This is a genomic window from Paraburkholderia bannensis (assembly GCF_014200455.1).
Classification (GTDB): domain Bacteria; phylum Pseudomonadota; class Gammaproteobacteria; order Burkholderiales; family Burkholderiaceae; genus Paraburkholderia; species Paraburkholderia bannensis_A.
The window spans coordinates 457,232-513,234 of sequence record NZ_JACHBW010000002.1; the positions used below are offsets into that span (position 1 = coordinate 457,232).

Consider the following 56,003-nt stretch of genomic DNA (forward strand, 5'->3'; position numbering starts at 1 on the left):
TGCGGCGTCTATCGCTTCCCGGCCGACCAGGCCGTGAAGATTGCGCTTGCTACGGTGATCGATGGATTGCCCGCTTATCCGACGCTCGAACGCGTGATCTTCGCCTGCTTCGACGATGCGATGCTCGCGCGCTGCGAGCGCGAAATCGCTGTGCTCTGACGTGCGCGCTCAGGGGGCGCTCAAGTTGCGCTCGCGGCGCGCCAGGGTGTGCTTATTCCCCGCCTTCGAAACCCGCCTGACGCCACGCCTCGAACACCACCACCGCGACGGTGTTGGACAGATTCAGGCTGCGGTTGCCCGGCCGCATCGGCAGGCGCACGCGCTGTTCTGGCGCAAAGCGGTCTAGGACCGCATCCGGCAGACCGCGCGTTTCCGCGCCGAACACGAACCAGTCGCCCGGCAGGAAGGCGTGATCGTGAAAACGGCCCGAGCCGCGCGTGGTGAAGGCGAACATGCGCGCCGGATCGGGCGTTTCCTTGGCGAGGAACGCGTCCCAGTCGCTGTGCACATTCATCTGCGCGTATTCGTGATAGTCGAGGCCGGCGCGGCGCAGCTTCGTGTCGTCGAGCGGAAAGCCAAGCGGCTCGATCAGATGCAGCCGCGCGCCCGTGTTGGCGCACAGGCGGATGACGTTGCCGGTGTTCGGCGGGATTTCCGGTTCGACGAGAACGACGTTAAACATGACGATAAAAACAGTAAAGAGAGCTTAAAAGCGAAAGACCGACGTCTGGGGTACCGTCAGTCTTTCGGCGTGCGCAAGGCGACGAAATTCGTCACACGCCGGGCGCCTGCGGTCTTGAGAAGGTGCGCGAGCGCGTCGAGCGTCGCGCCCGAGGTCATTATATTATGGCTATGAATACATAAATTCACCACTGTTGGCAGGTGGGCTAAGTTACAGCTCATGAGCCATTCCCCGGCCACCGATCCGAGCTCCATGTGATAGAGTTTGTCTATTAAAAAATAACTTCGATTTAATGTGTGTTATGCCCTTTTCGTACCCATCCCGGCGGTCAGTAACAAGCGACAATGCTGGGTTACAACACATCCCGGTTTGCCGCGGACGTGTTGGCGACATGTACGATGAAGGATTACCGAGAGGCAACTGATGGCAAAAGCGGGCGCAAAGAAAGACAGACTTATCAGCGTCGAAGCTCTCGACGAGCTGAACATAGAATGGTCGGTAGGGAGCCAGGAGACTCCGGAACAGGCGTATGTTCGTACGGCCCCGAGAGACCGTCGGTCCTCCTTGGGACAGTTTTTCACACCGGTGCCTATTGCGAAGCTGATGACAAAATGGGTGTCCAATGTCAACCCAAAGTCTTTGCTCGATCCGGCAGTGGGGCCCGGAATTTTCGCTAGAACAGCGCGAGAAGTACTTCCGAAAACGAGAATCACCTGCATCGATCTAGATCAGGCCCCACTTAAATTGGCGCGTACATCGATGGCTGATGACGATCGTCTCGAATTCATCAACGGCGATTTCCTAACAACTGATCTTTCGCAGTTCGATGCAATCTTGGCGAATCCGCCGTATCTCAGGCATCAGAATCTCAATTATGCATTTGATATGCACGCCGAGATAGGGAAGAGAAATGGGATTAGAATTTCCCGCCTCTCCAACCTGTACGTTCTGTTCATATTAGAGATCTGTCGCTTGTTGCGCGACGGTGGTCGCGCTTCGATTATCGTCCCAGCCGAATGGATGAACGCGAATTTTGGGGCCGCCGTCAAGCAGTACTTCCATCACAATGGTTTTCTGAAGAAGCTTATCTATTTTTCCCACGACACGTTGGCATTCGATGACGCGCTAACGACTGCCGCGATATTACTAATCGAGAAATCTCCGAGGCAAAACGAGAGTCTTGATGTCATCTACGTTGAGAGTGCGGTTGAAATCGAAGACGTCGAGTTGTTGATGCAAGGAGAAATCACAGAACTGACTGGAGCGACCAAGGAAGCAATTCAATGGGACGTGCTGCTTACCACACAAAAATGGGATCGCCTGTTCGCGATGGGCGCCCACGAAATTGCTAGCCACCTCATCACTGTCGAAGCGATTGCCAAAAGTCGTCGAGGTATAGCTACCGGGGCAAACGAATTCTTTCACCTACGCCCATCGCAGACCGAAATTTACGGAATCCAAAAGAAAAATCAGAAAATATGTATTGGCCGCGCCCAGGACATAAAAGGACTCATCTTTTCTGAGCAAGACCTTGCCCAATTGGAGGATGAGGATGCTCGTACGCGGTTGGTTTCGTTTGGTACGGACTTGTCGTCTGCCGAGGAAAAATATCTCGAAGACGGGATTTCGAAGAAATTGAATGAGCGCTATCTCTTGGCCGCGCGGTCACCTTGGTATTCGATGGAGAACCGCGAGCCAGCGCCAATCTGGGCAGCGGTCTTTGGGCGGGCCAATCTTCGATTTGTGCTCAATGCGGCGGGTGCATCAAACTTGACTACTTTTCACTGCCTATACCCAAGCGGATTGAATAGAAAGCAGGTTACCGCACTCGTTGCACTTTTGAATTCGGCCCCCGTACAGGAGCGCGCGATGAGGCACCGTCGTGTATATGGTGGTGGTCTTGCCAAATTTGAGCCGAAGGACTTGCTTCAGTTGGAGGTGCCAGATGTCAGGCACCTTTCAGAGGCGATCCTCGACGAAATCGTATCGATGTTTGCTCAGTGGGACCAAGAGCTTCGCAAGAACCCGAATTTTTGTCCTTCTGAACTTAATTCGTTAGCGGCAAGCTTGATTGAAGCCCCCTCGGTAGCACTTGGCCAGAACTTAATGGAGCAGGCTCAGCAAGTAGCACTCTTCTAAGCGCAACCCGATCAGGTTCGACCCGTCCACCGACGGGTTTGACAAACGCATCGACTCGCCCAAGCCTCGTGTGTTTAGTTTCAACTTGGAAGGCGGGCGACTCAACAAAGTCGCCCACTTTCGATCCACTAGTTATTGGTATCATAATGGTCGCCTTCAATTGACTCTTTTCAGGAGTCTCAATCTTGAAGCCTACTCCGGACCCTATAATCCGGAAGATATCCAATACGTTTATTGCCCACATTGAGTCGAAAAAAACTTGGCAATACGACTGCGATACGTTGTACTTCTCAACCCATCGATAAACGACGACCAGATCCTCCACTTTCACCGTAAAACTCGGAGTGAGTCGATCAGACTTCTTCCCGCTCGCCAATTCCGCCTTCCGGACGGCCATGTACTGGAGCGCTCTAAATTTGCTCGACCGAACTTCGATCGCTGCGACTGAGCGCGAGACGTAAACATCGGACTCGCCACGTCGGAGTGTCGAAATGTCGGGAGGTACGTCTGGACTTGCCGGTAGTACAAGTAGGTCCGGGCGCTTGCCGTATTTGCGCACCTCTTCCAAACCTGCGCGATATAGATCAGCGAAGCCATCGTCTCCTGCCGCCATCGAATCTGTATTGCCGTACTGGGTGACGGTCCACCCGGGATCGATCGTTTGCACCACGCTCGTTACCAGATTCTCGGCCCAATCGCCCATAGCGCGATTAGCCAAGAACTCAGATCGAGCATCGGTTGGCGCCCTGACCTTCTTTTCGGGCTCCGGCCCCTCACCGCCGAACTGAAGATATCGCTCTTGGATACCCTTATCTCTCAATACGTGTACAACGTCTTCTTTCGCCTGCGAAAGAAGGCTACGGTAGTCGTTCATTTTTTCAGATGCGTTGATGGTCCCCGTCGAGCATAGCACGAGAGTTCTCGATCTGGCCAACGTGCTATTGCACTAACGTAGCACCAGCTTTCGCATTGACGTTGCGCGGTACAGTCGGGCGCAGCTCCACTCTCAAGTTCGGCGACGTGGATTAGCTGAACGTCCCGAGTCGCAAGCGCCATTCATCTCGATAGGCCGCTCTTTCCGATCACTTTTCTTTGAATTTTTCGGCGAGCGTTTTCACCAGTTCGACCACGATGGTCTGATCCGAGGGTCGTAGTTGACCGATGCTCCGAGCAATCATTGCGGCTCGATCATCGAGAGTCGCTGGTACGTCGGATAGAAGTTCATCAAGTCTGCAACCAAACAAATCGGCGAGTTCGATCAATCGGATGACTGTCGGTATTGCGATTCCCTGCTCCACCCGAGAAATCGCTCCGAGGCCCAATCCCAATTTTTCGGCGACGTCTTCCTGCGTGTAGCCAGCTTGCGTGCGTTTTCGCGCGATCGCCTTTCCAACCGCTTGAGCCAACACCCGCTGCGCCTCTCTATTCATACCCTCTCCCGTGAAGGGAGCAATCCTTACAGGCACCCCACTTGCAAAACAGAGCGTTAAACGGCTAAATATCCCTTTTAGGGATATATTGTCTGATACGCCGCGACGCGGCCCACTTCCTCCACGCCGCCAATTGCTGCTTCGGAAATCGATCCAACTCGTTGATTTTTCTATAAAAATCAGTGTACGAGGCCCAAAACGCTGGATAGTATGGAGCTGTCGATTTGACAGATTCATTCGGAGAAAACTATGAGCGTGAAGGCGGAAGTGAAGGGTTTGAACGCGGGCGAAGCGGTTGCAGCGCAAGCTGGCGGCGTGGACGGCGCAAAAAACAACGCGGGAGAGATGCAGAAAAAAGACAAACCGGCACGGAAGACGGAGGCGACGGATACGCCCGAGAAGTTCAAGGCGACGCTGGCCGATCTCGATGAGCAGCGCACGGCACTCGCGAAATCGGCCATCGAGCAACTGAAGCCCGGTCGCCCGTTCGATCCCGTCGTGGTCCGCCAGATCAACAAGATCGAGACGAAGAAGAATCGCCTGATCGTGTCGCGATTCGCCTCGCTGCTTCGGAAGAACAATCCGGCAGTTCAGGCCATCGTTCACCAGATCATCGAAATCTGACCGCCGCCCGTGCCGATGAGCTACCGGGCGCATTTCGATGCGCCCGTAAATCGAATTCGCGTCATGTCATCCGTGGCATGACGCATCGGGGCGTTGCGTTCGCTCACATAGTCGGAGCGCAACGAAATAGAAGCAGCAATACCAACAGATAACAAGGTCAACAAATGACGTTGAAGGTTGCAACAACAATCGCGATCGGGGTTAGTGCAGTCCTGATTTCGGCGTGCGGAGGCGGAGGCGGTGGTTCGGCATCGACGGCTTCCGCTCCTACCACGGCCTCGGCACCGACTACGGCTTCCGCTCCCACCACGGCATCGGCCCCCACCGCAGCAACACCTATTCCGGTTCAGGCATCGTCGTATCTAAACAAGATGGCTGCTGCCGCCGCAATCGGTCCGCAGCCGCTTCCATCCGAAGTCACCCAAGGCAACGCCGTTGCGTTCGGTGACTTCTTTCAGGACGGCACGTATTCGATGGTCACCGCCACTTGCGCCGACACGAATTGCGGTGGCCCCGGTGGAAACGGCACGATCCACTTCTACAAGCTGATCAGCGGACAATGGGTCGATCACACGTCCGATATCCTGTCCGACAATACCGGTTGCGATCACCCGCGCAAAGCAATCGTCGCCGACTTCAACGGCTCCGGCAAACCCGGCGTATTCTTCGCGTGCCACGGCGTGGACTCGGCACCGTTTGCAGGCGAACAACCTCGCATTCTGCTGCCGCAAGCAAACGGCAAGTACACGAACACGTTGCTCCCGTTCACCGGCTATTTCCACAGCGCTTCTGCTGCCGATTTCAACGGCAAGGGATACGCCGATATCGTGGTGGCCGATCCGAGCGTCAACAAATCGCCGTACTTTCTCGTGAATAACGGCGACGGCACGTTCACCGCCGACAAATCGATTCGACTACCGGCCACCATGCTTCCGTATGATCCGACGACGGGTGCGCCGCAGGACAACTGCATTTCGGCTGGCTGCTCCGCCGAAATCGACACGGCCGAACTGATCGATTTCAGCGGCACTGGCAAGTTCGATCTGTTCCTTGGTGGACGCTCTCTCGATCCCGAGGGCATCGGCAACTGGATTCCGACGATCTTCCACAACCAGGGGAACAACACGTATTCGCAGAGCAACGTGACCACGCTGCCGTACAGCACGACGTATCAAACGGCGCTCGATATCGTCTACACGAATGGCTCGATCTATCTGACCAACGTGCAGAGCATGCCGAATGGATCTGCATCGGTTTACGGATACAGCGACATTGAGAAGGACAGCGGCACCAACTTCCAGACGAACGCAACTCTCTGGAATGGAACGGCTCCGTTCGCGAATTCGATGACGTGGATTAACTGGATCGTTCCGTATCAGGGAAAGATCGACGCGATGAACTCGACGTACAACGTCTCGGTGTCGCAGTAAACGCGAAAACGACGCCACTGGTTCGGTGGCGTCGTATCAACGATCACTCGCTCAATGAAAACAGCCAATATCCTGATCGGCGTCGTGTTGCTCGCCGGATCGACTTGTGCTTCCGCTCAAGACGATAATCCGGCGAAGCAGTGGAAGCATGCCGCCAACGAAGCAAACAATGTATTCCTCGCTGGCCGCAAGCTCTACGACAGCGGGAACGCGCCGCCGACCTGTGCATCCGCGCTAAAACAACAGTTCGAACTTGGACAGAAGGTCGAAGCTGAACTCAATACCGCACTGAAAGTCGTCAATGGAATGGGCGGCATGCAGAACCCGAACGCCAAAGCGTACTTCGCGGACACGCTTCGCACCGCGAGCAGCGAAGTCGTTGCACTCGATTCGAACACGATATCCAGTTGCGGACTGTAACGGCCTATGAAGATGGCTAGCTGCCGCAGTTGCGGCAATTCGATCTGGAACACGACAAAACAATGCCCGGTATGTGGCACAAAGCAACGCGGAGCCAGAGCAAACGTCCGCAGGGAAAACACCGCCCCGAACGCGCGTGACGTGTCCGGCCTATACCTGCTTCTCTTCGGGTTTTTCTACCTGAAATACAAGGGATGGCACCGCGCTGCACTCGCTCATTTCCTCATGTGCTTCTTCATGATGGGAACCATGTGGCTCGCTCTTCCATTCTTTGCAAAGCGGTTCGTAGATTATTTCGAAGAACTTTAAACGATATGAAAAACATCACCATTGCTGCCCTGCTGTTTGCCGTATCCACTGCCGCCTTCGCCGATGGTCCCGCTTTCAATTGTGCGAAAGCATCGTCCAAGGTCGAAAAGGTCATCTGCGCAGATCCGACACTTGCATCTGCCGATTCGGTGAACGCCGACATGTACAAGGAAGCGCTGCAAACGACCGGTAACCAAAACCGCGTCAAGCAGGAACAGCGCCAGTGGCTCAAGACGCGAAATGCTTGTCAGACCGCCGATTGCATCGCGAAAGCATATGACACGCGCTACAACCAGCTTCAACGCGAACGCCTCACGAATAGCGGTGCGGTCAACCTCGACGGATCGACTGGTCATTAATGCCCATGAACGTCAAACGACATCTCATTGTTGCCGCCGTCTTCGGAGTTTTCGGGTTCGGATTGGGACTCGCGTTTGAGGTATTCGAATGGCTGGCCTTTAACGACAACAACTTCTCGTGGTCCATGCCGAAATTCATGGGGCTCGTCTGCGCCCTCCTCGGCGCACTCGAACCGTTCAGGCACGAGAAGAGCACCTGAACACTTGATCCAACAAGTCCTTCGGCCAACATACGAAAACGGTCGCGGACTCGACCGAAAACCAGGGCACCCTGCCCTGGTTTTTTTTTCGCCTATCGAATTCGCATCATCACCATCGGAGTAACGCCATGTCCAATAACAACGATCAGTCTACGTCCGCCAACAATCCGTTTGCAGGCTTCCCCGTTCCCTTGATCGAACTCGGGCGCGTCGTTGTCACGCGTGCCGTACTCGAACACCTCGAACGTGAAGCCGCCGATATCTATCCGTACCTGCGTCGTCACGAACATGGCGACTGGGGCGACGTTACGCCGAAAGATGCCGAGGCAAACCTGTTGGGAGCTATCCACGGCGGACGCACATTCTCGGCGTACGAGGTCGCGGGCAAGCGCGTATGGATCATCACGGAAGGCGATCAATCCTCGACCTGTGTACTATTCCCGAGCGAATACTAAAGCGAAGACGAATGGACGTAACCCAACAAATCGAAGCCGCTGCCGAACTGATCCGAAACGCGAATGGCATCCTCATCACGGACGGCGCCCGTATGGGCCTTGATTCCGGCCTGCCTGACTTTCGCGGTGACGATGGCTTCTGGCGTGCCTACCCTGCATTGCGTGCCGAAGGTATCGGATTTATGGACATCGCCAACGGCGAAGCGTTCAAACGCGATCCGGTTCGGGCATGGGGCTTTTACGGTCATCGGCTCAACCTCTATCGACGTACCGCGCCGTACGAAGGGTTCAACATTCTGCGTCGATGGGCCTCCGCGAAAGAACACGGCGCGTTCGTTTTCACCAGCAATGTCGATGGTCAGTTCCAGAAGGCTGGCTTCGAAGCGAACCGGATTCTCGAATGCCACGGTTCGATTCATCGCCTGCAATGCACGCGGCCATGCTCACACGAAACATGGTCGGCAGACGATTTCCATGCCGAAGTGGATGAAGAGCATTGCGCACTGACATCGGCACTTCCGCGATGCCCGAAATGTGGCAGTGTCGCGCGCCCGAATATCCTAATGCTCGACGACGATGACTGGAATGACTACGCGATCCGGCGTCGGCGTTTGCGATTCGAAGCGTGGCTGGCGGGCGTCGAAAGGATGGCAATCGTAGAAGTCGGAGTAGTTCGAACCGCGCCGAGCGTTCACGGGGTTCCCGAGATGACCAGATCGCAAGTCATTCGGATCAATCGGCCTGCCGATGCGATTGATCCGAAGAGGGGTATCAATATCTGCGGTGGTGCGCTAGGTATCTTAAGGCAGCTGAGCGGATTCATTTGATTAAACGGTTGCTTGCCAGCACAACAGCCAGACTATGAAAAAGACGACCCCTCGACACGCAGCAAGAGCGAGGCTGCTTCGTTAATCAACGACACAGCTGCATTGATCGTTGATGAGCGAGAAGTGTCTTGTCCGCTAAGCATCGTGATCGTTGCTCGAACCGACGCAAACTGCTGCGAGAGTCGGATGAGGTGCAATCCACTCGGCCCCCTTACCGCCGACAGCCAATTTTGAGCGGTTCGCTCACTGGCGCCGGTCATGCGCGCCAAAGTCTTTACGGCATGCCTAGAGTTCCCCATCTCCTGCTTCAACGCAACAGCGATAGCAAAAGCATATTCGCTGTCGGAGATCCGCTTTAGCTCACTCGGCAAATTTCTGCGTGTTTCCCGCAACATCTTTCCGGCCTCCGAAAGTATATTGGTTAAGACCTCGACGCAAACGGTAACGCGATGTGCAGAAATTGAACGGCAGCGGTTTCCACAGTAACGGGGAACATTGTGAGCGGGAGTGGACGAAGAAGTCGCACGGCTGGAGAAAGTGGCGGGCAAGAACGTGCCGCCGCCTATGTGCGCATGTCCACGGAACACCAGCAGTACTCGACGGAAAACCAGCGGGACGTGATCTCTACATTTGCGGTCACTCGCAATCTGAACATCGTCAAGGTCTATGCCGACGAAGGAAAAAGTGGCTTACGTCTCGAAGGCCGCGATCAACTGAAGACGCTCCTGCGGGATGTCGAATCAGGCGAGGCGGAATTCAGCGTCATCTTGGTCTACGACGTCAGCCGTTGGGGCCGCTTTCAAGATCCCGACGAGAGTGCCAGTTACGAAATCCGCTGCAAACAGGCTGGTGTTCGCGTACTGTACTGCGCCGAACAGTTCGAGAATGATGGGAGCGCAGTCTCTAGCATCATCAAGAACGTGAAGCGCACGATGGCCGGGGAATATAGTCGTGAACTGAGCGTCAAGGTTCACGCGGGTCAAATGCGCCTGATCCAGCTCGGCGTGCGCCAAGGCGGCCCCGCCGGATACGGTCTGCGCCGCATGCTGATCGACCATACCGGTCTGCACAAACAGGAGTTGAACTCCGGCGACTACAAGTCTATTCAGACTGATCGGGTAATCCTTGTACCCGGTCCGACCGAGGAAACCGATACTGTTCGCTGGATATACAAGGCTTTCGTTGAGGAAGGGTTGACTGAGTCCGAAATCGCCGCTCTCCTCAATCATCAGGGAAAAACGACAGACCGAGGAAGAATTTGGACGCGCGGTACAGTCCATCAGATTTTGATCAACGACAAGTACGTCGGAGACAATGTCTGGAACCGGACATCGTTCAAGCTAAAGGAAAGGCGCGTTAAAAACCCTCCCGCAGCATGGGCACGGTCGGAGGGTGCTTTCGATGCAATCGTTGACCGTTTAATGTTCAACGCGGCCCGCCAGATAATACTCGCGCGTTCTTACAGGCTCAGCGATGCAGAGATGCTGACTGTGCTGCGCAAAATTCTCCTGCGACACGGCTATCTATCTGGAATTCTAATCGACGAATCCATAGATTGCCCATCGAGCAGCGCATTTTCCAGTCGCTTTGGCAGTCTGGTTCGCACCTACAGCTTAATCGGCTACACCCCGGACCGCGACTATCGTTACCTCGAAATCAACCGACGCCTGCGGGAATTGCACCCTAGCATCGTCGCCGAGGCGATGGACGCCATGTCAACAGTCGGCGCTGTCGTCGAACGCAACCAGTCCAGCGACCTACTCTGTGTGAATAGTGAATTTTCGGTCTCGCTGGTGCTATGCCGATGCCGCACAACAGATGCAGGAAGTAACCGCTGGATTATTCGGTTCGACACCGCGCTTAAGCCGGACATTACTGTGGCGGTGCGAATGGAGCCCGATGCCCTGTCAATTCGCGACTACTACCTGCTGCCAGCAATTGATGTGTGGACCAACAAATTGCGCCTCGAAGATCACAACGAATTCGGCTTTGATGCATACCGATACGACGACCTGTCGATGCTTGTTTATCTGGGTCGCCGAGTTCCACTACACGGAGGGCGACATGGATGGCAGCAGCGAAAACAGTAAGGCCGCTTCATTTTCACCGTCAACAAGGATCACCTTGATTTCGTCTGACCGACTAAGGGTACTGAATCCACGCACTCGCAACGCGCTTTTTTTCTCCCAACTAGTCGAGAACATTGCGATGGTGGGCCTTAAGAGGCCAATCAGCGTTGCCCGCGGTGGCAGCGATGACGAAGGAGACTGGTACGAAGTTCTCTGCGGACAGGGTCGGTTCGAAGCGTTGAAACATCTCGGCGAGACGATGATTCCCTGCTGCATCTTCGATGCGCCGCAAGTCGATCGCTATCTGATCTCATTAACAGAAAACATTGCCCGCCGTCGACACACGACCGAGGAACTGTTGAGTGGAATTCAAGTGCTTCGGAGTAGGGGATATAACTCCGAGCAAATCGCACGAAAAACCAATCTCGACGCCAGCTACATCACCAGCATCCTGCACCTGCTCGATAACGGGGAGCAGCGTCTGGTGCGCGCGGTAGAGAAGCGGGTCGTGCCGATTTGGCTCGCGGTTGAAATCTCCCGAGCTTCGAGTGAAGATGTCCAGAAAGCTCTACTCGAAGCCTACGAACAAGGGACGCTCAAGGGCGAGCAATTGCTGCGTGTGCGCAAACTGATCAGCAAGCGAGAGGCACTCGGAAAAACATATTATCCGAAGCCTACGTCAGTACGTGACGACGAGAAGCCGACACCACAGAAGCTGCTACGGATCTACAAGACGGAAGTTCGGAGGCAACAACTCAACATCCAGAAGGCTCGCATCCAGGAGGAGCGACTTTTGTTGATTACATCGGCGATGCGCCGCTTCCTGTCAGACGACCATTTTCGTACCCTTCTTCGCGCCGAGCGCATCGTCGATATCCCAGAGGCCATTGCCCGTCGCATTCCCCCGGAGATGCTGCCATGACTACAGTCAGACACGGATTCGATCCAACGATACTCGAAGTGCCTTTAGACTGCATCCATCCAATTTCGACGATCCGGTCGATAGTATTAGAAACGTCCAAGTTCCGAACTATACTCAGCTCGATCCGCGAACTGGGTGTTATCGAACCGTTGGCAGTCCATCCGTCGAGAGACCGCGAAGGACACTACGACTTACTCGATGGTCGAATGCGACTTGAGGCACTGAAACAGCTCGGACATGAAAAGGCTCGCTGCATGGTATCGCTCGACGACGAAGGGTTCACGTTCAATCGCCAGATCACGCGCATTGCGTCGGTACAGGAACATAGAATGATCCGTGCCGCACTTGCGAAGGGAGCCTCAGAGGAAAGGATCGCGCAAGTCCTCGATATCGATGTGAAGCGCGTACGTGAGAAAGCCCATTTACTCGACGGGATCGCACCAGAGGCGGCGCGCTTATTGAAGGACAGACAGGTCGTCCCTGCCGTCTTTGCGGTTCTGCGCAAGATGAAGCCGTTCCGCCAAATCGAAGCGGCAGAAATGATGATTGCAGCGAATAAGTTCACGAAGACATACGCGGAAATGATCCTCGTGACTACACGGTCTGATGCACTGATCGATAAGGCCAAGCCAAAGAAGCAGGAAGAGGTATCGCCCGAGGATATTTCCCGTATGGAAGCCGAGATGGAGCGCCTCCAGCAGGACAGCATGACAGTCGAAGACACCATGGGGGAAACCATGCTGTCTCTGGTCGTGGCTAAAGGGTTCATCACAAGATTGCTTCGAAACGAGAACATCCACGCTCATCTTCGGCAATACCATGAGGACCTGTTGACCAGCTTGACGACAACCCTCGAATCAATTGCCGCAGACAATCGAGCTTCGGAGCGAGAATAACTCAGCGCGGACACCACAGCGCACGCAGATGGCGCGCGCTGCCCGCCCGTTATCCGAGGAATGGCTCGGTTCAATTCAACGCATCTCAATCCCTAACGATGAAAACAGTTCCTCGACGGTCATAGGCTCGGACCAGAGGCCACGATCAGCGTTCAGTATCGCGAGTACGGTTTCATCGGAAAGCCCAGTATTGTTCGTCGCTGCGATTCGATCAAGCAATTCACGATAACGCCGCATCCGTTCGGCGCTCACGCGTTTGGTGCGTTTCTTAATCTTCATGATGATCACCTCCCGCGTTACAAAGCGTCGGCGCTAATCTGCTTCAACCGCACCGGGTTGTCTTCAACGTAGCGCGCTGTCATCGCAATCGACGCATGTCCCATGAGTGTCGATACGGCCTTGATGTCTACACCCTTTTCGATCAAGGTCGTCGCGAACGTGCGCCGTCCCGAATGGCTCGATGCACCTTGCAATCGAGCCTTCGAATACATGCGCTGGAACAGCTGCTGCAAAGTGTTCGGCGTGAACTGCCCGCCCTTCTGCGAACGGAATAGCGGCGCATCGTGATTGAACGCGATGCCATCGATAATGCGACGCTCATCGAGATAGTCGCGGATCGCGTCGGCAACTTTCGGGTTCGTAAGGTAGGCGTGACGTTGTTTGTTGCCCTTCGTCATCGAGCCATCAAGATTGATTTCGTCCGGCAGTTCGCCATCGACACTGAGCACATGGCGGATTCGAAGTGCCGCCATCTCTTTCGCGCGTAGGCCGAGTCCGAACGAGCAATACAGAAGAGCGATGTTTCGTTTCGCATGGGCTTCTTTCTTCGCTGCGTTGACGACGCGACGGAACTCCGATTCGGTCAACACCTTTGCCTGACCTTCCCGCACAGATCACCCCCGACAATGTTTATAAAGTGTTCGAATGTCGAACTTTATAAACATTCTATCCAGCCCTTGGGGCCTCGTACACTGGCAGGATGGCTCAGGCGTTCGGAATGTTTACCTTTTGTATTTAGTAAACATTCCGCCTGATCGGACAGGCGATATTAGCAAATCGAAGGCCAGCCGCCCAGATCGCCGCCTAGGCCATTCGATTAGGCCCGGCCAGTTATTCCTATCAGGTCTGCCCGGACGATCCCTAACGCCGCATCCTATAGATGATGATGCAAATGCGATGAAGGCCCCGGGCAACAGGTGGCCAGTTTCGGCTGATGATTGAAAAAGCTGTCCCAGTGACCAAAGATCTTCAATTTAAGAACGCATCGTTGCGTCTGCATCGAAACTGTCTCCTGTTTCCGTTCGCTTCGCATGGGCGAAATTAGCAAACAAGTCGCCGTGGTCGTGACCAATGTGCGCCTCCGCACACTTCATTGAAGCAACATCGATCTTCCGCATGCAAATGAAATCTAGGTTTCCTAAAGTTCATCGACGGTATGGCGACCATAACAACTCTGGTTAATCATCCGTAACAACGCGGAGCGGTGCCATGAAATACAGACAGTTTTTGGAGGATGGTTACGGTCAACTTTCAGCGACTCGTCTTGCCTTTCTTGTTTGGGTTCTTGGCTCATTCATCGTAACGGCGCTTATTGCCGCTAAGACGAATACGTTCACAATCGATCAGAACGTAATGTACCTGATCGGAATTCTCATGACAGGGAAGGTCGCGCAGAGCTTCAGTGACAACGACGGACCCGGCACTGGCACTCCAAAGCAAGTCGATAGCTCTGCTTCTGAAAAGCAAGTTGACCAAGGTGCAGCCACCGGCGCTCGCGCGCTCCCTGCCCCTGCAACGAATACAAATATCGGAGCGAAGACAGATCCGGCTGATGCTACAAAGATACGGGAAGAGGAAAAGGAGCCGGGATGACCGGATGGAGGACGATATAGGGAGTTGGGCTAAAACTCAACAGAAATTTGCGACTAGGAGACAAACATGGCAGCTGGAGACGCGAAGCTGGTACGCGCATCAATCACTTTTTTCACCCACAACGACAATAAAGACCACGATACCGTGCTGAATGTGCTGGTGAAAAACAAAGTGAGCATGTTTCTAAGTGAAGATCTCGCAAAGGGGGAAAATCTCGGCGGCGATCAGGAGTTCAGTGATCCTTCCACACATCAGTTCGATCTATCGCTGCTTTCAACCACCACCACCATTGCGGACTTGAACGTCCCCGTCGTGAATATTCACATCCAGCCTAACGGACACGACCGGTGGATTTTCGACTACACGTTGGCGCTCGCCTTCGACAACGGAAAAACGTTTTCATCATCAGAAAGCGGAATCGTCCTTGATCAGGACAATCGTGACCACACCGGAGTATTCCAAGGTTGATTCTCGGCGACCCGAACGGCGGAGACGGCTCAATGGGGGTCTAGTGCTGCGCATGCCATTCGTTATAAGAATGGCTGCGCGGTCTAGACAGCCCGTTTTCATGCGATCAGCCCGTCGCCTCCTCGTCCGTGCGGCGGCCCGGCAGCCTTCGGTGTCAACTCACGTCCACGATAGCTTTACACACACAGATGGGAGTTGACACCGACTCGTCCCGGCGCAGGATTTCCCTCAGCAGGCCACCTCGCGGTGTCAACTCCCATCCACGATAGCTTTACACACACCGAATGCAGTTAGCACCACCGGTCAGTGGTAAGCCAGCTATATCCTGCTGTCCTGCCTCTATCTGCTCGGCAATTCGTTTAAGCCTCGCTTCTTCTTCGATTGCCCTTCGCTTCCGTTCGTTCGCCAGTTCGTCCAGTTCCTTGAGCGAAATCCTTTTCGTAGGAATTTTGAAGTCCAGACGTTTATACGGCTCGATCTTCAGATCGATGGATAGGATGACAGAGCCATTGAGATCGTTGCCGTCGAACTCCTTTGCACGAGTCTCCATATCGATTGCCTTCGCCAAGCCGTCGATGAATTTGCGCGTAATTTCCTTGATCGGCTCGCTCCGATTCGAACCGGTAGAACTTGCAACACGAATAAGCTGCAAATCTTCCCACGACACACGGCCCAATTTCACTTCCATAGCGACTCCATGACCTTGGGATGCAATCCCTTTGCTTTCGTGCGACGTGCTTTCTCGCTCGGCGTAAGAATTTCGATATCCGGTACTACGCCGACCTCGGTTCTCATACGGCGATCGATGATGGTCTTGATCCGAGTCCAACTGGTTTCCTCAAGCCTGTAGAAGTAGCCAGTGTCCTCACCCTTCTTGTTGCGACGCTCTGCTTTGCCGAAGGACAGACCTACGAGATCGACGAGGTCGTCCAACTGGCTCTTCGCCTTGTTGGCGACATCGCCACGCACGCTAATGTCGAAGAGCGCTTCGAGCTTCCCCGAAAGCTCTTTGCATTGCTGCGCAAATGCACCCAAGGACTTCTGAGACACAGCGACATCGAATCGGAATGCGCCGTGATCGTCTACGATGCCCGCCGCGTTGAACAGCTTGAGCAGCACGTACTGCTTTGCCGAACTGCGCTCAGTATCAGACGCGAAGTAGTCCCGTTTGTGATCCCACTCGGTACGCTCACGAAGGTGATCACGAGGCGAAAGATATACCTCCATCAAACGAACCTTTTTGCGATACCGGCCACCATCATCCAGAATTGCCAGATCGGGCGTAATCTCTTCGCGATAAAACATTTCAAGCGCCTTCCGCTGCATCGCCAATTCCTCATCCGGCGACAATTGCACGCCCTCATCCTTGCGCTCGCGAAAGCGCTCAAAGGTGTCTGCCGACATGGGTGTGACGTCGCACAACGAATCGATGTAATCGGCCTTTACCGCATCGCGTGCCTTGTCCAGGATGACACTCCCAGACTTCCGAAGATCGATGTCAGTGGCAACCGGAATGATTTCCCATCCGTTACGTTGGCGCAGTTCGATGAAGTTCGCCTTTAATCGATTCTTCGACGCACGCGCAACTGATTTGACGTTCGCGTACATCTCAAGATATCGCTCGTCCACTTCGAACGTACCGTCAGCTTTATACCCGGTGAACAGTTCGTCAAGCTCCTCGCTGTCTCGCACCTCTTCACGAATCACGCCGGGGTCAGTTTCGAACGCGAAGCGTTCGGGCGTGACCCAGACGCGAATCTCTTTCGGCTTACGCACGCGAGACAACTGCTGGTCCATGTCGAAGTGCGTATTGATGCGCGCACCGAAGAATCCGAACACGGTATCGATATGGCTGTCGCCGTCCTTGAACGTGATATCGATGCCGGTCCCCATTGTCGGCGACGCAATCGTCACGTCATACTCCAAGATAGCGGTATCGATCTCCCTGACGAAAGCGGCGACTTCCTGAGTTTTGACCGTCTTCGACGTGACCAGCATGACCTTTTTCGTATCACCGAACTTGTCCCGCAGCATCCGCGCCAGTTGATCGGCACGCCCCCGCGAATTGGTCGCAACGTAATAACGGCCACCACGCTCGACGGCATCCACCATTTCCTGAGACAAATGCTTGTCATCGTCGTACACATAGACAGGACACACGCTGTCCTTGTACGTGTTCACATAGAAACGGTAGTCGGGGTCATTCCTGACCGTGTCGCAGATCGTGTTGACCGTAATCGGACCAAGATCGGCGTCGGATACGATTACCGAGTCGGCCTTGCCGAGATAGAACAGAAACGATTCGAAACACTTGCGGCGCTTGCGTGCCAACGTCTCACCGGTCAAGTGCGAAATAACTTGCTCGGCCTCATCGATGATTACGACCTCGTAACGATGCTCGGCAGGTTTCAACAAACGGCCCATGCTGTCGAGACAAATCGCGTAATAGCTGGTCGGACGATTATTGCGTTGACGCTCGCCGTCGAAATAGTAGTAGCAGGTCAGCCCGAGACGATCAGCCAAGCTACGCAGCAGCGTTTGCCGATGGCCGATCAAGAGCACGGTCTTTCCTTCGACGCGGCACTGCTTCACCACGTCTTCGAGCCATTTCGATTTGCCGGTTCCCTTCGGGCTTCGCAAAAACGTTACGCCGCGCTCAAACTGCATGTTTGCGTCAGACACGTATTGCTTCGAAAAAACAAAGTGTCGCCGCACATCTACGCTCGGATCTGCCGGTTCACCATCCTCGATGCGTCGTTCTTCATCGTTCAAAAAGAAAGGATCTTCGGAGACCCGCAAGTCCCGAATGATCTTCTCCGCAAGGTAGAAGTCGAATTTTTCGTGCTTCTTCCATTGCGTCGGCGCAGGCCAGAACGAATCCTTGCACGCATGGCAATAGACGCCGTTGATGCCGTTCCGGTTCGTGATCACCACTGCACTGGGACGACGGTCGCGATGGTTCGGATTCGGGCATCTCACGCTCAGCTTGGCATAGGCATCCTTGAGCGGGACATCGCTGCCGTTTGCCGTAGTCACCATCTGATCGACCGCGAGAGCAATTGTGGATCGCTGCGCCGTAGCTTTAGCGCCCGAACTCCGCTTGTCACCACTCGATTCCGAAACGCGCTGAGCTTTACCGAACTCGATCAATGCTGCCAGGCGATCATTCGGCATTACCTTGCCGATCACAACCGGATTCGAGCCCTTCGAGCCGAAGAACATGCGGCAAGCATCCGTACATGCCGCGTCGCCGCCAAACATCCTGACGACACCGGTATACGCGGCACGCATTTCGAACTTGTCGGTGATGGTGTGCGCCAGCTGAAATACGATGCGCGCGCGGTGATCCGCTTCCGTATGGCTCGGCGTCGGATAGACGACGCAAGCGTTCTCCATGACGAAAGGATCGCTCAGAATTTCTTCCAAGCGCCAGCCGTTGTCGATATCGACCGCCAAAAGATTCGTTCCGAGGAAATGCTTCTCGTCACGCCAGCCGTCATGCTGGGCGCAAAATGCGTGGCCTTGATTGATGTGATCGGCGAACTCTTCCGGAGTCAGTTCGACGTTTTCGAAACTGGATGCCGCGATTTTCCAGAGCGGAGACTTTTCGCCTTCGATTTTATTGATGACGTGCGGGTTCACCGCAGTTATTACTTTATCTGCCATTGTATTTCCTGTCTGATTGACGGAATCGTGGCGGGACGATTCCGCTTCGCTATGTGGTGAGGTCGAGTTACCAGATCGACCGTCGCGAAGGTCAGCAGGAGGCCGTCATTTCATTGGTAACGGCGCGAAGCGGTGACGACCGCCCTGCTGGCTTGCGACAGGTCTATTTATTGTGGTTATGCGGCGATCCCGCCGATAGCAGCCCACTGGGCAAGTTGGCATTCGTACTGCTGGGAGGACAGATCAGTCAAACGAGGCAGACGCTTACGATTCTCCTGCTCGTCATCGAAGTCCCACGATTGGGTCTGCGGCTTGCGCTCGAACAACTGACCGTCGATGTGCAGTTCGAACACCTCGCCGCGCTTGTATCCATACAGATAGTCGTAAGCTTCTTCTACGCTCAATCCGGTCTTTTTCATGTACGCATCGGGAGCAGCATGTCCAAACGATTCGTTTCGGATATCCCCTTGTCCCCACAGGCAAACCAAATCATCCGGGTTCTTCAGAGCGAGTTCATAGACCGCACGACCTTTCGAAATCAATCCACGACGAAAGTATTCGAATCCATCGTCGCTACAGCCTCCATTCAGAAGATACGCCGCGCACCACATCGTCTCGCTGTACGCATACGCTTCCAACCGACAGAAGACGTAAAAAAACTCTGCAATATCTTCCGGCGACAGTTCGGAGAGGAGATCTTCAAGAGCCACCTCGGGATTCACGAAATCCTTGCACTGATCAACAATTTCCCAAAATTTATCAATGTTCATACTCACTCCTGTATTAATTTATATTCGGTGTACTAAGCGACTGTCGCTCATGCACACCGATTCGTTGCGTCTTATCGACGTGGTTTAGTTGAGATTCGAAACGAGAGCTGCGACGGGCACGTTCGAAGCGGCGTGCGCTACATCGACTACGGCCACGCTCGCTACGGTCATCGACGCGCCGCTCTCGGACTCCGGACGCTCGATGCTTTCCCTCACTTCCGGTGCGCCATTCGACGCCACTACCGTTTCGTTCGAAGCCGGATTCTTGGCTGCAACGAAATCGTCATGCGCTTTCGATTTGTTCTTCGTCGCGGCTTTGGCTGCATCTTCGGCGGCTTTCTTGGCAGTCCACTCCGGATTCTCATAGCGCGGATCGTTCTTCGTTTCCGGAGTCAGCCAACCCGGTAGGCCACCTTTGCCCGAATGCTTTTTGCCCGACACGGGATCGCGATAGCGGGGAATCGAAGGTGCCTTAGCCTTCTTCGGCTGCGGTGCGAAGCCCAGTTGCTCGGGCGTGATGTTCAGTGCATCGATCCACGCCTTGATTTGCGGAATGGCGATTTCCTGCTCTTTCTGGAGATTTCTTTCACGTTGCTTTCGAACCTGCTCTTTCATCTGTTCGATGCGGGCGACTTCGGCATCGAACTGAGCGAGTTGGACGTCGAACTGCTGGAAATTGTCCGAAAATAGCGATTTGACGCCTGCCGCTGCCTGCGTTGCGGGTACAACCACCCCGGCTTCGCTCGGTGCGAATCCGACTGCGGTTTGCTGGTGGTCGACGTTCGCGGACTGCGAAGCCGCTTCGAGTGCGGCGGGCGTTGCGACGATTTCGGCGTCGAGCTGTTGGTAAGTCTGCATAGATCCTCCGATTGGGTTGATGGTTTCGTATCGGGCAATCTCCGCTGTTTCGTTGATTGCTTACGATGTAGCCATTTTTCCAATCGGAAGACTTCGGCGGAACGAACAGATCAAATCTGGAATCGCCATCTGATCTGTTCCTGGTCCCTACTTCTTTGGAAACACCCCATGAATGGTGTTCGCGACATAGCCATCGAACTGCGCCTTATACCGCGCGATCTGCTTTTTGAACGAATCCAGTTCCAGCATGCTCAGCTTGCCATTCCGCAGACGCTCCTCCTGATCGGCCTCCAGCTCCCAGTCAAAACCTAGTTGGGTCTTCAGTTCGAGCGCCATGACTTCGAGCGCTGTCCCTGCGTTCGAATCAGGAAACCAAACGTGTTGTTGCGCCGCAGCATGCACATAGAACGACTTCTTTACCGTCTGAAAGGTTCTCTGGTCGATGCGGCCTTCCGGCGCGTACAGTTCATATTTGGGCTTCGGTGTGGTACGCAGATCGGCGTAGTTCTGCTCGATGAACTCCGTGACGACTCGCAGCAGGTCATTCTTAGACACGGCGGCTGGGATTTGGATGGCGATGGCCCCGCGTTCAACATCGGCAGAACGGGAGAGCGTCTTCACCGCTGGTTCATTGATAAAAAACAGGTGCCGCCGATCAAACAGCCATTCTCGCCACGACGATTCGTTCTTGTACAGCCGCTTGCCGAGGTGGATGTCACCCCAGTCCTCGTACAGTTCGGCGATGCGTTCGAACCGGCTTTCCAGCATGGAACAAATGGCCGTGTCGCCATTGCGGCGGGCTTCGCAGTACGCCTTGTAGTCGGCGTTTTCCTTAAAGTAGCGATACCACCACCAGAGCCAGTCGCTCGCAGTGTCGTTGATCGTGAAATCCGGCTTCGTTCGACCGTCAGCGGATTCCGACGAGTAAGTGATTCGGAACATCGATGCAATCTGCTCGGAATTCGCTGCCACGGTAGCTTCAACGCCCAAAAGACATCGAATCTAGCGCAGCAAGCTTTCGATAAGCAAGGGCGGAGGCTTGAAGCGCTGCGGAGAGCCCCGATAAATACCGACACAGGCTCGAACTGTATCGGGCATCAAACCGGAGACAATATGGACGAATTCGAACGACTACAGGCAGCGATTGCCGAACACAAAAGACGCTGGAAGGAAAAGTACGGCTGGTATGACGTGCCGCGAGAGTACCCGACTATGGAAGAGGAAATGCGCCGCGAAAGGGAATTGAAGGAAATTCGCGCGACCAACGCATACATTCGAAAGCACATCCGGAGCGCACCGGACGCCTACGACAGCAAAAACGACGATTGGTCATTGCTCAACCAGAACCCTACGTCGGTCGATCGTTGCGCCCACAAGTAACCGGCTATGGGAAATTGTCGGTCGTTAGAACAGCCCTTCGCGACCGTTCGAAGGCGCTGCAACTCAGGATCAAGCCAAGGTCGGCGCGTTCTGCGAATTGCGTGATCCCATGTCGCGGTGTCAACTCATGATCAACAATAGCTTACAGACAGAAAATTGGTTGACACCGGTGGCCCACATGCCGAGCTATCGTCAGCCCATCTGCAATCGCGGTGTCAACTCGCGACCCCGATACTTATCACACCAATAGTTTTGTTTGCACCGCAGACTCGCTGCTGGGCTAACAGGACAGCAGTCGAATCGTTCGCCCATAGCGAAAGTCCTCAGACCTTCGATGTGCGACTCGCAATGTTGACGATGATGCTTTGCGGATCGTCGTGATCGGGATAGATCGAGCGAACGCCACCGGATTTTCCGTAGATATTAAAATGACGGCCCTTGGATGCGTTCGGATCGTACCGTCCACGCTTGCCCTGTCCTAGTCGCTTCGGCGCTGTTCGATGGGTTTCCGCCAAATATATGTCGGCGCGTTTTTTTGAATATCCTTGTGCGATCAAACTGTCGCGCCGTTGATCGATTTCCGCCTGCGTATAAATCGTTCCTGCTGGAAACACGTCGATTCGATGGATCATGTGGCGAAGATGTTCGGCTAGGGCCGCACGCACATCGAAGCGCGTCTGTTCATCCATCGTATTCATGCGTTCAATCAGTGCACGAACGTCGGCGACTTTTTCCGCACGATACTGCGAAGACGTTAGCGCAATACTCAACTGCTTGTCCAATTCGTCTAGCGCGTCCGTTTTCTCAAGAAGCTGAAGCTCCAACTCTCTGATTCGAGTGAGAATCGTCATGGGCGTATCGCCCATTTCAGCGAGCGCCGTCAAACGATTCAGCCTTGTCTGGATGTCATCGACCTCAGCTTTTGCTGCCGCCACTAGCTGGTTAAGCGAGAGCGTGACGTTATTCGATTGCGCGTCTATAGCCTCATCGCGAATAAAATTGTCGAGCTGCACACCCTGACAGAAAGTGAGGAAGCTAGTCTCGAAGGCCGTATATTCCCACTGAACGCCATAGCAGTTATGACCGCGTCGTGCACCATCGCAGCCGAGGGATTTCCTCATTGGTCGAGGCGTGCCGTCTGCCTTGTTGCTCCTAGCACTGCCGAGCATGACGATGCTACTTCCGCAATAACCGCACTTTACGAGGCCGCTGAACAGGTTAGGGACATCATTTCCCTTCCTCGCCTTCCCGCCGCTGTCGGTCCGTCGCCCTTGGCGTATCGACTGAAGCAGAAAAAAATCCTCTTTCGTAATGATTGCCGGGAAATAGTCTCCAACAGGGTCTCCATCCGGGATGGTCTTCCCTTCAACCCGGGTGTGCATCTGGAACGCGCCATAGAGCGCATGGGATGCCAGAATTTTATCGACCGATGATGCTTGCCATCCCTTAGCCGATTTCGTGAATGTCGGAATTTCCTCTGCATTCAGTCGCTTGTTTATTGCCGTATTGCCAAGACCGCCGCGCGACCAGTCAACAATCTTTCGTACAGTTTCGACCCGTTCGGGAATGAATTCGAACCTGCTACGGTCTTCACTTAGGCGCATCCATTGTGGGCATCGAGCGGTTAGCTTCTTCTCTTCGATCTTCTCTCGCTTGTTGTCCCAGACAGCCTTCAGCCGACGACTCTTCATTGCAGATTCTTCATGCGCCCGCGCCATGATGGAAAGCGAGCCAATCAGATTGCCGAAGTTGCTCCGAAGGCTCTCTTGGCTATAAACCATTCGGTCGGCGAGCGTCACTATCGTGATGCCCTGTTTCAGGATGTCGGAGAATACGGCGAACGCATCCAGCACTTCCGCGCGCGAAAGCCGGTCCAGCGATTCCACAAGCAAGAATGAACCGGGTTCAACGCGACCGCGTTTGATAGCTTCGAGGAATCCACCCAATGCGCCGCGAGTGACGTTGGAGCGATCAAACGCAGACAGGCCGAGATCCCGGAAATGCAAGGTGGTATCGAGGGTCAGGCCGTGCTCTTCGACGTAGGCCTGCGATATCTCAGTTTGCCGCCGCAGCGAGTCGCCTTTTAGCTGATCTGGTGTGGAAAACCGGACATAGGAGTAGGCCGTCGGCAAGGCTGCACCTGTTGATGGGGCTGGATGGGGTACACATTATATCCAGCCCTGTGTAATATGTACTCATGTACCCGATGTTATTACATCGTCGACCACGCCGATATGCAGGCCGCGCAGCGCGCAGTCGCCGTCCTTTAGCGCAAACGCGCGGCCCACGTTGCGACGGCGCGTATCCCGGTCGAGCCGCGATTGCGCCGCCGTGTGCAGCGTGCGACGCACCAGCGTGGCGTCGGCGCGCGCACCGAGCGCGCGGGCGAGCGGCTTCGCGATCTGCCACGCCTGGTTATAGCCGCGCGCGATCAGGCGTTCGCGCGAGAGCGGCACCGGCACGATCAGCGTGGGGGCGTCGGCGGGATCGAGCGCGTCGTCGGCCGCGCGGGCGAGGCGTCGGGCGAATTCCTCGCCAAGCCCAAGCCGCGCACGAAACTTCAGGCCGCGCGCGAGTGCGTCGAGCGGCGCGCGGTAGTCGGCGAGCGCGACGGTCGCGTCGAAGGCGGGCGGTGCCTTCAGGCAAGCGTCGCAATGACGTTGTCCCCCGCGAGGTCGCCCTTGATGGCTGCGACTGCTGGAAAGCGGCAGCGCGCAGACCGCGCAGCGTAGTCGCGCCTCATTCCAGTACGCCGCGTCGCAGGCTGCGCAGAGCACCGTATCCCACTTGCGAAGGCCGCCGCGCGGGCTTGCCGCAGTGCTGCGCAACCTGCGCGAGCGTCGCGGCAAATTGCCGCATAATGGGCAGGCACTGGGCAACAAAGTGGCTAAGGAGTTCGGTAGCAGATCCGACAGCACTAACTGGACGAGCCGCGGCCAGCGCTTGCGTGCGTCACCGCCGTCACGCCACGCGCGCATCGCCGTCGTCCGGCAAGCGCGTTGCGCATGCGGCGACGGACTGGACGTCTCTGAAGACGTCGTCGATGGTGGCAAATCGGACGGCGGCGGCATCGTAGGACGGCCCAAAGCGGGCGAGTGAACTGAAAGGACAGGAGTGAGCGAGTATACTTCGCAGACTTCGCCAATACGACCGACATGTCCCCGTCTCACCCCAGACCCGGCCGTCCGGCCTATGATCCGCGCTATTTGCAGCGGATTTTCGACCGCCGTGCGGCGACTTTCGACGAGGTTGCGTTCCTGCCGCGCGAAATTGCTGAGCGCATGCGCGAGCGCCTCGAATACATCAAGGTTAGCCCCTCGTGCGTGCTCGACCTGGGCTGCGGCCCAGGTGACGATCTCCCCGCGCTGCGCGAGCGCTTCCCCGAAGCGCCCGTGTTCGGTGCCGATCTCTCTTTCGCGATGCTGGAGCGCGCCCGCGCGCACGATGCGGGCGACACCAGCTGGCGGCGCTTTCTGCCGGCTTCCATCGGCCGCGCGCTCGGCGCACGCAGGCCGCGTTTCGCGCAGGCGGATTTCGCCGCGCTGCCGTTTGCGCATGGCGCGTTCGAGCTGCTGTGGTCAAATCTCGCGCTGCACTGGCATCCGCGTCCGGACCTCGTGTTCGGCGAATGGCAGCGTGTACTCAAGGTGAACGGCCTGCTCATGTTCAGCACGCTCGGGCCGGATACGCTCAAGGAACTGCGCGGCGCCTACGCCGAAGTCGAGGCCGCGCACGGCGCGCCCATGCCGCCGCATGTGATCGATTTCGTCGATATGCACGATCTTGGCGACATGCTGGTCGAGAACGGTTTCGAGATACCGGTGATGGATCAGGAAACGCTCACTGTCACGTACAAGACGCCGGAAAAGCTGCTCGCCGATGTGCGCCGCTGGGGCGCGTATCCGTTCGCGCGCGCCTTTGGCGATGCAGGTGAGGCGGGCGAGGGCAATGCGCCGGGCGCGTCGCGACGCCTGCACCGCGCACTGTTGGCCGCACTCGAAGCGCGCCGCCTGAGCGACGGGCCGAACGCCGGCACCATCCCGTTGACTTTCGAGATCATCTACGGGCACGCGTGGAAAGCCGTGCCGCGCACGACCGCGGAAGGCCACGGCATCGTGCGCATCGAAGATATCGGCCGAGGTTCGGCAAGGAATCGGTGACGTAATAAGGGGGCTTTCGTTATGCCTGAAATTAGCGCCTGACAAGCCCTCAAAATACTATTGAAAAATCGCTGGAAGGCCCGTCGATATTGGGTTTCCGGCCGATTGAGCCTTGCTTGTGGGGGCTGGGGATCGCGCCTATAATGCGTCGGTCTGCAGGCGGCGGGGCGGGATGGTTTTTCGTGCAACGCCGCCGCGCCTCCAGATTCTCCTCAGTTGTGCAAGGCGCAAAGCGGCGATAGTCTGAGGATGTTGCAGTGGGGGGAAACGAGCGATGCAGACATCTGATCTGCTGGCGAGTCCGGCACCGGTCCTCAAGGACTGGACGATGAAGCGCAATTGTTCGGTTTCGCCCAGGCAATTCGTGTTGTTCTATTTGTCGCTGGCGCTGGTCTCCATCGCGATCGCCGTTCTGCTGTTGATCCACGGCGCCTGGCTGGTTTTGCCGTTCACTGGCATCGATCTGTTGGTCGTTGGGGGCGCCTTCGCCATCTATGCGCGCCATGCTGTCGATTACGAACGAATCAGGCTTTATCCGAACCGGCTGGTGATCGAGCAGATGAGCGCCGACGCGCTCACACAGTTCGAATTCAATCCCCGCTGGGTCCGGGTCGAGCCGGGCGCCACCCCACGCGACCCGGTGCGTCTCGTGTCCCGCGGCCAGGCGGTCGCTGTCGGGTTGCATTTGCCGCAGTATCGGCGAGCGCAGTTCGCGCGGGAACTGCGCTCGTGGCTTGCGCGCGCGATCTGAATTTATGCGCGGCGTGAGTCATTCACGACGCGGCGTGTGCGCCCCCAGGGCGCGACCTGGTTGCAAAACCTTCCTGCGGGGTCGAGGGTTTGAATGGAATTTATGGGTAAGGAAGCTATGAAAACAATCAAGCGAGCCCTACAGGGCGTGCTGGCGTGCAGCGGACTTGTCTTCGCCGGCGCGGCACTCGCAGTCGGAGACAGTCCAGGCGGCCCAGCGGTCAACGAGATCAATCTCCAACCCCCCGTCACGCGCATCGCAGAAGAGCTTTACAACCTTCATACGATGATGCTGATCCTATGCACGGTGATTTTCATCGGCGTATTCGGCGTCATGTTCTATTCGATCTTTGCGCACCGCAAATCGAAGGGCCATCAGGCTTCGCATTTCCACGAAAGCACGACCGTCGAAATCATCTGGACGATCGTACCGTTCATCATCGTCGTGCTGATGGCGCTGCCGGCCACAAAGGCCGTGGTGGCCATGAAGGACACCTCCAACGCCGATATCACCGTGAAGGTGACGGGCTATCAGTGGAAGTGGGCCTATGACTACGTGAAGGGGCCGGGCGAGGGCATCAACTTCTACTCGACGCTTACCACGCCGCGCAGCGAAGTGAACGGCCTCGCGCCGATCACCGATACGTATCTCCAGGAAGTCGACAACGCGCTCGTCGTGCCGGTCAACAAGAAGATCCGCGTTATCACGACGGCCAACGACGTGGTGCACTCGTGGTACGTGCCAGCGTTCGGCGTGAAGCAGGATGCGATTCCGGGCTTCGTGCGCGACACCTGGTTCAAGGCGGAGAAGGTGGGCACCTATCGCGGCTTCTGCACGGAGCTGTGCGGCAAGGAACACGCCTACATGCCGGTGGTGGTCAACGTGCTTTCGGATGACGACTACGCCAAATGGGTGCAGACGCAGAAGGCGAAGATGGCCGCGGCCAACGACGACCCGAACAAGACCTACACGATGGCCGAGCTCAAGGAGCGCGGCGAGAAGGTCTACGCGTCGAACTGCGCGGTGTGCCACCAGCCCACGGGCAAGGGCGCGGGCGCGTTCCCGGCGCTCGACGGCAGCAAGGTCGCCAACGGCCCGATCGCCGGACATGTGAGCATCGTGCTCAAGGGCAAGAACGCGATGCCGTCCTGGGCGCCCACGCTCAACGACGTGGAAATTGCTTCGGTCATCACATTCGAGCGCAACGCGTGGGGCAACCACACGGGCGACATCCTGCAGCCGCGTCAGGTGGCCGATGCGCGCAACGGCAAGCTGCCCGAAGGCGGCGGCACGATGGCTGCGGCGGGCGCGAGCAGCGATGCCGCAGCCAGCGCGCCGGCTGCGGCGGCCAGCGGCGCGGATCAGGCCTCGGGCGCGGCGCAAAGCAGCGCTTCGCTGCCCGCAAGCGTGTATTTCGAAGTGGGCAAGAGCACGCTGCCGGGCGACGCGAAGGACGCGATCCAGGCAGCCGCGGATTACGCGAAGGCGCATCCGGACGCGAAGTTCACGCTCTCGGGCTACACCGACGCGAGCGGCAAGGCCAGCGCCAACGCCGACCTCGCGAAGCGCCGCGCGCAAGCCGTGCGCGACGCGCTGAAGGCCGCGGGCATCGCCGAGGATCACATTATTCTGAAGAAGCCGGAAACCATCACTGGTGGTGCGGACGCGAAGGAAGCGCGCCGTGTGGAAATCGCCCCGGCTGCATAAGCTGCAATCTGGCGGTTGCACAAGCAGTCCATAACGAATCTGATAACAAGAAACTCGCAGTACGCTGTAAAAAAGCGGGCACAAGCAGCGACAACGCAAGCGCGCCAACACTGCAGTAAGAGACGCAAAGCAATTTGCTTCAGCAACTAAATTGCATGGGGCCGTAGTCAGGCGGTAACGCGCCAATTCCGGCCGACAGGAGAAAGAGTCATGTCTAGCATCGGACACGATGTAGCTGGGGGGCACGGTCACGTGCATGGCGACCACGCCCACGCGACGCCACACGGCTGGCGCCGCTGGCTGATGGCCACCAACCACAAGGACATCGGGACGCTGTATCTGCTGTTCTCGTTCGTGATGTTCCTGTCGGGCGGCGTGATGGCGCTAGGCATTCGCGCCGAGCTGTTCGAACCGGGTCTGCAGATCATGCGCCCCGAGTTCTTCAACCAGCTCACCACGATGCACGGCCTGATCATGGTGTTCGGCGCGATCATGCCGGCCTTCGTGGGCTTCGCGAACTGGATGGTGCCGCTGCAGATCGGCGCATCGGACATGGCATTCGCGCGCATGAACAACTTCAGCTTCTGGCTGCTGCCCGCCGCAGCCTGCCTGCTGGTGGGTTCGTTCTTCGTGCCGGGCGGTGCGACCGCCGCAGGCTGGACGCTCTACGCGCCGCTTTCCACGCAAATGGGTCCGGGCATGGACTTCGCGATCTTCGCGGTCCACATCATGGGCGCCTCGTCGATCATGGGCGGCATCAACATCGTCGTCACGATCCTGAACATGCGCGCACCGGGCATGACGCTCATGAAGATGCCGATGTTCGCGTGGACGTGGCTCATCACCGCCTATCTGCTGATCGCCGTGATGCCGGTTCTGGCAGGCGCGATCACCATGCTGCTGTTCGATCGTCACTTCGGCACGAGCTTCTTCAATGCGGCTGGCGGCGGCGATCCGGTCATGTACCAGCACATCTTCTGGTTCTTCGGCCACCCCGAGGTCTACATCATGATCTTGCCGGCGTTCGGGATCGTGTCGCAGGTGATCCCGGCGTTCTCGCGCAAGCCGCTGTTCGGTTATAGCTCGATGGTGTACGCCACGGCATCGATCGCGATTCTCTCGTTCATGGTCTGGGCGCACCACATGTTCGCCACCGGCATGCCGGTGACGGGGCAGCTGTTCTTCATGTACGCGACCATGCTGATCGCGGTGCCGACGGGCGTGAAGGTGTTCAACTGGGTCGCTACGATGTGGCGCGGCTCGCTCAGCTTCGAAACGCCGATGCTGTGGGCCGTGGGCTTTCTGATCGTGTTCACGTTCGGCGGTCTGTCGGGCCTGATGCTGGCGATGGCGCCGCTCGACATCCAGTATCACGGGACTTATTTCGTGGTGGCGCACTTCCACTACGTGCTGGTGGCGGGATCCTTATTCGCGTTGTTCTCAGGGTGGTATTACTGGTCGCCGAAATGGACCGGCTGGATGTACAACGAGATGCGCGGCAAGATCCACTTCTGGTGCTCGCTGGTGTTCTTCAACGTCGCGTTCCTGCCGATGCACTTCGTCGGTCTCGCCGGGATGCCGCGTCGCTACGCCGACTATCCGGCCCAGTTCACCGACTGGAACCAGGTCATCACGATCGGCGCATTCGGTTTCGGTCTGTCGCAGGTGTACTTCCTGTTCTTCGTCGCGCTGCCCGCGTATCGCGGCGGCGGCGAGCTGGAAAAGGCCGGCGACAAGCCCTGGGATGGGGCAACCGGTCTCGAATGGACCGTGCCGAGCCCGGCGCCGTTCCACACCTTCGAAAATCCGCCGACGGTCGAATAAAGACCGTACATGCAACGCAGCCGCGGTATTCACGCAGGAGCGATTCACGATGCAGGGAATGACGCCGATCGCGATAGATGATGAAGCCGCGGCCAACCGTACTGCCAGCATGACCCGCAATTCACAGAAACAACGCACGCCCGAGCAGATTCGCGCGGGCAACCTTCGGCTCGGCCTGATTCTGCTGGCGGTCGCCGCCGTGTTCTTTCTGGGCGCGGTCGTGAAGCAGCTGTACTTCGCCGGACACTGACGCGCCGTCGTTTTGCGCGTCGGGGCGGCACTGAGAGGAAGTCCGATGTCCACGCGGCACACCGTGAGCGACCGGAAAACCGACCGTGCTTTTAACCGCTCGATGCTGATCAAGCTCGTGGTGGTGGCGCTCCTGATGTTCGGCTTTGGCTGGGCGCTGGTGCCGATGTATCGCGCGATCTGCGAAGTCACAGGCGTCAATAACCTCGTGCAGCGCGACACCACGGCGCGCGAGGCGCGCAACACGCAGGTGGACATGACGCGCACGATTTCGGTCGAACTGGACGCGAACGCGCGCGGCTTGCTGGGCTTCAGGCCGGAGCAGAACAGCATCGACGTGCATCCCGGCGAAGTCATGACGGTGATGTACGACATTTCGAACAACGAAGGACGCACGATCGACGCGCAGGCGATTCCGAGCTACGCGCCGAAACAGGCCACCGAGTATTTCCGCAAGATCGAGTGTTTCTGCTTCACGCAGCAGACCTTGAAGGCGAATGAGACGAAGCGCATGCCGGTGGTGTTCGTGATCGATCCGAAGCTGCCGAAGGACGTGAAAACGATCACGCTGTCGTACACCTTCTTCGAGCTGAACAAGCCGGCCGTTCCGGCGGCGCCGAAGCAGGCAGCCGGAGTGTGAGGCTTATGAGGTTCATGGGGCCCAAACGATGAACGATGACAGCGGCGCAGGACCGGCGAAAGCCAGGAAGGGCAGCGTGCTGCAACTGGTGAAGGCCGTGGCGTGGTCGTTCCTTGGCGTGCGCAAGCGCGCCGACCTCGAATCCGACGCCGCGCAACTGCATCCCGCGGCGCTGATCGGGGCGGGGATTCTCGGCGCGATCCTGTTTATCGTTGTGTTGCTGCTGATCGTGCACGCGGTAGTCGGCAAGTAGTCCAAACGAATAATGTAGAGACCCCGGCAGCGTCCGGGAGCAACTGGAAACTGGAGAAACAGGCATGAGCGGTCAAAACGATAGCCCGTACTACTTCGTACCGCATCCGTCGCGGCATCCGATCAGCGCGGCCATTGGCCTGCTGGTCATGCTCTCGTCGCTCGCGTCGTGGATCAATGGGGACTCGTGGGCGCCGATCGGCGTGGTCGTCGGTCTCTTGTGGCTGCTGTTCACGCTCTGGCACTGGTTCGGCGATGCGATCTCCGAATCCGAAGGCGGCATGTACGGCAAGCGCGTGGACGTCTCGTACCGCTGGAGCATGAGCTGGTTCATCTTCTCCGAGGTCATGTTCTTCGGCGCGTTCTTCGGTGCATTGTTCTACGCGCGCCAGATCGCGCTGCATCAGCTGGGCAGCCTCGACTTCAAGCTGATCTGGCCGGACTTCGCGGCGGTGTGGCCGAACAACGGTCCGGCGGCGCTGGTTTCGCACTTCCGCTCGATGACGCCGTGGCCGGTACCGACCATCAACACGGCGCTGCTGCTTTCGTCGGGCGCGACGCTCACGGTCTCGCACCACGCGCTGCGCGACAACCATCGCCGCAAGGCCATCGCCTGGCTCGCGGGGACGCTGGTGCTGGGGATCTGCTTCCTTTGTCTGCAAGCCTTCGAATATATCCATGCGTACAACGAACTGAATCTCACGCTGGCTTCGGGCATCTACGGTTCGACGTTCTTTCTGCTGACCGGCTTTCACGGCTTTCACGTGTTCCTCGGCGGCACGATGCTCGCCGTCGTGATGATCCGTCTGATTCGCGGACATTTCACGCCGGAGCATCACTTCGCGTTCGAAGGCGCGGCGTGGTACTGGCACTTCGTGGACGTGGTGTGGCTCGGTCTCTACGTGGTGGTGTACTGGCTGTGACGCGCGCGGCGCGCTTTGCTTACCTGGAAAGCGCGCCTGAAAACACGATGGCGCCGCTCCGACATGGTCGGCGCGGCGCCTCGGTTTTTGCGGATCCGTTTTTGCGGATCCGGCTGATGCGCGGATCGGGCTCGTGTGCGGATCAGGCGCAGATTATCGGCCGATCGGAATGCCAGTCGGCTGGATCCAGCCCATCCAGTGCGCAAAGAGAATGAACAGGAACAGCGAGATGGAGAAGCCCACGCGCGTGGCGAGCGACCAGACCATGCGCTTGGTGCGGCCCCGGTCGTGCATCATGAAATAGAGCGCCGAGATCATGCTCGCGATGATCAGCGCGAAGGCAATGGGGACGAGTATGTGCAGGAAGTTCACGGCGGAATGTGCGAAATCTCGTATGACGCGAGTGTCTTGGGCGTCTCGGGTGTCTTCTATGTCTGATACGTTGGGCAGAACCAGTCTCATTATCGCACCGCGCTGTAGCGTGCGGGGTTCGATCGATCGTATGTGCCGCATCGGTCGTGCCCGATGAAGATCCGTCTCGTTCCCGCGTTGCTGATCCTGATCGTGATGGCCGTGACGATACGGCTGGGCTTCTGGCAGCGCGATCGCGCGCATCAGAAGGAAGCCTTGCAGGCGCAAATTACGCAGTACGAAAACGCCGCGCCGCGAACGGTGGGCGCTGCGCCAATCGCGCTCAAGGCCATCGAATTCCATCGGGTACGCGCAAAAGGCACGTTTGAGCCTGCTCGCGTGGTGTATCTCGACAATCGTCCCTATAAAGACCAGCCAGGCTTTTACGTGGTGATGCCGCTTAAACTGGACGACGGCGGTTATGTGCTGGTCAACCGAGGCTGGTTGCCGCGCAGCATCGACAATCGCGAGCGTATCGCGCCCTATGAGACGCCCACAGGATCGGTGGAAGTGGAGGGCATCGCACGCGCGGACGCCTCGCGCGCGTTCGAACTAGGTGTGGGCGGCTCTGCAGCGCACCAGAAGATACGGCAGAATCTCGGCGTCGCTTCCTACGCGGCGGAAACCGGCCTGCCGCTGCAACCGTTCGTGATCCAGCAAACGGGCTTCGTTCCCGCCGCGCAGCCGCCCCTCAAGGACGGTCTCGTGCGCGACTGGCCCGCGCCCAACACGGACGTCGAACGCAACATCGGCTACATGTTCCAGTGGTGGGGCATGGCGGCGGCCGCACTCGGATTCGGTCTTTATGCGGCTCGTCGAGCTGCGACAAAAGAGCGCATGCAGTCCGGTGAAAAACACGGTCCGCAGGAACAAGGGCCGGTTCATGGCGCAAAGGACGCCTGACGATCGATCGTCGTCAGCGCAAATTAGCGCGTTGCGGCAGGCGCAGCGCAGGCTCAACAGGAAGCGACAGAAACGAGGTTCACGCAGTGTCGACGCACTCTCCCGATACCACGCATAACGCGCAAAAAGCGCATACCACGCAGGATCTCCGCAACGCGGCGCAACAGGGCGGCCCCCAGCCCAAGGGCTCGTGGCGGCGCGGCCGCTGGATGCTGTTCCTGATCGCGCTGATCTGCGGCGCGCCCATCGCCCTCTCGTACTTCACGTACTACGTGGTCAAACCGAAGGGCGGCAGCACCAGCTACGGCACCCTGATCGAGCCGCAGCGCCCGATTCCGTCCGCGCTGACGGTGACGGGCGACGACGGCCGCGCCGTGCCGCTCGATTCACTGCGCGGGCGCTGGCTGATGATTTCCGTCGATGGCGGCGCGTGCGACGAAGCCTGCGTGCACAAGCTGTATTTCATGCGCCAGGTGCGCGCGACGCAGGGCGCGGAGCGCGAGCGCGTGCTCACGCTCTGGCTGCGCACGGATGACGCAAACGTGCCCGCCGTGGTGAAGAGCGCGTACCCCGACACCCGCATGCTGCGCGCCGATCCGGCCGCCGTGGCTGCATGGCTGCCCGCCACCGGCACCACCCACGACACCGATCACATCTACCTGGTCGATCCGAACGGCAACCTGATGATGCGTTTTCCCGATCATCCGGATCCGTCAAAGATCAAACAAGACGTGACTAAGCTCCTCAAGTGGTCCAGCATCGGTTAAGGTGCGCAGCGCGAGTTCTGACAGAAAAGAGTACGAGAGATGTTTATCCTGGAGCTGGGCCTGATTGGCCTGTGCGTCGCGTTGCTGCCGCTTTCGTGGGTGTGGGTCAAAGCCGACGACAACAAATTCCGCAAGCTCGTGTGGCTCACGACCTTCATGACGCTCGACCTGGTCATGTTCGGCGGCTTTACGCGTCTGACCGATTCGGGGCTCGGTTGCCCCGACTGGCCGGGCTGCTACGGCACCTCGTCGCCGTTCATCGCGCATGCGCAGATCGCCGCCGCGCATCTGGCCATGCCGAGCGGTCCCGTGAGCATGTCGAAGGCGTGGATCGAAATGATTCACCGCTACTTCGCGATGGCGATCGGTGTCCTCATCATCGCGCAGATGGCGATTGCCTGGCGAGCGCGCATCAAGCGCCTGCCGCTGCATGTATCGCCGTGGTGGCCAACAGCGCTGCTCGGGCTGATTCTCGTGCAGGGCATCTTCGGCGCGTGGACCGTGACGATGAAGCTGCAGCCGGTGATCGTCACCACCCACCTGTTGCTGGGCCTGACGCTGCTCGGCACGCTCGCGTGGCTTGCCGCGCGCATGACGCCTTTGCCCGCCTATGAACCCGACGCCGTGCGCTGGCGCGTGGCCGCGCTCGCGGCGCTCGTGCTGCTGATCGTGCAGATTGCGCTGGGCGGCTGGGTCAGCACGAACTACGCCGTACTCGCCTGCACCGACTTCCCGACCTGCAACGGCGCGTGGATTCCGCCGATGGATTTCCATCACGGCTTCCACCTGTGGCGCGCGCTCGGCATGGACGGCAATGGCGATGTGATTACGCAGGACGCGCTCGTGGCGATTCATTGGACGCATCGCACGTTTGCCTTCGCCGTGATCGCTTATCTGGTATGGTTCGCCCTCAAAATGCGGCGCTATGCCTCGTTGCGCCGCCCTGCAAACTGGGTTCTGATCGTGATTGCTATCCAGTTTCTGACAGGACTTTCCAACATCGTCCTGCAGTGGCCGCTGCCCATCGCGGTGGCCCATAACGGTGGCGCGGCGATCCTGCTGCTTTTGCTCGTCGTGCTAAACTTTCGAATTGCTTGTAGCCGCCCCGGCCGCGCTGTTCTCCCTGCGCGCGACACCGCTGCGGTGTGATCCCGCCCTATGGAAAGTACAACCCTCCCCCAGTCATCCGGTAGCCGGATTTCGCAGTATCTCGCGCTCACCAAGCCCCGCGTGACCCAACTGGCCGTGTTCTGCGCGGTCATCGGCATGTTCCTCGCTGTGCCGGGCATGGTGCCCTGGAAGCAGCTGATCGGCGGCACCGTCGGTATCTGGCTCACGGCAGGCGCGGCTTTCGCGATCAACTGTCTGGTCGAGCAAAAGGTCGATGCGCGCATGCGCCGCACCTCGTGGCGCCCGTCGGCGCGCGGCGAGATCACCAGCGTGCAGATCCTGATTTTCTCGGCGGTCATTGGCGGCCTGGGTATGTGGGTGCTGTACACCTTCGCCAATCCGCTGACGATGTGGCTGACGGTCGCGACCTTCATCGGCTACGCAATCATCTACACGCTGCTGCTCAAGCCGGCCACGCCGCAGAACATCGTGATCGGCGGCGCTTCGGGCGCCATGCCGCCGGCGCTGGGCTGGGCGGCAGTCACCGGCCACGTGCCCGGCGACGCCTGGATTCTCGTGCTGATCATCTTCGTATGGACGCCGCCGCACTTCTGGGCGCTGGCGCTCTACCGCCGCAAGGACTACGAAGCAGCCGGCCTGCCGATGCTGCCCAACACGCATGGCGAAAAGTACACGCGCCTGCATATCCTGCTGTATTCGCTGATTCTCTTCGCGGTTGCGCTGATGCCCTATATCTCGGGTATGAGCGGCCTGCTGTATCTCGTGTCGAGCGTGCTGCTCGGCGCGATCTTCCTCGCCTATGCCTGGAAGATCTACCTCGAATATTCGGATCAGCTCGCTCGCGCGATGTTCCGTTACTCGATCATCTATCTCTCGCTGCTGTTCGTCGCGTTGCTCGTCGATCACTACGTGCATGCGCTCATCGGAGCGTAAGACCATGAATCGACGCACGCTTGCGCGCGTGGCGCGCGCGACGGTGATGGCGCTGGCCGTCGCGGGTGCGGTGGGCGCGACGCTCGGCCTCGAAGGCTGCGGCCAGCAGCCGCCGTCGTTCTCGAACCTCGACATCACCGGCAATACGCAGTTCGGCAACAACTTCTCGCTGCCCGATTCGAACGGCAAGACGCGCACGATGGCCGATTTCAAGGGCAAGGTCGTGGTGCTGTTCTTCGGCTACACGCATTGCCCGGATGTCTGCCCGACCACCATGGCCGAGCTTTCGCAGGCGCTGCAGCAACTGGGCCCCGATGCCGGCAAGCGCGTGCAGGTGATCTTCGTGAGTGTCGATCCCGAACGCGACACGCCGCAGATCCTCGGTCAGTACGTGAGCGCCTTCAATCCCACCTTCATCGCGCTGCGCCCGGCCGACGACGCGCAGCTCAAGCAGGTGACGAAGGACTTCCGCGTGTACTACGCCAAGGTGCCGGGCAAGACGGCTGACGGCTACACGATGGATCACACTGCCGCGAGCTACGTGTTCGATACCACCGGCAAGCTGCGCCTGTTCGCACGCGACGGGCAGGGCGTCACACCCTGGGTGCACGACCTCAAGATCCTGCTCGGCTCGAACGACGCCAACTGATTCCCACGCCTGCATGCGCCGCGGCTATGCGCTGCGGGCATACCGCCATGCGATTTCTGTCTTTCGCGCCGTTGGCGCGATATGAGACCATTTCTGGCTGGCAGCGGGCGGCACACAATGCGGCCCGGCAGCTCAACAACGTAATAAACAGGCAACAAGCGGAACTACCATCTCCATGCAGCGCAGAAATCTGATCAAAGTACTCCTCGCCGGCGTCGCCGCCACCACGCTCGCAGCCAGCTTCGGCGCACGCGCAGACGACCAGGTCATCAAGGTCGGCACCGTGTCGGGTCCGGACGCCCAGGTGTGGGCCGTGGTCCAGAAGGTCGCCAAACGCGAAGGCCTGAACGTCAAGGTCATCGAATTCAACGACTACGTGCAGCCGAACGCGGCGCTCGATTCGGGCGACCTCGACGCGAACAGCTTCCAGACCGGCCCGTACCTCGACAGCCAGATCAAGCAGCGCGGCTACAAGATCGTCAACGCCGGCCTCACGTACATCTCGCCGATCGGCGTGTACTCGAAGAAGCTCAAGTCGCTGGGCGACCTGCCGCAAGGCGCGAAGGTCGCGGTGCCGAACGATCCGTCGAATGAAAACCGTGCGCTGCTCGTGCTGCAAAGCAAGGGCGTGATCAAGCTGCGCGCAGGCGCGGGCACCAACGGCAACAACGCCACGCCGCTCGACGTCGCAGAAAACCCGAAGAAGGTGAAGCTGGTCGAACTGGACGCCGCGCAACTGCCGCGCGCGCTGGGCGATGTCGACGCCGCCGTCATCAACACCAACTACGCTTTGGCCGCCGGCCTGCAGCCGACCAAGGACGCCATCGCCCTGGAAGACACGCACAGCCCGTACGCCAACCTGATCGCCGTGCGTGCCCAGGACAAGGACAAGCCGTGGGTGAAGAAGCTGGTTGCCGCGTACCAGTCGGAAGACGTGCGCGTGTACATCAAGAACCAGTTCAAGGGTTCGATGATCCCGTCGTTCTAAGCGTGTGAGGATGCGCGGTCTGGGTGCCACCCAGGCACCACCCAGGCGCCGCGTCCGGTTGTCCTCGCAAGTAAAAAAGCCGCTGCACGATCAACGTGCAGCGGCTTTTTTTCGTCTGCGATCCGGGTTGCCGGGGTCTAGCCGAGCAGGCGCTGGACGACTTCCATCGCCTTGATCAGTTCTTCCTGCTCGACGATGGAGAGCTTGGCTAGCCGGTCGGCCAGCCCGCCGATCGCGGCGTCCCTGAGCGTTGCGTAGGTACTGCGGCCAGCGTCGGTCAGATAGATAAAGGTGCGGCGTGCGTCGGCCTGCGAGGCAGCGCGCGCAATCAGGTGGCGGCGAGCGAAGCTCGCGAGAATGCGGCTCAAATAGCCTGAATCGAGCGCCAGGGTGCGCGCAAGCGTTGCGGAGGTCTGCGTGCCCCCGCTGTCGAGCTCGCGCAGTACGCGGATTTCGGTCAGCGAAAACGGCGAACTGGGCTGATCGTCCTGTTGCGTCCCCAGGAACGTTCGATAAAAGCGATTGAACTGCAGGACGGCTTCTGCACGCCGTCTCGTGTCGGAATCATTCGACAAACTGGGTACCCGTGGTCAGTTCGTTGATATTGGTCAGATGCCACTATATGGGATGTCAGAGGCGCGCGATATCGTTCACTTTCTGAATCTTCGCATTGGTTCTACGCCGGTATCAAGCTGGGATTCCAAAGCGGGATCGCTGGAGCGAGAGTGGTTGCGGCTGGAGAGCCCAAATTGGACTCTCCAGGGAAAATACCAATGCGTGATGGGTCGCCTGCTGAGTCTTATAAAACTACACAATCCATTGATTTATAACGAGTTTGTCTCGCTTGCGACAAGGGTTCGGCATAGGTTGACTGGTATTATTGTGGTTATATAATGGGCTCGCTTTCGCACCGGACCGACACCACGCCGTTTTTGTCGCGTTTATTTCACGATCTGTCCGGGCGCCCCACGATCCGTCAAACCGCTGGCCGGAGTTCCATGGAAACCCGTTGGTCTGCCCTGATGCCCGATGCGCGCAACGTCACGCCGCTCTATCTGCAGCTGGCGCGCAACCTTGCCACGGCCATACATTGCGGCGTCTGGTCGGCGGGCGAGGCGCTGCCTTCGGAGCGCACGCTCTCGGATGCGATCGGCGTGTCGCGCATCACGGCGCGCAAGGCGATCGAACTGCTGGTTGAACAAGGCTTGATCCGGCGCGCGCGTGGTGCGGGCAGCTTTATCACGCCGCGCGTGGAAGATCCGCTCTCGCGTCTGACCGGCTTCACGAAGAAGATGGAGCAGCGCGGTTTCACCGCCGATTCGGTGTGGCTCGAACGCGGCGTGCGCCCCGCGCATCGAGAGGAGATCGTGCAGCTAGGCCTGTCGCCGGGCGCTTCGGTGTCGAGCCTGCGGCGGCTGCGCCGCGCGGATGGCATCGTGATGGCGGTGGAACACTCGGCCTTGCCGGTGTCGATCGTGCCGGACCCGCAGGGCTTCGACGGCTCGCTCTACGCGTATCTGGAAGCGCGCGACATGCCGGTGGTGCGCGCACTGCAGCACTTTCGCGCCGTGAATGCGACCGGCGAGATCGCCGAATTGATGGGCGTGGAGCCGCGCGCGGCGCTGCTGGTGATTACGCGTGTGGGTTTCTCGCGCGACCAGCACGCCATCGAGCTGACGGACACGTACTGCCGCGATGGTTATTACGACTTCGTCGCGGAGCTGCGCCAATGAATTTCGCAGTGCAGGCGACCCCATTCAGCGCGCGCGGGAACACTCGCGCGCGCCACGACTCTCTCATGCACGTCACCGTCAAGACTGACCGCGCGCAGGCCGTTGCCGCGCGCAATTTCGGAAAAATCTCATGCTGAGCGGAAATATTCTCACCCCTGATGGCTGGATCAACGGCACGCTGACGTTCGAAAACGGACGCATCACGTCGATCGAGGGCGAGGCCGCCGATCCGGCGAAGAACGACGCGCCCTACATCCTGCCAGGCTTCATCGACCTTCACGTGCACGGCGGCGGCGGCGCGGACGTGATGGAAGCGGGCAACGCAATCGAAACCATTGCGCGCACGCATGCGCGCTTCGGCACCACGAGCCTGCTGGCGACCACCATGACCGCACCGCGCGACGAGCTGATGAACGTCGTTGCGGGGCTGGGCGACGTCGCGCGTAAGCGCACGCCGGGCGGCGCGCGCGTGCTGGGCGTGCATCTGGAAGGGCCCTACATCAATCCGGGCAAGCTGGGCGCGCAACCGGACGCCGCGGTCTCCGCGGTGCTCGACGAAGTGCTCAAGTACCTGTCGATCGCGCCGATCCGCGTGGTCACCGTCGCGCCGGAAATCGCCGGTCATATCGAGATCATCGGCGAGATGGCGGCGCGCGGCGTGCGCGTGCAGATCGGCCATACGCTCGCCACTTACGACGACGCCGTGAACGCGCTCAAGCACGGCGCGTGCGGTTTCACGCACCTGTTCAACGCGATGTCGCCGCTGCATCACCGCAATCCCGGCGTGGTCGGCGCGGCGCTCGCGCATGCCGAATACGCTGAAATCATCCCCGACCTGCTGCACGTCCACCCGGGCGCGATCCGCGCCGCGCTGCGCGCGATTCCGCGCCTCTACGTGGTGACGGACAGCACCTCGGCGACCGGCATGCCCGACGGCGAATACCGCCTGGGCAGCCAGCACGTCACCAAATGCCTCGGCGGCGTGCGTCTCGCGGACGGCACGCTCGCGGGCAGCACGCTCACCATGGACCAGGCCTTGCGTAATCTCGTCTCGCTCGGCTTGCCGATCGCGGACGTATCCGCTCGCCTGTCGCGCTACGCGGCCGACTACCTTGGCATCGAAGACCGGGGCCGCCTCAAGCGCGGCGCCTGGGCCGATGTCAACGTGTTCGACCGCGATCTGGCGCTCACCGCGACCTATGTCGAAGGAGAATCGCTTGTCGAATATGCTTAAAGAAGCGCTGGCCTCGGCCAGCGTCGTCGCCGCGCAACTGGCGGAAACCTCGCGCGTCGAGGCGCTCGCCAGTGCGCTCGAAGCCACGCCGCGCCATGTCGCGCTCACCGTCGCGCGCGGCAGTTCGGACCACGCCGCGAGCTATTTCGCCGCGCTCACCATGAGCCGCCTGGGCGTGCCGGTCGCCTCGCTGCCGATGTCGATCGCCACGCTGCAACAGGCGCCCTTACGTGTAAGCGGCCAGTTTGCCCTTGCTTTCTCTCAATCAGGCAGGAGTCCTGATCTGGTGGCGACCATCAAGGCGCTGCGCGACGCAGGTGCGCTGACCGCCGCGATGGTCAACGTGGCCGATTCGCCGCTCGCCGAGGCCGCCGGTACGGAACTGCCGCTGCTCGCCGGTCCCGAGCTGAGCGTGGCCGCCACCAAGAGCTATATCGCGATGCTGGCGATGTCGGCGCAACTGGTGGCGTTCTGGCAGCGCGACGCCGCGTTCCTTGACGCCGTGCGCGCGCTGCCCGATGCATTGCACCGCGCGGGTGCGCTCGACTGGTCGAAGGCCGTCGATGAGTTGCGCGACGTCAAGCAGATGATCGTGATCGGTCGCGGCGCGGGTCTGGCCATCGCCCAGGAGGCGGCGCTCAAGCTCAAGGAAACCTCGGGCATCCAGGCCGAAGCGTTCTCCAGCGCCGAAGTGCGTCATGGCCCGATGGAATTGATTGGAAACGACTACCCGCTGCTGGTGTTCGCACCGCGCGGGCCGGAACAGGCTGGCCTGATCGAACTCGCGCGCGACATGCAAAAGCGCGGTGCGCGCGTGCTCCTGGCTGCGCCCGCGAATGTGCCGCAAGCGTCGCTGCCGCTGGTCGAAACCGCCGATGCGGCGCTCGATCCGATCGCGGCGATTCTTTCGTTCTACGTGATGGCGGCGGGTCTTGCCGCGGCGCGCGGCCGCAATCCGGATGAGCCGCGTTACCTGAACAAAGTCACCGAAACCCACTAGATTGGAAAGCTGATGGAACGCATCCAGGAGTCCCGCCTGATGAACCCGGAAAATTCCGCCGACCAAGGCAAAAGCGAGGGCAAAAGCGGCAGCATCGAGCTGGTCGCGCCGCTCTCCGGCCCGGTCGTGCCGCTCGCCGCAGTGCCCGATCCGGTGTTTTCGGAAGGCATGTTCGGCGACGGTATCGGCATCGATCCGCTTGCTGGCAAGTTGCTGTCGCCCTGCGACGGCACGGTCATGCATCTCGCGCGCACCGGCCACGCCGTGACGCTTGAGACCGCCGAGGGCGCTCAGGTGCTCGTGCACATTGGCATCGATACGGTCGAACTCAATGGCAAGGGTTTTTCGCCCAAGGTCGAGCAAGGCGCGAAGGTGCGTCGCGGCGACCTGCTGATCGATTTCGATCTCGATGTCGTGGCATGCGAGGCGCCGAGTCTCGTTTCGGTGATCGCGGTGGCGAACTCCGATGCGTTCGAAGTGATCCAGCGCGCAGGCGCGGGCCGCGTGGAAGCGGGCCAGACGCCGCTGCTGGTGCTGCGCGCGCGCGACGGCGCGGCGCAAACGGTGGGCGCGGCCGGCAGCGCGAATCTGGTGATGGACGAAGTGCGCCGCAGCGTGACGCTCACACATGCGGGCGGACTGCATGCACGGCCCGCCGCGCGGGCGCGCGAAGCGGTGCGAGGCATCGAGGCGCGCGTGGAAGTGCGCTTCGGCGAACGCAAGGCGGCGATCGAAAGCGTGGTCGGCCTGCTGGCGCTGGGTGCGGGCGAGGGCGCGACCATCGAGCTCGTCGGCATGGGGCGCGAGGCGCAGAAGGCGGTCGATGCGGTCGCCAATGAACTGCTACGCGAAGCGCCAGGCGAGGCGCATGAGGCGCCTGCGCGTGCGTTGTCGCCTGCACCGGCGGCTGCGCCTGTGACGGCTGCGACTGCGCCCGCTGCTACGAACGCCGCGTCTGGCACGCTCACGGGCGTGTGCGCGGCGCCCGGCGTCGCGGTCGGCAAGCTGGTGCGCTGGGACGATGCCGAAATCGCCCCGGCGGAACTCGCGAGCGGTCCCTCGGCGGCGGAAAGCCGTCTGCTCGACAAGGCCGTTGCAGCCGTGGATGCGGAACTCGATACCTCGGTGCGCGCAGCCTCGCAACGCGGTGCGATCGGCGAAGCGGGTATTTTCCAGATGCATCGCGTGCTGCTCGAAGACCCCACACTGATCGATGCGGCGCGCGATCTCATTAGCCTCGGCAAGAGCGCGGGCTTTGCGTGGCGCGAGTCGATCCGCGCGCAGATCGCCGTGCTCGGCAAGGTGGACGATCCGCTGCTGGCGGAACGCGCCGCCGATCTGCGCGATCTTGAAAAGCGCGTACTGCGTGCGCTCGCACTTACGAGCGGTGCGGCCAACACGCCAGCCGCACGCCAACTGCCTGACGAAGCCGTGCTGGCCGCCGACGAATTCACGCCGTCCGACCTCGCCACGCTCGACCGCAAGCGCGTCACCGCGCTCGTGATGGCGCGCGGCGGCGCGACCTCGCACGCCGCGATCATCGCGCGACAGGCCGGCATTCCGGCGATCGTCGCGCTCGGCGATTCGCTGCACAAGATTGCCGAAGGCACGGAAGTGGTGGTGGACGCGGGCGCGGGCCGTCTTGTGCACGCGCCCAGCGCCCAGGACATCGAACGCGCACGCGCCGAAAAGCAGCGCCTCGCGGGCGTGCGCGAAGCCAACCGTCTGACCTCCCAGCAAGCCGCCGCCACGCGCGACGGCCACGCGATCGAAGTCGCCGCGAACATCGCGACGCTCGACGATGCACGCACAGCGGTCGAGAACGGCGCGGATGCCGTCGGCCTGCTGCGCACCGAACTGATGTTCATCCACCGCCAGGCCGCACCGACGATCGAAGAGCACCGCCAGAGCTATCAGGCGATTGCGCAGGCGCTGCAAGGCCGCCCGGCGATCATCCGCACCCTCGACGTGGGCGCGGACAAGGAAGTCGACTACCTCACGCTGCCGCCCGAGCCGAATCCCGCGCTGGGTCTGCGCGGCATCCGCCTCGCGCAGGTGCGCCCCGATCTGCTCGACGACCAGTTGCGCGGCCTGCTCGCGGTCGAACCGTTGAGCGCGATCCGCATCCTGCTGCCGATGGTCACCGATGCGGGCGAGCTGATCCGCCTGCGCGAGCGCATCGACCTGTTCGCGAAGGAAGCGGGCCGCACGGGACGCGTCGAAGTGGGCGTGATGATCGAGGTGCCGTCTGCCGCGCTGCTGGCCGATCAACTCGCGCGCCATGCCGATTTCCTCTCGGTGGGCACCAACGATCTCACGCAGTACACGCTGGCGATGGACCGCTGCCAGCCCGATCTCGCGGCTCAGGCCGACGGCCTGCATCCGGCCGTGCTGCGCCTGATCGCCGTGGCGGTGGAAGGCGCGAGCAAGCACGGCAAATGGGTGGGCGTGTGCGGTGCACTGGCGGGCGATCCGCTTGCGGTGCCGCTGCTTGTGGGCCTGGGCATCACGGAACTGTCGGTGGATCCGGTTTCCGTGCCGTCGATCAAGGCGCGCGTGCGCAACCTCAACTACACCCAGTGCCGCGAGCGCGTGTTCGATCTTCTCGCGCTCGAATCGGCGCAGGCCGTGCGCGCGGCGAGCCGTGCGCACTGGCCGCTCGACTGACCTGTGCCGACCCGCATGGTCGGCAGGGTAAATCGTTAAATATCCTGATTAAAAGTCGTCAACACCCCGGCGCGCGCAGCGATCGTGCGCCGGCTTTTCTCACCTCGATATCTCACGCAAGAGACAGGGTCTGGAGGCAGTTCGATGGATGGCAATCCGTTTCTTAAAATTCAGAGCCTCGGCCGCGCGCTGATGCTCCCGATCGCAGTGCTGCCCGTTGCGGGCATCCTGTTGCGCTTCGGCCAGAGCGACATGCTCAATATCAAGATCATCGCCGATGCCGGTGGCGCGATCTTCGATAATCTTCCGCTGCTGTTCGCGATCGGCATTGCCGTGGGTTTCGCGAAGGACAACAACGGCGTGGCGGCGCTCGCGGGCGCACTCGGCTATCTGGTCGAAATCGCCGTGATGAAGGACATCAACGACAAGCTCAATATGGGCGTGCTGTCGGGCGTGGTGGCCGGCGTGGTGGCGGGGATGCTGTACAACCGCTTCAAGGACATCAAGCTGCCCGAGTTCCTCGCGTTCTTCGGCGGCAAGCGTTTCGTGCCGATCATCACCGGGCTCGTCTGTCTGTTGCTCGGGGTGATATTCGGCTACGCGTGGGGGCCGGTGCAGGCGGTGATCGATTCGGCCGGCCACTGGCTCACCACGGCGGGCGCGATCGGTACCTTTGTCTATGGTCTGCTGAACCGTCTGCTGCTGGTGACGGGGCTGCACCACATCCTCAACTCGCTCGTATGGTTCGTGTTCGGCACCTTCACGCCCGCTGGCGGCGCGCCGGTGACGGGCGACCTGCACCGCTTCTTCGCAGGCGACCCCACAGCGGGCGGCTTCATGGCCGGCTTTTTCCCGGTGATGATGTTCGGTCTGCCCGCTGCGTGCCTGGCGATGCTGCACGAAGCGCCGAAGGAAAAGCGCGCGATGGTGGGCGGCCTGCTGCTATCGATGGCGCTCACTTCGTTCCTCACAGGCGTGACCGAGCCGATCGAATTCACCTTCATGTTCCTGGCTCCCGTGCTGTACGGCATCCACGCGGTGCTCACGGGCCTGTCGCTGGCGATCTGCTCGCTGCTGAACATCAAGCTTGGCTTCACGTTCTCGGCGGGGGCGATCGACTACGTCCTGAACTACGGCCTGTCGACGCACGGCTGGGAAGCGATTCTGCTGGGTCTGGTCTACGCGGTGGTGTACTACGGGCTGTTCCGCTTCTTCATCCGTCGCTTCAACCTGCCGACGCCGGGCCGTGAAGCTTCGGCGGGCGACACGGCAATCGCCGCGTCGATGTCGGGCGTGGCGGTGGCCGGTGCCGCATCGGCGACGCGCGCGACGCGTTATATCGATGCGCTTGGCGGCGCGGCCAACCTCAAGGTGGTCGATGCCTGCACGACGCGTCTGCGCCTGAACGTGGTGGACCCGGCGCATGTGTCGGAACCGGCGCTCAAGGCAATCGGCGCGCGTGGGGTGCTCAAGCGCGGCGGGGAAAGCGTGCAGGTCATCATCGGGCCGGAAGCGGACATCATTGCCGACGAAATCCGTCGCGAGATCGCGAGTGGCCGTCCGGCTGCGGCTGCTGTTCCATCAGCGGTTGCCGCGCCGGTCGCTGAGGCGGCCGTTGCGGGCGCGGCGCCTGTGGCGACGGCAAACGAAACCGGTCCGCTCGATCCCGATCCCTCGCGCTGGCTCTCGGTGCTGGGCGGCGCGGCGAACATCGTCTCGCTCGACGCGGTGGCGGCCACGCGCCTGCGCGTGATCGTGCGCGACGCCGCGGCGGTCGATCGCGCGGGTCTGGGCTCGCTGAATGTGGTGTGGGTGGCGACCGATACGTTGCACATCGTCGTGGGCAGCGCCGCGCAGCGCTACGCCGACGCGCTTTCGCTGCAATCGGCCTGAGCGTATCTGTTCTCGCTTCAATAAAAAACCGGCGCTCGCGCCGGTTTTTTTATGCCACCACGCTCAGTACAACGAATTGCGTTTGTCCTCGACGGCTTCGACCGTCACCTTGCCGCGCATGATGCGATACGCCCACGTCGTGTAGGCGAGCACGATCGGCAAAAAGATCACGACCGCGACCAGCATGATTTCGAGCGTCATCTTGCTGGAGGTGGCGTCCCATACGGTCAGGCTGGAGCGCGGATCGAGCGAAGACGGCATGATGAATGGAAACATCGAAAATCCCGCCGTCAGGATCACGCCGATGATCAACAGCGATGTGCCCAGAAACGCCGTCTTCTCCAGCCGCGAACCCGCCACCGCAAACGCGATCACACCGCCGATGATCCCGGCGATGGGGGCAATGGCCATCCAGGGATAGATCACGTAATTGCTGATCCAGAGCCCGGTGCCCGGTTCCACGCTCTTCAGGAGCGGATTGGCGACGGTGTCGTAAGGTGCGGGGTTGGTGATCGCAAAGCCGCCGATCATCGTCGCCACCAGCGCACCCGCGACGATAAAGAGCACCACCGCCAGTCCCGCCGTGATGCGCAATGCCTTCGAGGCGCGCGCTGCCACGATGCCGTCGCTTTTCAGTTTCACGAACGCCGCGCCGTGCGCGGTGAGCATGGTCAGGCTCACGAGCCCGCAGATCAGCGCGAACGGATTGAGCAGCGCCCAGAAACTGCCATAGTAGGTCACGCGCAGATCGGTGTCGTACTGGAACGGCACGCCCTGCAGCAGATTGCCGAACGCCACGCCAAACACCAGTGCGGGCACGAAGCCGCCGATGAAGAGCGCCCAGTCCCACGCGCCGCGCCATTTTGGGTTGTCGCGCTTGCCGCGATAGTCGAAGCCCACGGGCCGGAAGAATAGCGCGAACAGCACCAGCAGCATCGCGAAATAAAAGCCCGAGAACGACGCCGCATAGACGAGCGGCCAGGCGGCGAACATCGCGCCGCCCGCCGTGATGAGCCAGACCTGGTTGCCTTCCCAGGTCGCGCCTACGGTGTTGATGACGATGCGGCGCTCGGCATCGGTCTTGCCGATGAATGGCAGCAGCACGGCCGCGCCCATGTCGAAGCCGTCGGTGAGCGAAAAGCCGATCAACAGCACGCCGATCAGCACCCACCAGATTACCTTGAGCGTTGCGTAGTCCATGGTGTGGTTCCTTGCCGGGGTTGCCTGGGGGGTTACGCGACGCGGTTGTCGCTTGTCACCGTCGCCGTCTGCTCGTGGAAATAGCGGCCCGTGTGCAGCGCGGAAGGTCCGAGGCGCGCGTACTTGAACATCAGCGTGATCTCGATGATGAAGAGCGCCGTGTAGAAGATGACGAAGCCGGCGATGCTCAACATGACGTCGCCGGGCGCGAGGCTCGACGCGGAGAGGTGTGTCGGCAACACCTCGGCGATGGTCCACGGCTGGCGGCCCACTTCAGCCACGACCCAGCCGAATTCGGCGGCCAGCCACGGCAGTGGAATGGCCCACACGATCCAGCGCAGGAACCAGCGGCGGTTTTCCTGCAGCAGCGAGCGCTGTGCGCAGAACCAGAACGCCAGCACGAAGGTCAGGAGGAACAGCATGCCCAGCCCGACCATCACCCGGAAGGACCAGAACACGGGCGCGACCGGGGGGATCGAATGCTTTGCGGCGGCCTTGATCTGCTCGGGTGTGGCGTCCACGACTTTGGGGGCGAACTGCTTCACCAGCAGGCCGTATCCGAGGTCGGCCTTGTGCGCTTCGAAGACGGCGCGTGTGTCGTTGTCGGCATCGCCTGCTTTCATCTTTTGCAGCGCGGCGTAGGCCAGCATGCCGTTCTGGATGCGCACTTCGGCGCGGCCCATCAGATCGCGCAGCCCGATCACGGGTTCGTCGATCGAGCGCGTCGCGATGATGCCCATGAGATACGGAATGCGGATCGCGTAATCGGTGCGCTCTTCCTGCTGGTTAGGGATGCCGAACAAGGTGAACGGTGCGGGGGCGGGCGCCGTGTCCCATTCGGCTTCGATGGCGGCGAGCTTGATCTGCTGGACTTCACCCGTGCGATAGCCCGATTCGTCGCCCAGTATGATCACGCAAAGCGTGGACGCCAGCCCGAAACCCGCCGCAATCGCAAACGAGCGCAGCGCGAATTCGGTGTCGCGGCGGCGTAGCAGATACCACGAGGATATGCCGAGCACGAACATCGACGCTGTCACGTAACCGGCCGACACCGTATGCACGAACTTCACCTGCGCGACCGGATTGAAGATCACCTGGAACAGGCTCGTCAGCTCCATGCGCATGGTTTCGTAGTTGAACGATGCGCCGACGGGATTCTGCATCCAGCCATTGGCGATCAGAATCCACAGCGCCGACAGATTCGAACCGAGCGCGACCAGGAAGGTGGTGACCAGATGGCCGCCCTTCGTCATGCGGTTCCAGCCGAAGAAGAACAGACCCACGAAGGTCGATTCGAGGAAGAACGCCGCGAGTCCTTCCACGGCGAGCGGCACGCCGAAGATATCGCCCACGTAGTGCGAGTAGTACGACCAGTTCGTGCCGAACTGGAACTCCATGGTCAGGCCGGTGGTGACGCCCATCACGAAGTTGATCGCGAAGAGCTTGCCCCAGAACTGTGTCATGTCCTTGTAGATCTGTTTGCCGGTCATCACGTAGACCGACTCCATGATGACGAGCAGCCACGACAGCCCGAGCGTGAGCGGCACGAACAGGAAGTGATAGAGCGCCGTGACGCCGAACTGCAGGCGCGACAGATCGACGGTTTCGCTAATGGGCATGGTGGTCCCCTTGATCCACTTTCGGCGGAGTCGTCCCGGGCACGGAGAGAATTGCCTGGGCGACGTCCGCGGGCCGCATGGACATGTTTTCGGCTTGCGGATGATTGAAGAATGCATACTTCAGCGCCATCAGCAGTACGAGCTTGATGACGAGGACGAGCACAATGTCGCGCGCGAAAGTGGGGCCGCGCGCCCAGCGCAGAATGCGTCCGCGCAACGGTGCAGGGGGAGACTGGCCGGAAGTGGAAAGCATGGCGACGAAGCGGCTCCTTGCTGGTCCGTAAAGTCGTGTTTCCTGGGCGCGAGGCAAACTGCATCGCACCCGCTTCTCCCTTGTTATTCAGGTACTCGCTTTTGTGGTTCTTTGCACCGCTGGAGCATCGCGACCTCATTGTTATAGGTCAAACTTTCGAGATCGAATGCCGGGAAATGTGTTGCGTTGATCTATGCCAATGTAGGAGTAGGGCGACATCGGCGTGTGACTTATCTTATGAGGGAACGCAATTCGGCGACGCGAAGTTGTACGCGCGAAAAGAAAAAGCCCCGCTCGGTGAGAGCGGGGCTTTCGGAACAGCGTTTGGGCGATCTGCGCTTACGCGTATTCAGCCAGCGCAGTGCGCATCTTCTTCATCGCGCTGGCTTCGATCTGGCGGATACGCTCAGCCGACACGCCGAATTCGTCGGCCAGTTCGTGCAGCGTCGAACCGCCCGATCCGTCGTCTTCGACGTTCAGCCAGCGTGCTTCGATAATGCGGCGGCTGCGCGCGTCGAGTGCTTCCAGTGCACTCGCAATGCCGTCGGACTGCAGACGGTCGCGCGAGCGCGCGGCCAGCACGGCGCTCGGCTCGTTGTGCGAGTCGGCCAGCCAGGCGATCGGCGCGAACGATTCTTCGCCGTCGTCGTTCTGGCTTTCGAGCGCGATGTCGGCACCCGACAGACGCGTTTCCATCTCGACGACTTCTTCGCGCTTGACGTTCAGTTCCTGCGCCAGACCCTCGATCTCTTCGGGCGTGAATGATTGCAGGCCTTGCTTATGGCTGCGCAGGTTGAAGAACAGCTTGCGTTGCGCCTTGGTCGTCGCGACCTTCACCATGCGCCAGTTGCGCAGGATGTATTCATGAATTTCGGCCTTGATCCAGTGCATGGCGTACGACACGAGACGTACGTTCTGCTCCGGGTCGAAGCGCTTCACGGCCTTCATCAGGCCGATGTTGCCTTCCTGGATCAGGTCGGCGTGCGGCAGGCCGTAGCCAAGGTAATTGCGCGCAATCGAGACGACGAGACGCAGGTGCGAAAGCACCAGGCGGCGCGCGCCTTCAAGATTGTTTTGCTCGCGGAACTCGGTCGCGAACTGGCGCTCCTCTTGCGGCGTCAACATCGGGATCCGGTTCACGGCCTGAATGTAGGCGTCGATGTTGCCCAACTGGCCGGGCAGCATGGAAGCGTTCGCGAGCGCCAGTACACCCGAACCCCCGGCCTTGGCCGACGACGGGCTCAGCGTATTCGGAAGGGTCATGGTCATTGCGTTGCTCACGTAGCGAACTCCTCAGGAATCTTGCAAAAGTCGGACTGCGACTCCACGGTGGATGTTAGCACTCTGAATCAGTGAGTGCTAATACTTGGAGTCTGTAGGGCCTTCATGGTTCCGTAATTTCTATCGAAAACTTGTTTCAATAGGTTTCAGTGAAAAGCCGTCAGGCAAGCTGGGCGGGGCTTGCGACCCGGACAGGCCCGCGCACACCGGCAGGCCGAGGAAATACTCTAGTACGAGACCGCTGCCGGAAGGCAAGCGAAGGGGAAAAAGGGCTGGAATAGCTGCGCTTTGAAGTGATGTTTGCCACGAGATTGCCACGATTCTTATCGTAGCTAGGCGGTCTTAATCAGGGCTTAAATTCGGGGCTTAAATTCGGACTCAAATCCAGGACTCAATCGCGATTAAATCTGGCCCGAATTTTCCTCTCACCGCTTATCCGATAGACATCAGACTTGTCGGAAAGTGCGACGCGGCGGCGTTGAGGCGGGCTTTCGTTTTGTGCGTGTGCGCTCGCTAACCCACTTGGTGGCGCTCGCTTTGATCGCAAGTATCCTTGCGCGAAATCCTGGTATAAATTTCAGCGAGGCGCGTGCGGTAAATCTTCGGTGCGGGTAGGCGGATGGCCGTCGGCTCGTGCGCAAGGGGCTTGAGCAATGGCAGCAAAAGTAATCGATGCGATTCGCGGGCTGGAGCGAGAGCGCTTCCGCGCGATGGTGGACGGTGACGGCTCGTCGCTGGATCAGCTGCTTTCGGATAGCGCGACCTTCGTGCATACGAACGGCAAGCGCGAGACCAAACAACAGTTCATCGATGCGATCACGGAGGGGCGTCGCCGCTATCGCCAGATCGAGATCCAGTCGCAGGACGTGCTGCCCGTGGGCCGCGAGACCTGCCTGATCTCGGGCCGCGCGCTCATCGAGATGGAAGCGAACAACGGCGCGCTGCTCTACCCCATTGCCTACACGGCTATCCAGACCCAGGAGGATGGCCACTGGCGTCTGGTTGCGTGGCAGGCGACGCGTTGCGCAATCGAGTGACGACCGGTAAGTCCACTCGCCGATTCCGCTTGTCGGCCCAGCGTTAGCGCCTTGGCGCTGACTCTGGCCCCCGCAGGGCGGGGATGACATCGGGCGCACGCCAGCGGCCCGTTTTGCCGCCGGCGCTCAACGGCGCCGCCTTCTTTACTGCTTCTACAAACCTGCTCGAAAGATCGCTCGATCGCGCTGCGATCAGGCCGCCACGCGGCGGTCGACCTGCGTCCACGCCGAGCGATTGATCGCGCTGACGACAGCGGCTACGACCGCCTGCGCCGCATCGTCCGCCACGCCCACGCCGTGACGCAGCGACTGACCACGCACTCGCGCGCCCACGAAAACCGCCGTGCCGCCTTGTGCCGTGCGGGTCGATTCGAACGACGTGATCTCGATGCCCTGGCCGGCCGCCGCCGCAATCGCCGTCGCCACGGCTTGAGCGTGCGTGCCGTCGATGGCCGCCGCCGCGGGAATCGCCACATCGCGGCCTTCAAAGCGCACGCGGTTCGCGCCGGTCAGTGCCGCCGGGCCTTGCGTTTCGAGGTACTCGCTGGCGAACAACGCGCAGATCGCATCGCCCGTGATTTCCTCGCCGGACGCGTCCGTGACCGTTTGCACGGCATGGCTGAATTCGATCTGCACGCGGCGCGGCGGCGTGAAGCCCATGCCGCGTTCGAGCAGATACGTCGCGCCGCCCTTGCCCGACTGGCTGTTCACGCGAATCACGGCGTCATAGCTGCGTCCAAGATCGGCGGGATCGACGGGGAGATACGGCACTTCCCAGACGGTATCCGGCTGCTGAACGGCGAAACCCTTGCGGATCGCGTCCTGATGCGAGCCCGAAAACGCGGTGAAGACGAGGTCGCCCGCATAAGGATGACGGGGATGTACGGGGAGCTGGTTGCATCGCTCGACCACACGGCGCACCGCATCGATATCCGAAAAATCGAGACCCGGATCGATGCCCTGCGTATAGAGATTCATCGCCAGCGTGACGATATCGACATTGCCGGTGCGCTCGCCGTTGCCGAACAGGCAGCCTTCGATGCGATCGGCGCCCGCGAGCAGCGCCATTTCGGCGGCGGCCACGGCTGTGCCTCGGTCGTTATGCGGATGCACGGAAAGCACGATGCTGTCGCGATACGCGAGATTGCGGTCCATCCACTCGATCTGGTCGGCGAAGACGTTGGGCATGGCCGCTTCGACGGTCGCCGGAAGATTGACGATCATCTTGTGATCGCGCGTCGGGCGCCACGTCTGGGCTACCGCATCGCACACTTCGCGCGCGAAAGTCAGCTCGGTCATGCTGAAGGTTTCGGGCGAATACTGGTAAGTCCAGTGCGTTTGCGGGTTTTTGTCGGCATGTTCGCGGATGATGCGCGTGCCGTCGACCGCGAGCGCCTTCACTTCGTCCTTCGACTGGTTGAACACGATCTTGCGGAACGACGGGCAGATCGCGTTGTAGAGATGGACGATGGCGCGCGGCACGCCTTCGAGCGCCTCGAAGGTGCGCGCGATCAGTTCTTCACGCGACTGCACGAGCACTTCGATGGTGACGTCGTCGGGAATGCGCTTTTCGTCGATCAGCTTGCGCACGAAATCGAAATCGGTCTGCGAAGCGGACGGAAAACCGACTTCGATCTCCTTGAAACCGATCGCGACGAGCATCTCGAAGAATTCGGTCTTCTGCTCGATGCTCATCGGCTCGATCAACGACTGGTTGCCGTCGCGAAGATCGGTGCTCATCCAGATCGGCGCGCGTTCGACGGTGCGCGTCGGCCATTTGCGGCCGTTCAAACGGATGGCGGGGAAGGGGCGGTACTTCTCGGCGGGATTACGCAACATGACGAGCCTCGTTCTTCATGGTGTCGTTTGCGATGGCGGTCGGCAGCGGGCGGCTGGCGGGCTGGCGACGAAGCACGATGCGCGAAACTTCATGCGTACGGGCGGCAACCGCGCACGCGAAGAAGACGGCCACGGTGACGGCGGTAGCCGGCGCGGCGAAAGCGGACGTGAACGATGCCCATGCAACGTGCATTTTGACCTCGCGACTCGTCCGGACGGTAGACGGACGAATGCAGACGACAGGTTGTAGAGATACAGCGGATTTGGGGTACTGCGAGAACTGCTTTGGGAGGACCGCGGTGACCGGAGAGGTGGTCGTTGCGGCGCTACACCAGCTTTAGGCTAGGCGTAGCGATAGGGCCGATAGTAGGCCGTGGGCAATGCGGAGGGTGTTCGGGAAGGAACGCATTCGTCCAATGTAAATCAGGGCGCTTGCGCGTGTCAACACCGAATTTGCAGATTGCGCGTGTGCAGTTGCGCGAAGATGGCCGATGAAGCGCGCCGATTGTGGTTGCGCATGTTGCGCCTGTCGTTGCGCAGGTCGGGGGCATCTCGCGCGCATTGCCCGCGCCGCCTGGCGTTCAGCGGCTTGGGCGATGCGTCGTGTGCTTCGTCGCTTAGCGCTTCGTAATGCGTTTGATCGTTTCGATCTGCCGCGCGATCGCCTCGGGCACCGGCGCTTCGCCGCGCAGCACCGCTTCGATCCACGCGGAGGTGGTGGCGGCGTCGCGTGCTTCCGGAAGATCGACTTCGGGCGCATCGCGCGACGAGCGCTCCGGCTCGATCAGCGTTTCGCAGACGCCCTCGTGCAGCCAGTCCACCTGCACCTGGCGGCGCGTATCGGCGACCGCTTCGCCTTCGGTGCCGCGCGCGAGCAATGCGCCGCCAACAGCAGCATCGGGATGCGCCGCGAACAGCGCGCTCAGGCTCTCGCGATAGGGCGGATGCGTGTAGTTCACCAGCCGCAGACCGGGTTGCGCGAACGGTTGCAGCAGTTTCACCAGCGTATGGGTGGAATTGCGCACGCCCATGCGCCGACGCAGCGAGAGCAGCCGCGCGAGTTGCGGCGCGAGCGTTTCGATCGGCGCGAACGCGACCTTGCGCTCGGCCAGTTGCGCCTCGATTTCCGCGTGGTCGTGCACAGCGGGGCGATTGAGCGCCGCGAAAATTTCCGCGCTCGTCACGCGGCCCGGATCGGTGACGACGCCGTGCACGAGCGTCGGCACGCCCTCGCGCGCGAGCAGCAGGGCGAGCAGCGGCACGAGATTCGGCTGCTTGCGCGCGCCGTTGTAGCTCGGGATCGACACCGGCCGGTAATCGCCTTCAGCCACGACTAGCGGCGCGAAGGACGCGTGCGCGGCAGCGAGCATCGCGGCCAGTTCCTCGGCGGTTTCGCCCTTCAGGCGGTAGGCGAGCAGCACCGCGCCCAGTTCCAGATCGGATACGCGGCCGTCGAGCATGGCCGCATAGAGCGCGTGCGTATCCTCGGACGAGAGCGAGCGCGCGCCATTCGGCCCGCGGCCGATCTCCTTGATAAAGCGGGCGCAGGAGAAGGTGTCGGTGATATCAGTGGAACCGGCGGATTCGGGGGCGTTCATGGCGGCGTGGGTGCGCAAGCGGCGAGCTGCGTCGCTCCGTTCAATTTGGGATAGCGGGGATGAAGGAAGTATCGCACGACGCGCGCAGCGAGACCGGACGCAGTAGGGGCAGCAACCGTAGCAGCAGCGGCAGCAGGGGATTTGCCGTAATGCTTTGTTGCCGGACCGTGATGACGCCCTTATGCCGCTGCGCGTTACACTCGTGCGTTATGTGTGTTGTGCCTTGCTGCGCGCCGGTTTGCAGTGCCGGTGTCCTGGCATCATCAATAAGACGGAGATTTCGATGACTTACGTATTCGATCCGGCGCCCCTCGCCGCCGTGCCGGTTGCCGGCAGCGACGCGCGCTTTCCGGTGCGCCGTATCTACTGTGTTGGCCGCAATTACGAGGCACATGCGCGCGAGATGGGCCACGATCCGAACCGCGAGCCGCCGTTCTTCTTCGCCAAGCCCGCCGATGCCGTGCTCTATGTCGCGCCGGGCGTCACGGCCGAATTCCCTTATCCGGATCAGTCGCAGAACGTGCACTTCGAAATGGAGCTCGTCGCGGCGATCGGCAAGGGTGGCAAGAACATTCCCGTCGAGAG

At 59.9% G+C, this 56,003-nt stretch carries 57 protein-coding genes and 2 pseudogenes (2 of these 59 running past the window's edge); 37 read left to right on the forward strand and 22 right to left on the reverse strand.

All coding sequences use genetic code 11. The features are described from left to right. A protein-coding gene (locus tag F4827_RS05105) for an O-acetyl-ADP-ribose deacetylase (protein ID WP_183722411.1) crosses the window boundary here: on the forward strand, positions 1–159 show its 3' portion. The gene continues 366 nt to the left of window position 1, outside the view; only the last 159 of its 525 coding nucleotides appear in the window; its start codon lies beyond the left edge, outside the window; it ends in the stop codon at positions 157–159. Between the two features lie 52 nt (positions 160–211). Here the strand turns inward: F4827_RS05105 and trmL are convergent, their stop codons facing one another. Both trmL and F4827_RS05115 read right to left on the reverse strand, forming a co-directional pair. Then, positions 212–682: a tRNA (uridine(34)/cytosine(34)/5-carboxymethylaminomethyluridine(34)-2'-O)-methyltransferase TrmL gene (gene trmL, locus F4827_RS05110; protein WP_183722414.1), complete on the reverse strand. Its 471-nt coding sequence runs from the start codon at positions 680–682 to the stop codon at positions 212–214. Between the two features lie 56 nt (positions 683–738). Beyond that, a pseudogene (locus F4827_RS05115) lies at positions 739–846 on the reverse strand (ComF family protein); the annotation flags it as partial. A gap of 259 nt (positions 847–1,105) precedes the next feature. Here F4827_RS05115 and F4827_RS05120 point away from each other — a divergent pair. Beyond that, a complete protein-coding gene (locus tag F4827_RS05120; RefSeq protein WP_183722417.1) occupies positions 1,106–2,821 on the forward strand; it encodes a class I SAM-dependent DNA methyltransferase in 1,716 nt (571 codons plus the stop codon). On the opposite strand, the gene F4827_RS05125 is transcribed toward F4827_RS05120, so the two are convergent. Continuing rightward, a complete protein-coding gene (locus tag F4827_RS05125) occupies positions 2,730–3,695 on the reverse strand; it encodes an AccI family restriction endonuclease (protein WP_183722420.1) in 966 nt (321 codons plus the stop codon). The genes F4827_RS05120 and F4827_RS05125 overlap by 92 nt on opposite strands. Before the next feature lie 208 nt (positions 3,696–3,903). Beyond that, on the reverse strand, positions 3,904–4,251 hold the full coding sequence (locus tag F4827_RS05130) for a helix-turn-helix domain-containing protein (protein WP_183722423.1): 348 nt from the start codon (positions 4,249–4,251) through the stop codon (positions 3,904–3,906). Between the two features lie 276 nt (positions 4,252–4,527). Here F4827_RS05130 and F4827_RS05135 point away from each other — a divergent pair, with 276 nt between their 5' ends. The 10 genes from F4827_RS05135 to F4827_RS05180 all read left to right on the forward strand — a co-directional run bounded on the left by F4827_RS05135 (position 4,528) and on the right by F4827_RS05180 (position 12,762). Then, positions 4,528–4,875, forward strand: a complete 348-nt coding sequence (locus tag F4827_RS05135) for a hypothetical protein (protein ID WP_183722426.1) — start codon at positions 4,528–4,530, stop codon at positions 4,873–4,875. 371 nt (positions 4,876–5,246) lie between these two features. Continuing rightward, a complete protein-coding gene (locus F4827_RS05140; protein WP_183722429.1) occupies positions 5,247–6,305 on the forward strand; it encodes a VCBS repeat-containing protein in 1,059 nt (352 codons plus the stop codon). Positions 6,306–6,359: 54 nt separating this feature from the next. Continuing rightward, a complete protein-coding gene (locus F4827_RS05145) occupies positions 6,360–6,725 on the forward strand; it encodes a hypothetical protein (RefSeq protein ID WP_183722432.1) in 366 nt (121 codons plus the stop codon). A 314-nt stretch (positions 6,726–7,039) separates the two neighbouring features. After that, a complete protein-coding gene (locus F4827_RS05150; RefSeq protein ID WP_183722434.1) occupies positions 7,040–7,393 on the forward strand; it encodes a lysozyme inhibitor LprI family protein in 354 nt (117 codons plus the stop codon). A gap of 5 nt (positions 7,394–7,398) precedes the next feature. Beyond that, positions 7,399–7,593, forward strand: coding sequence for a hypothetical protein (locus F4827_RS05155; RefSeq protein WP_183722437.1), 195 nt, complete (start codon positions 7,399–7,401; stop codon positions 7,591–7,593). Positions 7,594–7,721: 128 nt separating this feature from the next. Further along, positions 7,722–8,048: a hypothetical protein gene (locus tag F4827_RS35125; protein WP_260174975.1), complete on the forward strand. Its 327-nt coding sequence runs from the start codon at positions 7,722–7,724 to the stop codon at positions 8,046–8,048. An 11-nt stretch (positions 8,049–8,059) separates the two neighbouring features. Continuing rightward, complete coding sequence (locus tag F4827_RS05165) at positions 8,060–8,875, forward strand: Sir2 family NAD-dependent protein deacetylase (RefSeq protein WP_183722440.1); 816 nt, start codon at positions 8,060–8,062, stop codon at positions 8,873–8,875. A 566-nt stretch (positions 8,876–9,441) separates the two neighbouring features. Continuing rightward, positions 9,442–10,965 carry a recombinase family protein gene (locus tag F4827_RS05170; RefSeq protein ID WP_311672654.1) on the forward strand — a complete coding sequence of 508 codons (1,524 nt, stop codon included), beginning with the start codon at positions 9,442–9,444 and terminating at the stop codon, positions 10,963–10,965. Further along, on the forward strand, positions 10,940–11,866 hold the full coding sequence (locus tag F4827_RS05175) for a ParB/RepB/Spo0J family partition protein (RefSeq protein WP_183722446.1): 927 nt from the start codon (positions 10,940–10,942) through the stop codon (positions 11,864–11,866). The genes F4827_RS05170 and F4827_RS05175 overlap by 26 nt, the downstream gene beginning before the upstream one ends. Further along, the gene (locus tag F4827_RS05180; RefSeq protein WP_183722450.1) at positions 11,863–12,762 is read left to right on the forward strand and encodes a plasmid partitioning protein RepB C-terminal domain-containing protein; all 900 of its coding nucleotides are present in this window, start codon (positions 11,863–11,865) and stop codon (positions 12,760–12,762) included. Before F4827_RS05175 ends, F4827_RS05180 begins: the two co-directional genes overlap by 4 nt. Before the next feature lie 75 nt (positions 12,763–12,837). Here F4827_RS05180 and F4827_RS05185 read toward each other — a convergent pair whose 3' ends face one another. Together F4827_RS05185 and F4827_RS05190 are read right to left on the reverse strand one after the other, a co-directional pair. Further along, a complete protein-coding gene (locus F4827_RS05185; protein WP_183722455.1) occupies positions 12,838–13,041 on the reverse strand; it encodes a hypothetical protein in 204 nt (67 codons plus the stop codon). A gap of 17 nt (positions 13,042–13,058) precedes the next feature. Continuing rightward, the gene (locus tag F4827_RS05190) at positions 13,059–13,628 is read right to left on the reverse strand and encodes a site-specific integrase (protein ID WP_221303573.1); all 570 of its coding nucleotides are present in this window, start codon (positions 13,626–13,628) and stop codon (positions 13,059–13,061) included. Positions 13,629–14,250: 622 nt separating this feature from the next. Between F4827_RS05190 and F4827_RS05195 the strand changes: the two genes are divergently transcribed. Next, positions 14,251–14,634, forward strand: coding sequence for a hypothetical protein (locus F4827_RS05195; RefSeq protein WP_183722461.1), 384 nt, complete (start codon positions 14,251–14,253; stop codon positions 14,632–14,634). Positions 14,635–14,700: 66 nt separating this feature from the next. Beyond that, positions 14,701–15,102: a hypothetical protein gene (locus tag F4827_RS05200; protein WP_183722464.1), complete on the forward strand. Its 402-nt coding sequence runs from the start codon at positions 14,701–14,703 to the stop codon at positions 15,100–15,102. Between the two features lie 271 nt (positions 15,103–15,373). Here F4827_RS05200 and F4827_RS05205 read toward each other — a convergent pair whose 3' ends face one another. The 5 genes from F4827_RS05205 to F4827_RS05225 form a co-directional block, all read right to left on the reverse strand. Continuing rightward, the gene (locus tag F4827_RS05205; RefSeq protein ID WP_183722467.1) at positions 15,374–15,790 is read right to left on the reverse strand and encodes a hypothetical protein; all 417 of its coding nucleotides are present in this window, start codon (positions 15,788–15,790) and stop codon (positions 15,374–15,376) included. Further along, positions 15,781–18,768 carry a plasmid replication protein, CyRepA1 family gene (locus F4827_RS05210; protein ID WP_183722470.1) on the reverse strand — a complete coding sequence of 996 codons (2,988 nt, stop codon included), beginning with the start codon at positions 18,766–18,768 and terminating at the stop codon, positions 15,781–15,783. The genes F4827_RS05205 and F4827_RS05210 overlap by 10 nt, the downstream gene beginning before the upstream one ends. Positions 18,769–18,944: 176 nt before the next feature. Beyond that, the gene (locus F4827_RS05215) at positions 18,945–19,538 is read right to left on the reverse strand and encodes a DUF4240 domain-containing protein (protein WP_183722473.1); all 594 of its coding nucleotides are present in this window, start codon (positions 19,536–19,538) and stop codon (positions 18,945–18,947) included. 84 nt (positions 19,539–19,622) lie between these two features. Then, positions 19,623–20,396 (reverse strand): H-NS histone family protein, encoded by a 774-nt coding sequence (locus F4827_RS05220; RefSeq protein WP_183722476.1) that lies wholly within the window; start codon positions 20,394–20,396, stop codon positions 19,623–19,625. A 147-nt stretch (positions 20,397–20,543) separates the two neighbouring features. Further along, positions 20,544–21,368 carry a hypothetical protein gene (locus tag F4827_RS05225; RefSeq protein WP_184123777.1) on the reverse strand — a complete coding sequence of 275 codons (825 nt, stop codon included), beginning with the start codon at positions 21,366–21,368 and terminating at the stop codon, positions 20,544–20,546. A gap of 141 nt (positions 21,369–21,509) precedes the next feature. Between F4827_RS05225 and F4827_RS05230 the strand changes: the two genes are divergently transcribed. Next, a complete protein-coding gene (locus F4827_RS05230) occupies positions 21,510–21,776 on the forward strand; it encodes a hypothetical protein (protein WP_183722482.1) in 267 nt (88 codons plus the stop codon). Between the two features lie 323 nt (positions 21,777–22,099). On the opposite strand, the gene F4827_RS05235 is transcribed toward F4827_RS05230, so the two are convergent. Both F4827_RS05235 and F4827_RS05240 read right to left on the reverse strand, forming a co-directional pair. Then, positions 22,100–23,908 carry a recombinase family protein gene (locus F4827_RS05235; protein WP_183722485.1) on the reverse strand — a complete coding sequence of 603 codons (1,809 nt, stop codon included), beginning with the start codon at positions 23,906–23,908 and terminating at the stop codon, positions 22,100–22,102. Positions 23,909–23,977: 69 nt separating this feature from the next. Then, a pseudogene (locus F4827_RS05240) lies at positions 23,978–24,694 on the reverse strand (ComF family protein); the annotation flags it as partial. Between F4827_RS05240 and F4827_RS05245 the strand changes: the two are divergent. From F4827_RS05245 to F4827_RS05285, 9 genes are all read left to right on the forward strand, one after another. Continuing rightward, positions 24,594–24,875, forward strand: a complete 282-nt coding sequence (locus tag F4827_RS05245) for a hypothetical protein (protein ID WP_183722491.1) — start codon at positions 24,594–24,596, stop codon at positions 24,873–24,875. The pseudogene F4827_RS05240 and the gene F4827_RS05245 sit on opposite strands and share 101 nt — an antisense overlap. Before the next feature lie 56 nt (positions 24,876–24,931). Continuing rightward, positions 24,932–25,936, forward strand: a complete 1,005-nt coding sequence (locus tag F4827_RS05250; protein ID WP_183722494.1) for a methyltransferase domain-containing protein — start codon at positions 24,932–24,934, stop codon at positions 25,934–25,936. 274 nt (positions 25,937–26,210) lie between these two features. Further along, complete coding sequence (locus F4827_RS05255; RefSeq protein WP_183722497.1) at positions 26,211–26,687, forward strand: DUF2244 domain-containing protein; 477 nt, start codon at positions 26,211–26,213, stop codon at positions 26,685–26,687. A gap of 93 nt (positions 26,688–26,780) precedes the next feature. Continuing rightward, positions 26,781–28,394, forward strand: a complete 1,614-nt coding sequence (gene coxB / locus F4827_RS05260) for a cytochrome c oxidase subunit II (protein WP_183722500.1) — start codon at positions 26,781–26,783, stop codon at positions 28,392–28,394. Between the two features lie 210 nt (positions 28,395–28,604). Beyond that, a complete protein-coding gene (ctaD, locus tag F4827_RS05265) occupies positions 28,605–30,218 on the forward strand; it encodes a cytochrome c oxidase subunit I (RefSeq protein WP_183722503.1) in 1,614 nt (537 codons plus the stop codon). Between the two features lie 109 nt (positions 30,219–30,327). Next, on the forward strand, positions 30,328–30,468 hold the full coding sequence (locus F4827_RS05270) for a cytochrome oxidase small assembly protein (RefSeq protein WP_221303599.1): 141 nt from the start codon (positions 30,328–30,330) through the stop codon (positions 30,466–30,468). A 45-nt stretch (positions 30,469–30,513) separates the two neighbouring features. Next, entirely contained in the window at positions 30,514–31,107 is a 594-nt protein-coding gene (locus tag F4827_RS05275; protein ID WP_183722506.1) for a cytochrome c oxidase assembly protein, read from the forward strand. Positions 31,108–31,135: 28 nt separating this feature from the next. After that, complete coding sequence (locus F4827_RS05280; RefSeq protein ID WP_183722509.1) at positions 31,136–31,360, forward strand: DUF2970 domain-containing protein; 225 nt, start codon at positions 31,136–31,138, stop codon at positions 31,358–31,360. Positions 31,361–31,424: 64 nt separating this feature from the next. After that, the gene (locus F4827_RS05285) at positions 31,425–32,282 is read left to right on the forward strand and encodes a cytochrome c oxidase subunit 3 (protein WP_183722512.1); all 858 of its coding nucleotides are present in this window, start codon (positions 31,425–31,427) and stop codon (positions 32,280–32,282) included. Between the two features lie 153 nt (positions 32,283–32,435). Here F4827_RS05285 and F4827_RS05290 read toward each other — a convergent pair whose 3' ends face one another. Further along, complete coding sequence (locus F4827_RS05290; RefSeq protein ID WP_167067557.1) at positions 32,436–32,645, reverse strand: twin transmembrane helix small protein; 210 nt, start codon at positions 32,643–32,645, stop codon at positions 32,436–32,438. A gap of 162 nt (positions 32,646–32,807) precedes the next feature. Between F4827_RS05290 and F4827_RS05295 the strand changes: the two genes are divergently transcribed. The 6 genes from F4827_RS05295 to F4827_RS05320 all read left to right on the forward strand — a co-directional run bounded on the left by F4827_RS05295 (position 32,808) and on the right by F4827_RS05320 (position 38,064). After that, positions 32,808–33,596: an SURF1 family protein gene (locus F4827_RS05295; RefSeq protein WP_183722515.1), complete on the forward strand. Its 789-nt coding sequence runs from the start codon at positions 32,808–32,810 to the stop codon at positions 33,594–33,596. 209 nt (positions 33,597–33,805) lie between these two features. Further along, entirely contained in the window at positions 33,806–34,363 is a 558-nt protein-coding gene (locus F4827_RS05300) for a cytochrome C oxidase subunit I (protein ID WP_221303600.1), read from the forward strand. Positions 34,364–34,402: 39 nt separating this feature from the next. Continuing rightward, positions 34,403–35,512 carry a heme A synthase gene (locus F4827_RS05305; RefSeq protein WP_183722521.1) on the forward strand — a complete coding sequence of 370 codons (1,110 nt, stop codon included), beginning with the start codon at positions 34,403–34,405 and terminating at the stop codon, positions 35,510–35,512. 9 nt (positions 35,513–35,521) lie between these two features. Continuing rightward, positions 35,522–36,427 (forward strand): heme o synthase, encoded by a 906-nt coding sequence (gene cyoE / locus F4827_RS05310; RefSeq protein WP_183722525.1) that lies wholly within the window; start codon positions 35,522–35,524, stop codon positions 36,425–36,427. Between the two features lie 46 nt (positions 36,428–36,473). Then, a complete protein-coding gene (locus F4827_RS05315) occupies positions 36,474–37,076 on the forward strand; it encodes an SCO family protein (RefSeq protein WP_409258766.1) in 603 nt (200 codons plus the stop codon). A gap of 175 nt (positions 37,077–37,251) precedes the next feature. Beyond that, positions 37,252–38,064: a MetQ/NlpA family ABC transporter substrate-binding protein gene (locus F4827_RS05320; protein WP_183722530.1), complete on the forward strand. Its 813-nt coding sequence runs from the start codon at positions 37,252–37,254 to the stop codon at positions 38,062–38,064. A 137-nt stretch (positions 38,065–38,201) separates the two neighbouring features. On the opposite strand, the gene F4827_RS05325 is transcribed toward F4827_RS05320, so the two are convergent. After that, positions 38,202–38,639, reverse strand: a complete 438-nt coding sequence (locus tag F4827_RS05325; protein WP_183722533.1) for a MarR family winged helix-turn-helix transcriptional regulator — start codon at positions 38,637–38,639, stop codon at positions 38,202–38,204. 423 nt (positions 38,640–39,062) lie between these two features. Here F4827_RS05325 and F4827_RS05330 point away from each other — a divergent pair, with 423 nt between their 5' ends. The 5 genes from F4827_RS05330 (at position 39,063) to nagE (ending at position 46,591) form a co-directional block, all read left to right on the forward strand. Then, the gene (locus F4827_RS05330; protein WP_167067318.1) at positions 39,063–39,797 is read left to right on the forward strand and encodes a GntR family transcriptional regulator; all 735 of its coding nucleotides are present in this window, start codon (positions 39,063–39,065) and stop codon (positions 39,795–39,797) included. 130 nt (positions 39,798–39,927) lie between these two features. After that, positions 39,928–41,031 (forward strand): N-acetylglucosamine-6-phosphate deacetylase, encoded by a 1,104-nt coding sequence (nagA, locus tag F4827_RS05335; protein ID WP_183722536.1) that lies wholly within the window; start codon positions 39,928–39,930, stop codon positions 41,029–41,031. Continuing rightward, positions 41,024–42,031 carry an SIS domain-containing protein gene (locus F4827_RS05340; RefSeq protein WP_183722727.1) on the forward strand — a complete coding sequence of 336 codons (1,008 nt, stop codon included), beginning with the start codon at positions 41,024–41,026 and terminating at the stop codon, positions 42,029–42,031. The genes nagA and F4827_RS05340 overlap by 8 nt, the downstream gene beginning before the upstream one ends. Before the next feature lie 39 nt (positions 42,032–42,070). Next, on the forward strand, positions 42,071–44,698 hold the full coding sequence (ptsP, locus tag F4827_RS05345; RefSeq protein ID WP_260174989.1) for a phosphoenolpyruvate--protein phosphotransferase: 2,628 nt from the start codon (positions 42,071–42,073) through the stop codon (positions 44,696–44,698). 144 nt (positions 44,699–44,842) lie between these two features. Beyond that, a complete protein-coding gene (gene nagE, locus F4827_RS05350) occupies positions 44,843–46,591 on the forward strand; it encodes an N-acetylglucosamine-specific PTS transporter subunit IIBC (protein WP_183722542.1) in 1,749 nt (582 codons plus the stop codon). A gap of 63 nt (positions 46,592–46,654) precedes the next feature. On the opposite strand, the gene cydB is transcribed toward nagE, so the two are convergent. The 4 genes from cydB to rpoH all read right to left on the reverse strand — a co-directional run bounded on the left by cydB (position 46,655) and on the right by rpoH (position 50,944). Beyond that, the gene (gene cydB, locus F4827_RS05355) at positions 46,655–47,791 is read right to left on the reverse strand and encodes a cytochrome d ubiquinol oxidase subunit II (RefSeq protein ID WP_183722545.1); all 1,137 of its coding nucleotides are present in this window, start codon (positions 47,789–47,791) and stop codon (positions 46,655–46,657) included. A gap of 32 nt (positions 47,792–47,823) precedes the next feature. After that, the gene (locus F4827_RS05360) at positions 47,824–49,410 is read right to left on the reverse strand and encodes a cytochrome ubiquinol oxidase subunit I (RefSeq protein WP_183722548.1); all 1,587 of its coding nucleotides are present in this window, start codon (positions 49,408–49,410) and stop codon (positions 47,824–47,826) included. Beyond that, positions 49,400–49,663 (reverse strand): cytochrome oxidase putative small subunit CydP, encoded by a 264-nt coding sequence (cydP, locus tag F4827_RS05365; protein WP_183722551.1) that lies wholly within the window; start codon positions 49,661–49,663, stop codon positions 49,400–49,402. The genes F4827_RS05360 and cydP overlap by 11 nt, the downstream gene beginning before the upstream one ends. A gap of 339 nt (positions 49,664–50,002) precedes the next feature. Continuing rightward, positions 50,003–50,944 carry an RNA polymerase sigma factor RpoH gene (gene rpoH, locus F4827_RS05370; RefSeq protein ID WP_183722553.1) on the reverse strand — a complete coding sequence of 314 codons (942 nt, stop codon included), beginning with the start codon at positions 50,942–50,944 and terminating at the stop codon, positions 50,003–50,005. Between the two features lie 653 nt (positions 50,945–51,597). Between rpoH and F4827_RS05375 the strand changes: the two genes are divergently transcribed. Continuing rightward, positions 51,598–51,981 (forward strand): nuclear transport factor 2 family protein, encoded by a 384-nt coding sequence (locus F4827_RS05375; protein ID WP_183722555.1) that lies wholly within the window; start codon positions 51,598–51,600, stop codon positions 51,979–51,981. A gap of 192 nt (positions 51,982–52,173) precedes the next feature. Here F4827_RS05375 and leuA read toward each other — a convergent pair whose 3' ends face one another. The 3 genes from leuA to ybiB all read right to left on the reverse strand — a co-directional run bounded on the left by leuA (position 52,174) and on the right by ybiB (position 55,418). Beyond that, the gene (leuA, locus tag F4827_RS05380) at positions 52,174–53,820 is read right to left on the reverse strand and encodes a 2-isopropylmalate synthase (RefSeq protein ID WP_183722557.1); all 1,647 of its coding nucleotides are present in this window, start codon (positions 53,818–53,820) and stop codon (positions 52,174–52,176) included. Next, positions 53,810–54,013, reverse strand: a complete 204-nt coding sequence (locus F4827_RS05385) for a hypothetical protein (protein ID WP_183722559.1) — start codon at positions 54,011–54,013, stop codon at positions 53,810–53,812. The genes leuA and F4827_RS05385 overlap by 11 nt, the downstream gene beginning before the upstream one ends. Before the next feature lie 424 nt (positions 54,014–54,437). Then, positions 54,438–55,418, reverse strand: coding sequence for a DNA-binding protein YbiB (ybiB, locus tag F4827_RS05390; protein ID WP_183722561.1), 981 nt, complete (start codon positions 55,416–55,418; stop codon positions 54,438–54,440). 283 nt (positions 55,419–55,701) lie between these two features. Between ybiB and F4827_RS05395 the strand changes: the two genes are divergently transcribed. Next, positions 55,702–56,003: the beginning of a fumarylacetoacetate hydrolase family protein gene (locus F4827_RS05395; protein ID WP_183722563.1), read on the forward strand. The gene runs 397 nt beyond the window's last position; 302 of the gene's 699 nt are visible here — the first part of the coding sequence; the start codon lies at positions 55,702–55,704; the stop codon falls past the right edge of the window.

What these genes read in the sequence shown, in the direction of transcription:
- F4827_RS05285 (WP_183722512.1), top strand. Translation starts at nt 31,425, where the DNA reads ATGAGCGGTCAAAACGATAGCCCGTACTACTTCGTACCGCATCCGTCG.
- F4827_RS05280 (WP_183722509.1), top strand. Translation starts at nt 31,136, where the DNA reads ATGAACGATGACAGCGGCGCAGGACCGGCGAAAGCCAGGAAGGGCAGC.
- nagE (WP_183722542.1), top strand. Translation starts at nt 44,843, where the DNA reads ATGGATGGCAATCCGTTTCTTAAAATTCAGAGCCTCGGCCGCGCGCTG.
- F4827_RS05205 (WP_183722467.1), bottom strand. Translation starts at nt 15,790, where the DNA reads ATGGAAGTGAAATTGGGCCGTGTGTCGTGGGAAGATTTGCAGCTTATT.
- F4827_RS05210 (WP_183722470.1), bottom strand. Translation starts at nt 18,768, where the DNA reads ATGGCAGATAAAGTAATAACTGCGGTGAACCCGCACGTCATCAATAAA.
- F4827_RS05220 (WP_183722476.1), bottom strand. Translation starts at nt 20,396, where the DNA reads ATGCAGACTTACCAACAGCTCGACGCCGAAATCGTCGCAACGCCCGCC.
- cydP (WP_183722551.1), bottom strand. Translation starts at nt 49,663, where the DNA reads ATGCTTTCCACTTCCGGCCAGTCTCCCCCTGCACCGTTGCGCGGACGC.
- F4827_RS05215 (WP_183722473.1), bottom strand. Translation starts at nt 19,538, where the DNA reads ATGAACATTGATAAATTTTGGGAAATTGTTGATCAGTGCAAGGATTTC.
- F4827_RS05320 (WP_183722530.1), top strand. Translation starts at nt 37,252, where the DNA reads ATGCAGCGCAGAAATCTGATCAAAGTACTCCTCGCCGGCGTCGCCGCC.
- F4827_RS05130 (WP_183722423.1), bottom strand. Translation starts at nt 4,251, where the DNA reads ATGAATAGAGAGGCGCAGCGGGTGTTGGCTCAAGCGGTTGGAAAGGCG.
- F4827_RS05200 (WP_183722464.1), top strand. Translation starts at nt 14,701, where the DNA reads ATGGCAGCTGGAGACGCGAAGCTGGTACGCGCATCAATCACTTTTTTC.
- F4827_RS05150 (WP_183722434.1), top strand. Translation starts at nt 7,040, where the DNA reads ATGAAAAACATCACCATTGCTGCCCTGCTGTTTGCCGTATCCACTGCC.
- trmL (WP_183722414.1), bottom strand. Translation starts at nt 682, where the DNA reads ATGTTTAACGTCGTTCTCGTCGAACCGGAAATCCCGCCGAACACCGGC.
- F4827_RS05145 (WP_183722432.1), top strand. Translation starts at nt 6,360, where the DNA reads ATGAAAACAGCCAATATCCTGATCGGCGTCGTGTTGCTCGCCGGATCG.
- cyoE (WP_183722525.1), top strand. Translation starts at nt 35,522, where the DNA reads ATGGAAAGTACAACCCTCCCCCAGTCATCCGGTAGCCGGATTTCGCAG.
- cydB (WP_183722545.1), bottom strand. Translation starts at nt 47,791, where the DNA reads ATGGACTACGCAACGCTCAAGGTAATCTGGTGGGTGCTGATCGGCGTG.
- coxB (WP_183722500.1), top strand. Translation starts at nt 26,781, where the DNA reads ATGGAATTTATGGGTAAGGAAGCTATGAAAACAATCAAGCGAGCCCTA.
- F4827_RS05250 (WP_183722494.1), top strand. Translation starts at nt 24,932, where the DNA reads ATGTCCCCGTCTCACCCCAGACCCGGCCGTCCGGCCTATGATCCGCGC.
- F4827_RS05375 (WP_183722555.1), top strand. Translation starts at nt 51,598, where the DNA reads ATGGCAGCAAAAGTAATCGATGCGATTCGCGGGCTGGAGCGAGAGCGC.
- F4827_RS05255 (WP_183722497.1), top strand. Translation starts at nt 26,211, where the DNA reads ATGCAGACATCTGATCTGCTGGCGAGTCCGGCACCGGTCCTCAAGGAC.
- F4827_RS05125 (WP_183722420.1), bottom strand. Translation starts at nt 3,695, where the DNA reads ATGAACGACTACCGTAGCCTTCTTTCGCAGGCGAAAGAAGACGTTGTA.
- F4827_RS05300 (WP_221303600.1), top strand. Translation starts at nt 33,806, where the DNA reads ATGCTGTTCCTGATCGCGCTGATCTGCGGCGCGCCCATCGCCCTCTCG.
- F4827_RS05230 (WP_183722482.1), top strand. Translation starts at nt 21,510, where the DNA reads ATGGACGAATTCGAACGACTACAGGCAGCGATTGCCGAACACAAAAGA.
- F4827_RS05185 (WP_183722455.1), bottom strand. Translation starts at nt 13,041, where the DNA reads ATGAAGATTAAGAAACGCACCAAACGCGTGAGCGCCGAACGGATGCGG.
- leuA (WP_183722557.1), bottom strand. Translation starts at nt 53,820, where the DNA reads ATGTTGCGTAATCCCGCCGAGAAGTACCGCCCCTTCCCCGCCATCCGT.
- nagA (WP_183722536.1), top strand. Translation starts at nt 39,928, where the DNA reads ATGCTGAGCGGAAATATTCTCACCCCTGATGGCTGGATCAACGGCACG.
- ybiB (WP_183722561.1), bottom strand. Translation starts at nt 55,418, where the DNA reads ATGAACGCCCCCGAATCCGCCGGTTCCACTGATATCACCGACACCTTC.
- ptsP (WP_260174989.1), top strand. Translation starts at nt 42,071, where the DNA reads ATGAACCCGGAAAATTCCGCCGACCAAGGCAAAAGCGAGGGCAAAAGC.
- F4827_RS05385 (WP_183722559.1), bottom strand. Translation starts at nt 54,013, where the DNA reads ATGCACGTTGCATGGGCATCGTTCACGTCCGCTTTCGCCGCGCCGGCT.
- F4827_RS05305 (WP_183722521.1), top strand. Translation starts at nt 34,403, where the DNA reads ATGTTTATCCTGGAGCTGGGCCTGATTGGCCTGTGCGTCGCGTTGCTG.
- F4827_RS05195 (WP_183722461.1), top strand. Translation starts at nt 14,251, where the DNA reads ATGAAATACAGACAGTTTTTGGAGGATGGTTACGGTCAACTTTCAGCG.
- F4827_RS05360 (WP_183722548.1), bottom strand. Translation starts at nt 49,410, where the DNA reads ATGCCCATTAGCGAAACCGTCGATCTGTCGCGCCTGCAGTTCGGCGTC.
- F4827_RS05315 (WP_409258766.1), top strand. Translation starts at nt 36,474, where the DNA reads ATGGCGCTGGCCGTCGCGGGTGCGGTGGGCGCGACGCTCGGCCTCGAA.
- F4827_RS05155 (WP_183722437.1), top strand. Translation starts at nt 7,399, where the DNA reads ATGAACGTCAAACGACATCTCATTGTTGCCGCCGTCTTCGGAGTTTTC.
- F4827_RS05330 (WP_167067318.1), top strand. Translation starts at nt 39,063, where the DNA reads ATGGAAACCCGTTGGTCTGCCCTGATGCCCGATGCGCGCAACGTCACG.
- F4827_RS05175 (WP_183722446.1), top strand. Translation starts at nt 10,940, where the DNA reads ATGGATGGCAGCAGCGAAAACAGTAAGGCCGCTTCATTTTCACCGTCA.
- F4827_RS05340 (WP_183722727.1), top strand. Translation starts at nt 41,024, where the DNA reads ATGCTTAAAGAAGCGCTGGCCTCGGCCAGCGTCGTCGCCGCGCAACTG.
- F4827_RS05295 (WP_183722515.1), top strand. Translation starts at nt 32,808, where the DNA reads ATGAAGATCCGTCTCGTTCCCGCGTTGCTGATCCTGATCGTGATGGCC.
- F4827_RS05275 (WP_183722506.1), top strand. Translation starts at nt 30,514, where the DNA reads ATGTCCACGCGGCACACCGTGAGCGACCGGAAAACCGACCGTGCTTTT.
- F4827_RS05120 (WP_183722417.1), top strand. Translation starts at nt 1,106, where the DNA reads ATGGCAAAAGCGGGCGCAAAGAAAGACAGACTTATCAGCGTCGAAGCT.
- F4827_RS05165 (WP_183722440.1), top strand. Translation starts at nt 8,060, where the DNA reads ATGGACGTAACCCAACAAATCGAAGCCGCTGCCGAACTGATCCGAAAC.
- F4827_RS05180 (WP_183722450.1), top strand. Translation starts at nt 11,863, where the DNA reads ATGACTACAGTCAGACACGGATTCGATCCAACGATACTCGAAGTGCCT.
- ctaD (WP_183722503.1), top strand. Translation starts at nt 28,605, where the DNA reads ATGTCTAGCATCGGACACGATGTAGCTGGGGGGCACGGTCACGTGCAT.
- F4827_RS05140 (WP_183722429.1), top strand. Translation starts at nt 5,247, where the DNA reads ATGGCTGCTGCCGCCGCAATCGGTCCGCAGCCGCTTCCATCCGAAGTC.
- F4827_RS05270 (WP_221303599.1), top strand. Translation starts at nt 30,328, where the DNA reads ATGACCCGCAATTCACAGAAACAACGCACGCCCGAGCAGATTCGCGCG.
- F4827_RS35125 (WP_260174975.1), top strand. Translation starts at nt 7,722, where the DNA reads ATGTCCAATAACAACGATCAGTCTACGTCCGCCAACAATCCGTTTGCA.